The sequence below is a fragment of the Runella salmonicolor genome, assembly GCF_024158025.1.
GTDB lineage: Bacteria > Bacteroidota > Bacteroidia > Cytophagales > Spirosomataceae > Runella > Runella salmonicolor.
In genome coordinates, this window is sequence record NZ_JAMZEL010000001.1 from 310,171 (window position 1) to 367,841 (window position 57,671).

A 57,671-nucleotide genomic window follows, 5' to 3' on the forward strand; every position below is an offset into this window, starting at 1 on the left:
CAGCTACTCCGGCACGGGGACGTTTTCCGTTCCAGCAGGAGGGCCTTACAACTATACCGTCACTGATGCCAACGGCTGCACCGCTTCGGCTTCCGTCGCTTCCGTTTCGCAACCTGCACAACTAAACGCATCGGCCAGTGTAACCACGCCAATTGACTGCTTCGGCGGCAATGCCGTCATCACCGTTTCAGCCACGGGCGGTACGGGCAGCTACGGCGGAACGGGGACCTTCTCCGTTCCAGCAGGAGGGCCTTACAACTATACCGTCACTGACGCAAACGGCTGCACCGCTTCGGCTTCCGTCGCTTCCGTTTCGCAACCTGCACAACTGAACGCATCGGCCAGTGTAACCACGCCGATTGCTTGCTTCGGCGGCAATGCCGTTATCACCGTTTCGGCCACGGGCGGTACGGGCAGCTACTCCGGCACGGGGACCTTCTCCGTTCCAGCAGGAGGGCCTTACAACTATACCGTCACTGACGCAAACGGCTGCTCCGCTTCGGCTTCCGTCGCTTCCGTTTCGCAACCTGCGCAACTAAACGCATCGGCGAGTAATACCAAAGTAACCTGCGTAGGCGGTAATGATGGTACAATCACCGTTACTGCTTCGGGAGGTACGGGAGCCCTTACTTACAGCAAAAACGGGATTAACTTCCAATCTTCCAATACTTTTAGCGGCCTCACTGTTGGCCCTTATACCCTAACGGTTAAGGATGACAACGGCTGTACTGTCACTACTCAAACGACTGTTACACAACAGGATTTGATTCCTCCTACGGCAGTTGCTAAAAATATTACCGTACAACTGAATGCTTCGGGAAATGTTACTATTACGGCGGCCCAAGTCAATGACGGTAGTTCCGACAATTGCTCCTTTACGTTGGCTTTAAACCAAACCACGTTTAATTGCTCTAATGTAGGCCCTAATACAGTAACGCTTACGGCTACCGACCCGGATGGAAACAGCCATTCCGTAAACGCCACCGTCACCGTTCAGGACGTAACCAAACCGACCGTTATCACCAAAAATATTGCAGTGACTTTGGGAATGGGTGGAACCGTAGACATCACCGCTAACGACGTAGATAATGGAAGTAGCGATGCCTGTGGAATCCAAACCAAAAGCGTATCACCATCTTCGTTCAACGCGGCAGGAAACTACACCGTAACCCTAACCGTTACTGACGTCAATGGGAACAGTGATGAGCGCACCGCCACCGTAAGCGTAAACAGACGCGCTACGACCCTCACCTATTCGGGCGAAACAAGCGGTCAGTACTCCGACCCAGTTGTTATCCAAGCTACGTTGATTGATAATCTGACCAATACGCCCATCAGCGGCAAGAATATCTCCTTCACGCTGGGAGCGCAGTCTACTTCGGCCACAACCGATGGCAGCGGGTTAGCCAACAGTTCGATTACCCTAAATCAAGCCCCGGGTAATTATACCGTGGCTTCTGCTTTTGCTGGCGACGGTATTTATGGTGCCAGCTCCGACAGCGATCCATTTGCAATCAATAAGGAAAATGCCGTAGCTACTTATACGGGGGCAATGTTTGCCTCAACCGCCAACAGCACATCAAGTACCGCCACCGTCACACTGGCCGCTACCATTCAGGACATTACCGCCGTCATCGGAAATGCCAATTACGATGCAAATGCAGGTGATATTGCCAAAGCTACATTCGCGTTTAAAATTGTTGAGGGCAATATTACAATTCCTGCCACGATTGGATATGTAACTCCTGGAGATACTAAAACTGGAACTGCCACTGCTACATTCAACGCAAACATCGGTAACGCTTCTTCGGAATCATATACTGTCCAATTACTCATTGACGGTTACTACACTGGCCAAAGTTTTGAAGTGATCACCGTTTCTAAACCCCTCAACGATTTTATTACGGGTGGCGGTTACCTCATTTTGGCAAACTCTGCGGGTGTTAAAGCGGGTGACAATGGAACGCGCAACAACTTCGGATTTAACGTAAAATACAACAAGAGCGGCAAAAACCTGCAAGGCAACATCAACACCATCGTAAGACGGATGGAGGGCGGGGTAATGCACTACTATCAGGTAAAAGGCAATGCCATGACCTCACTTGCCGTACAGCCGACTGCCGCTGGTGGAACCGCAACTTTTAATGGTAAAGCAAATATTCAGGATATTACCGACCCGCTTAATGTCATCGCCGTTGACGGAAACGCAACGCTCCAAGTTGAGATGACCGATAATGGTGAGCCTGGTTCAACCGATATGATTGGCATCACGGTTTGGAATAAAAGCGGCGGCTTATGGTTTGCCAGCAACTGGAATGGTGTAAGAACAACGCAACAAATTCTAGGAGGTGGTAACCTGAAAGCAAGCGGCGGAACACCAAATCCATTAAATGCACGTCAGGCAGCGGAAGAAGTGATACCAGCGGAAGAGTTGGCGTTGGATGTGGTTATTGCCCCCAACCCCGCCGCTAATCAGGTAAAAGTGATGCTACAAGGCTGGGGCCAAACACGCAACGTCCGTCTTCGTCTGACCGATTTCACGGCTACTAGCTTGGGTGAATGGAATGTAGAAATCAACAATGGCAGCGGTAGTACTACCCTAGACCTGAGTTCACAACCACTGGGTTCGTACTTGATCATCGCTGAGGGCGACCAAAAACGACTTACCAAGAAAATCCTCAAAGCGGGTAATTAAACGATTTTTATACTACTTTCCTAAACCTTCACTTTTACCCTACGACGCTGCTGGAAGAATCCAGCAGCGTTTTTTTTGTTTGCGGCATAGGGGTATCAAATCCCTGCGGTGTCTTATTCCCAAACAGCCACGAAAACAAATGACTTTTACGTTCACATTTTCAGATGCACAGTTAGTCTAAATCATTCATTCCAAGCGGCCCATTTACGCTACGCAGACATTCCTGCGAAAGGGATTTTATTGCCCAAATTTCCGTAAAACCAACAGCACAGTCATGCAAAACAATCGTCCATTTACACAACTCTATCGGAAACAAAGCCTGTTTTTGATGGCTTCGTTCATTCTCTTTCCGTTCATTTATTCTTTACACGCCCAAACCCTCACCCAAACCATCAGAGGCGTTATTTTGGATAAAAACATCCAAACGCCTATCGTCGGCGCTACCGTGGTGTTGGTCGGCTCCAATCCCCTCAAGGGCACCATTACCGACGCCGAAGGCAATTTTCTATTAAATCAGGTGCCCATCGGGCGTCAAACCCTCAAAATCACGTCGATGGGCTACAAAGAAATGCTCATGAGCAACGTGACGGTCAACGCAGGCAAAGAGTTGATTTTGAACGTTGGATTAGAAGAAGACATTACGCAACTTTCCGAAATCACCGTTAAACCAACCGTCGAAAAAGACAAACCACTCAACGAAATGGCTACCGTCAGCGCGCGGACTTTCTCGGTGGAAGAAACCCAACGCTACGCCGCTGCCATCAATGACCCGGCCCGCATGGCCACGGCCTACGCGGGCGTGGTATCGGCCGACGATGGCGGCAACAACATTGTCATCCGAGGCAATGCACCCAACGGACTTTTGTGGCGCATGGAAGGCATCGACATTCCCAATCCCAACCACTTTTCAAGCTTGGGCGCGGCGGGCGGCGGAGTCTCCATTTTGAGCGCACAGGTACTGACCAATTCTGATTTTATGACGGGCGCTTTTCCCGCCGAATACGGCAATGCCCTCTCGGGCGTATTTGACTTAAAACTGCGTAAGGGAAACAACCAAAAACGCGAATACACGGTTCAGGCGGGCCTTTTGGGCTTGGACGTGGCCGCCGAAGGACCTTTTTCTAAAAACTACAAAGGCGCTTACCTTATCAATTATCGGTATTCAACCCTCGAATTATTATCCAAATTGGGGCTTCCAGTGGGGGATTTTGCCCAACGCTTTCAAGACCTTTCCTACAACATCTCGTTACCTACCAATAAGTTTGGCAAGTTTACGCTGTTTGGTTTTGGCGGCCTGAGTAGCACCCTTGGCACCCCGAAGGCCGACTCTACCCTGTGGCAAACCGAAGGCGATAAACGTTACGATGAAAATTTCAAATCCAATACGGGGGCTTGGGGCGCAACGCACTCTATCAACCTCAACAAGCAGGCATTTCTCAAAACAGTGGTCTTGTATTCTGCCTATGAAAATGGATTTCAGCAACGGCGCTACACCTCTGAATACATCTTGGAGCCTCGGTATGACACAAAATATACGCTACGCAAATTGGCCCTCACGAGCACGCTGAATTATAAAATCACGGCGCGACTCGCCTTGCGGACAGGGGCCATTTGGAGTCATCAAGCCTATGATTTATTCCGTGAATCGTGGAATGGCGAGCAGAAAAAAATGGAACGTTTTTTGTCTTCCGACGGCCAAACCGCTACGCTTCAGGCGTATGCCCAGTTCAATTATAAATTATCCGAAAAACTCACCGCCAACCTCGGCGTACACACGTTGGCGTTAATGCTCAACAACAGCCGTTCCATTGAACCACGCGGTTCGCTCAAATGGGATTTGGCCCCCGGCCAATCGGTGGCGTTTGGGTACGGAAGTCACAGTCAGGTACATCCGTTGTCGCTTTACTTTTATTCCAACAAGCCCACCGACGCGGGCGTTGAGTACCCCAATCTCAATACCGATTTTACCAAAGCCCAGCACTTCGTACTTTCTTATGACCGACTCCTCACCGAACACACTCGCTTGAAAATAGAAACGTATTATCAGTCACTCAACAACGTTCCCGTCAGCGCCGACGAACGGAATGCGTTTTCGCTACTCAACATAACCGACGGCTTTGAGCTGCGCCGCTTGGCCAACAACGGTAAAGGCCGCAACTATGGTCTGGAGCTAACGCTGGAACGCTTTCTGCACAACAATTTTTACTACATGCTGAGCGGCTCAGTGTTTAAATCCGAGTACACAGGCTCGGATGAAATATGGCGTAGTACGCGTTTTGACGGCGGCGGCGCGGGCAACTTTCTGGTAGGCAAAGAATGGCTCATGGGCCGCAGCAAAAACAATGTATTGGGTATCAACCTCAAGACTACTTACGTGGGCGGTTTTCGAACCACGCCGATTGATTTGGCCGCGTCCCGCAGGAGAGGAGAAACCGTTTTGGTAGAAACAGAAACAAATTCCCAAACTTTAGACGCGTACTTTCGTTCGGATGTGCGGGTAAGTTGGAAACGCAACCGTAACGGCTTCACAAGTACATTATCCCTTGATATACAAAATGTTACCAACCGACAAAATATCTACGGGCAGTATTATGACTCCAACTTAGATAAAATCAAAACTGCCTACCAATTGCCGCTCATACCCGTGTTGAATTATCGTGTAGAGTTTTAGAGATGAACTAATTTACCCCAGAAAAAGAGGTTTTAATGGCAAATCAGCTTTTTCTGGGGTTCTTAAAACAGCATTTGAAGAAAATTCTCCGCCCTGAGAGTCTCAATTGGAGGAAAAGGAATAGATGTTAAAATATCGTAATGATGGTCGTTTGTGACAAGGTAATCGGCTCCAAAAGCTACAGCACAATCGCAAAATTTGTTGTCATCAGGGTCAATTTCAATCAATTGCCAATTGTAAAAAGGTTCAATACAATATACATTGGAGAGATTAAGTAATTCTCGAAGCTGTAAATTAGTGCGTTCTATTCCTAACCTTTGACTGATTTGCTCTTCATACTCGGTCAAAATTTCGTTACTCACATACAAATCAAATCTTTTATTTAACAACGCCTGATAAATGGGATAATACTTTGAATGAAAGGCAAAGCAACAAGTAAAACATTGGTATCCAATACAATATTCATCAAACATTACTGGTTTGGGTCATTCAAAATAGCTTCCATATCTTGATCCGTCCAATTGTTTTGCGCCCAAGCTTCATCGGCAAATTGAGTGAGTCGTTTTGCAAAATACTGTCCAATCAGCTCTTTAATTTGCAATAAATCTTTTTCATCTACCTGATGCGCATACAAGCGTAACAGCTCAATTTGGAGATTAGTAAGTGGTTTTTTGGCAGCTAACATACTTTCAAAAAATTATTTCATAACAAATATAACACAATTGAAATACAATTCTTTCACTGAGTCTCTACGCATTATTATCAGTCTCAATTATTTTTATAACCGTCTATCTTCCGAAAACCTTATTTTTACGGGCGTATCTCATTTTACTTTGTCTTGGCACAAATGACTGAACCTACTCCCTCTCCTTATTCAAAAATAGCACAATTCACCACCGTTGTTTTTGTAGCAAAATGGCTATTTATGTCGTTGATAGTAGGCATTTTAGCGGGTTCAGCGTCGGCTTTCTTTCTGGTTTCGCTAAATTGGGTCACCGATTGGCGCGAATCACATCAATGGATCATCTGGTTGCTTCCGCTCGGCGGCTTCATTGTCGGTGCTACTTACCATTATTTTGGACAGGAGGTAGTCAAAGGAAACAATCAATTGATTGAAGAATTTCACAGTCCCAAACAAATCATTCCGCTCAAAATGGCCCCTTTGGTGCTTTTCGGAACCCTCGTTACCCACTTTTTTGGCGGTTCAGCGGGGCGAGAAGGCACAGCAGTACAAATGGGCGGAGCCATTGCCGATCAGTTTAGCAAACTTTTCAAACTCTCGCCAAATGACCGCCGAATTGTCTTAATCATCGGAATCAGTGCGGGGTTTGCGTCGGTTTTCGGCACTCCGCTGGCAGGGACGGTCTTTGCGTTGGAAGTATTGATTGTGGGCCGAATGCGCTACGAAGCCCTTTTGCCAAGTTTATTAACGGCACTCATCGCCGATTATACCTGCCACGCATGGAACGTAGCCCATACGCACTACGCTATTCCGTACGTGCCAACGCTACACGCCGACACGCTTTTGTGGAGTATTTTGGCGGGCATTTTATTCGGTTTGACCGCGTTGGCATTCTCCAAAACGGTGCATTTTTGGGGCACTTTTTTTAAGTCTAAAATCGCCTACCCTCCGCTGCGGCCCGTTCTGGGTGGCGTTGTAATTGCAGTAGCTGTATGGGCCTTAGGTACTACCAAATACATCGGCTTGGGCATTCCGACGATTGTGGCCTCTTTTCAGCAGGAATTGCCCGCCTACGATTTTCTGCTCAAGCTACTTTTCACCACCTTCACGTTGGGTGCAGGCTTTAAGGGCGGCGAAGTCACGCCGCTGTTTTTTATCGGAGCAGCCCTCGGCAACGCACTGTCGCTATTTATTCCTCTACCCATGGCGCTTTTGGCAGGGATGGGGTTTGTGGCGGTCTTTTCGGGCGCTACCAATACCCCCATTGCCTGCACTTTGATGGGCATTGAGCTTTTTGGCGCTGATTGCGGTGTTTTTGTCGGCCTTGCCTGCGTTGTGGCATTCCTCTTTTCGGGCCATTCAGGAATTTATAGCTCGCAGGTCGTAGAGGGTTCTAAGCATTAAAAATTTGTCAATACTTATTTACCGTAAACAACAGTGTATCAGCATTTATACCCGTAAAAATCCCCAATCCGTTGGTGATTGCGGTGGGTGGTGTGCTGATGTTTTGGGTCGTCGTTCCTGCCGACCGGTACAAGGCCGCGTAGTCGGGATTGAGTCGATACAGCACGGCATAATGTTTCCCAAAATACTGAAACGATTGGGGTTGAATGTTTGATACAGTAGCGGTGGTCGGCTCATTGTTAAACCGTCGATTGATAAACCGAAACGGATTCGTGCCAGTGGTATCTGTCGGTAAAATCACGATGGATTCAGGATTTGCTTCTGTGTTGATAAACGCAATAAAATGGTACTCCCCGTTGGGATTGTCCCAAGTAGCTTCAATGGGCGTGCGGTCTTCCTGAAAACCACCGGGCCCGCCAAAGCCCCCGCTACCTAAATTGATTTGGGTACGATTCACAAAGTTTTTACTTAAGGTAAAACCCGTCGGTCGCGTAGGAATCACCGTAGTGGCCGAAATCGGCAGGCCATTATAGGTAAAATCCAAAGTGTAAGTCAAACCAAATTTGACCAATTCAGTACTTTTGGAAACGTACCGCCCTTCCCCTACCGACTCCAACTTAAAGATACTTCCATCGCTCACTTTTATTTGGATGGCTTGACCGTCAATCGGACGGGCCAAGGAATCGGCAGCATCTGCCGACTCAGAATACCCAATCACGGTCATCAGGGTCAAACTAATGGGTTTACCCGGCGCTAGAAAGGCCTCAATTACGGGTTTTTCTACCGAGCTGACTACCGTATTCGTCTCCGTACAACTCCCTAACAAACAGACAATTCCTGTAATAAACACGAGCGTTTGTATATACTTTTTCATTATTTTCAACAATTAATAAACGACTGATGATAAACTGATTACTAACGCAACTTCCAACTGATGGTAAGGTTGGGCGTAAACCCTAAATAATTGACGTTGGTGGTTTGAAGCACACTCTCATCGCCTTCGGTGATTACTTCAAACCGTTTGTACCAGACGTTTTTGCGGTTGTACAGGTTAAACACCGACAACCCCACACTCCCCCAACGGGCATTGTAGGTAGCGGAAATATCCAAACGGTTGTAGGATGAAAAACGGCTCGCGTTTTTGTCGGAAGGCATCGTAAAAGACCGAACAGAACCGTCCAAAAGGTTGATTTGATACGCCCCCACAATCGAAGTATAAGGGCGCCCCGAAGAGATGATTTGCGTAAGAGCAAAATCTATGTTTTTCCAGCGATAAGAGCCGATAAACTTAAACTGGTGTCGCACATCTTGGTCAGAATAATAGGGCCGCTCCGAAAAAATGGTCACATCCCGAACCGCTTCGGAGAGCGTGTATCCTATCCATCCGTTGAATTTCCCAAATTTACGCTGCACCAGCACGTCCATTCCCCTAACGGTTTCATCTCCGTTAAAAAACGTTTCCTGCACGCTCAGTCCTTGCCGAATCTGTGGCACAAAACGCAGGGTATATTCCGTAATTCCTACATTGTTTTTTTGATAGAGTTCAACATCCACCAAATACTCTCTGAATTCATAGCTTCCGCCCAAAATCAGGTGGTTGGACTTCGTTACGGGCAACGCGTCGCCATCGGCCAACAGCCAATAACTGCGGTTGCCTTGCGTCAAATCTTCCCGATTGATTTGTTTGGCAAATTGATAATAGCGCCCCAAGGCCATTTTGAGTTTTACGCGCTCGTTCAACGCATACGTTGCGCTCAATCTCGGCTCCACGTACCATTTCTTCGTAACGTCAAAATAGTTGGCCCGAATACCGGGTTTGATTAACAATTTGGTGTCCAACAACCGAATCTGATCCTGTACATAAAACGAAGTAATGGTACCCTTGTCGTTTTTACTCAACACATTCACGGTGTCATTTTGGACGTAATTATAATGAATGGTATTGGCCGTGGCATGAACCCCAAACTCCAGTTGGTTGTGGGGAGTAAGTTTATATTCAAAATCTATTTTAGCCGTAAAATCCTTTAAATCATTGGTTTCCACCTGACCGATATTAATATTTCGGGTGGTCGCGACGGTGCTATCGGTAGCGGGTATGGTATTGACTACGCTCCGGGTATTGTCGCGATTACTGTAAAAATTGGAGTAACTGACCAGCATATTGCTGTAAAGTTTATCGTTCCAGCGTCGCGACCACTTCACACTGCTACCCAAATTCCCCCACGCCGACACGTCATTGGTGGAGGTAGAAGCCCCAAAGATAGTTTGTCGCCCAAAATTGAAAGATGACGCCGACGAATTATCCATTTTGTCGGTGCCGTTGTAAAGGCTCCACGTCACGATGTCTTTCTTCGAAAGATTCCAAGTAAGTTTGGCGTTTAGGTCATAAAAATAAGATTTTGCGGTTTGATCTTGCGTGGCATTATTTCCAAAACGCCCTGGTCCGCCGGGCCGTCCGCCCAATCCCGGCTGGGTTACATTTGTCTGACGCTCTGATGTAAACGTACTGAATATTTTCTCATACAACGCGCCTTGATAGGACCGCCGCGCCGCAATCAACAGCGTAGTTTTTTTATTGAGGGGCGTTTCGATGAAGCCATTCATGCTCAACAAACTCAGGTCGGCTCCCATGTTAAACTGGTTCTTATTGCCGTCTTTACCCGTAATTTCGGCCACTGCCGAAATCCTCCCGCCAAATTTGGCATCAAAACCGCCCTTGTATAATTGTATGTCTTTGAGGGCGTTGTAATTAAAAGCGGAGAAAAACCCAAATAAGTGGTCAACGTGATAGACCGTAAAACCATCGTACAAAACCAGTGTCTGGTCGGGCGTGCCACCGCGCACGTACAAACCCGACGAGGATTCGTTAGAAGCACTCACACCGGGCATCAATTGGAAGGCCCTGAAGGGGTCGCGCTCGCCAATGTTGGGCAATTTCGCCAAGTTCTTGGGCGTCATTTTTATCATCCCCACGATTTCATTGGCCTTCAACACTTCGGTTTTTTCACCCATAACCATGACCTCTTCCAACTCCTGCTCACCGGGTTCGATTTCGATGACGAAATTTTGCAGGGGTGTCTGCGGCGAAAGATGCACAGTAGTATTTTTGTAACCTACATAACTGACCAAAATTGTTACGGTATCTGAGGGTACTTTTAGGAGTGTATAATATCCGTCCACGTTGGTCTGCACGCCAATTTTGCTGCCCAACACCGCTACGGTCGCGAACGGCATACTCTCGTTGGTTTTTCGTTCCACGACCTTACCCATCAACGTAAAATTGGTGCGGGTTGGCTGCCCTCTATACCGCGTATCAAATTCTTTACGGGCATTTTGGAGTACCTGCGTTGCCGTTTTAGGCACAATCTGAATGACGTTGGCATCATCAATGTAAAACGTCAGGTCTTTGGTTTCTTTCAGCGTTCCTTTGATTCCATCCAACAACTTGGTATTGTCAAACCAGTACGAAACACGGTACTTTTTCAACAACTCAACATTGTAACCAATCTTGAATTTGTATTTTTTCTGCAAATCTGCAATGACCTCATTCAGCGGTTTATTGTTATAAAACTCATCTTTGATAATCATCGCCGCTACTGAATCAGCGGGGGTTGTTAAGGTTTGGGCGTGGGAAGTCAGCCCCGCCATCACGAGGAGGATGGGTAGAAATTTTCTCATAAGTTGATAGGTATAGCCTTTTTATAAACTTTTGGTAGCTGCTATTTTCACCGTTACCTGAACGGTATTCCCCGATTCATCCGTATCAGGGTAAGTCTCTTCGAGGGATAGGTTTCCATTCCCAATTTGGCCCACGGATGTGCCCGCATTCAGCATTTCAAAATTTCCGTTTCCAAGCGCTTTAAGCTCAATGCTGTCGTAAGTATCGTTGTAGGTTTGCATGGTTCCGGTGCTATCGCGCTGAGAGATGCTTAGCACCACAGTAAGCGTACTTGCAGCTTTTTTGGCTACATCAAACGAAATCGCAACGTTTTCTTTGATAACGGCATTGGTCAGGTCAATGCTTTGAGCTACACCATTAATGGATTCGGAATAAGTGGTGGCAGAATAGGCCCCAATGACCTGGTCGGCGGGGTCTGGTTCAACCTCATTGTTGGTACAACCAGAGAAGATAAGCATAAGCGCCAATGCGCTGATTGACAGAAGACTTTTGTAAGTTTTCATAACTGATAATCGGGAAGATTGGGTGTGATAAAAAAATGAACTGAGAATGGTGGGGATAAAGAAAAAAAAGAGGTTGAATCTCCTCATTCGGGGGAATGACCGCCCGAATGAGGAGATAAATCAATGATTATTTACCATGCTTTGAGCGTTTTCCTTTTCCTTCAGGATGGGCAGGAGGGGTTGTTGCCTCAATAAATGCACCGTCGGCCGCAAATTTTAATACTTTAACGGCAGTATCCAATTTGACCGCCACGTAAAATTCGCCTGCTTCATTCTTGCCTGCTTTCTTGATTTCGTAGCCTGCATAGTTGGCGGTGATGTAGGTCGTGATGGCCGCTGGCAAAGCTGCGGTTTCTACCTTCGTCAATTTGGCGCCTTTACCGTATTTTTCAAGAGCTTTATTAAAGGTCCCGTCGGCGTTGAAGAGCAATCCTTTAGACGTACCATCGGCTAATTTAAGGCCTACCACAATCTTACCTTCTGAATCTTTTCCAGCAAACTGAATTTCAGACCCCGCATAGTTGGTAGTGATATACGTTGTGATAGCAGCGGGCAAATCAGCGGCGGCTACTTCGGTCAATTTACCTTTGCATTTTTGTTTGGTAACGGTATCCGTCACCGCCGCACTACGCGCCGCCGACAGTTCGACCATTTCGGTTAAATCCTCCTCTACGGCATTGACTTCGTCGCGGTTACAGCTCACTAAAAACAATCCAAACAGCGCAAACAGGATAACAAGTGATTTTTTCATGGTTCTCTTAAAATTAGTTAAAAATGATTGATTTCAGAGAGCATTACGCCAGGATATTCGGGAGCGTGGCATAAAAAATCAATTATTTTTAAAGAAAAAAAAATACGTACATTGCTGCAACGCGCCACCTCAGCGGCGCGTATTACGGGTATGTGGTAATTGTATAAAGACAGCTAATCACCATCCAAAAAACGCTACAACCTTGTTTTTTAGAAAGAAAACCAACTTTACGGAAGATGACCTAGAAGACGTCATTCGAGCGTGTCTGAACAACGACGGGCGCGCGCAGCGAATGCTTTTTCAACAGTTTTTCGGGTACGCAAAAGGCATAAGTCTGCGGTATTCGTCGTCGATGGAAGAAGCCGAAGAAATCCTGAATGAGAGCTTTTTAAAAGTTTTCCAACACCTCGACCGCTACGACCTAAACCAACCCTTCAAAGCTTGGCTGAGAACCATCGTGGTCAACACCGCCATCAGCTACTACCGTAAGAATCAGAAGTTTCACGGAGAAATTGGGTTAGACAATATCCACGAACCTTCGATTGACGAATCGGTCATTGATCAGATTTCGGCCGAGGAGATTTTAGCCTTGGTGCAACAGTTGAAGCCCATTTATCGTACAGTATTTACGATGCACGTTGTCGATGGCTACCAGCTCCGCGAAATTGCCGATGTACTCAATTTTAACGAAGCAACTGTACGCTCTCATTTTGCTAGGGCCCGTACGCGGCTTCAGGAACTGGTTAAGCAATCGTACCCTTTCTTTGCGGAAGGCAATGCCGACCAGAAATTTAAGTAGGCACCATAATTATTCGTTGCATTGGCAACCATACACAAAAAACTAAGCGCGGTTGCGCACCAAAACAAACAATGAAACCCGAGAAATTTGACGAAGCTATACGCCGAAAGTTAGAAGGGATTCAACCCAGTTTTCAGGATGAAGATTGGGCGAAATTTAAGGCGTTCAAAAACACCCATGCACCCGTTTCGTTTGTACAGCGATTCGGGCGCTCGATGCTCTACACGGCGGCCAGCGTGGCGGCGGCAGTGATGGTATTCGCGAATGTGTACCAATACCGACAAAATCGGCAGTTAGACCAACAGGTTGCCAAATTAAAAACGCAGCTCGGTCAAAAACAAGATGCCCCCGTGCGAACTTCGACGCGGGTCGATACGGTATATATTACCAAATACATTTCTGTCGAATCTAACCAACCTCAACCTGACGCCTATGCCCAAACTTTACCTCAATCGAATGAAAATGAACTGTCGAACGATGGCATAGCTCCTGAGGATGCCGCGCCCATCGCTGGAGGACTAAAAAATGTCGGCAAAATTATTCGGCAAAATCCTAATGAACGCATCAGCGAAGCCTTTGAGCGGCCGACAAATGCTGACCCAGCTGCAACGGAAACCAAAGAATCAACTTCAACGCTGGAAAATGAAACACCTGCCAAACCCGTGAGAAATGCGCTCAAAGTGAAAAATACAAACAGCACATTTTCGAAAGAAACCGTAGGCAGCTCTCCACGAACGTTGAAATCACAAACAACGGTGGCGCAGTCGGGCAGCGTGAACAACTCAAAAAACGCCCCAAAACTGCAACAATCAGGCATCATCAATGAGGCTACTGAACCAACAACGCCTGTTGAGACCGCCAACAACGCAGTGACCAGCCAAATTGAGCTGTCACCATTGGAGCCAAATCAAGCCGAAGAATTGGACGGAGTACAACCCGCCGAAATTCACGTAAAACGCTACGCTTATGCGGCATTACAGAGCAAATCGGCTAATAGTACAAACACAAATGAGGCAAAGACCACGCCCCCTCCACCGTCCATTTCGTTACGGAATGTCCGCTTCCGCGTGGGAGGAGGTTTAAATATCGGCGATAAATACACGGGATACGGCCTCATGACGAGTGTTTTATTGGGTAAATACTGGAGCCTTGACGTGGGTCTTGCCAAGGCAAAAATCACAGGTCCGCAGTATTTTACGGAAGATATTTTTAAGGCAAAAACAGGACGTCCGTTCCAAACGTGGCACAAAGCCGACGATGTACGTCCCCCTTTGATGCCTCCGCAAGTGTTTGACATCAAGACCGACGTCACCCTTGTACGCCTTCCCATCAGCCTTACGTACCGTTGGCCAATCAAGGATGGCTTTACGCTTCTTTTCTCTGGAGGCACCAACCTCAATCTATCGGCTCAGCAGCGCTATCGTTTTTCTTATAAAGAACGCAACGATGAATTTAAGGAAAAGGAAGGTAATTTCAGTATCAAACCAGCGGTTTCCAATGACATCATGATTGCCACGGGAGTTGAAAAACAGTGGCGGAGCTTGGCTTTTCAGGTGGAAGCCTACGCGGCTCCTTACCTCCAAAAACCTGCCTATCTTACCGATAACCGTAACCTTGGGGTACGATTTAAAATTTTGTATCAGTTTGGCAAAAAACAAATCTAAGTACGTATTTCCTGCCTAATCAACCCAAAGACCCGTCTGGCTACGTAGCCGACGGGTAATTTTTTTATCTTTGACGGTCACTCTGTTTTCCTGTAACTTACTATGCGAATTTCATTTGTCGGGGCTGGCAACGTAGCCTGGCATTTAGCACAGGCGCTTGAACATGCCGGCCACCATATTGTAGAGGTTTTCAGTCGCGATACCCGCAACGCCCGCCGTCTGGTCAATAAATTGTATGACACGACGGTAGCCCCTGATTTGGACTTTGCCGAAAGTGCCGCCGAGCTCATCATTTTGGCCGTGGCCGACGACGCACTCGACGAGGTCATGCAGCGTCTGGTGTTGCCAGAAGAGTGCATCCTTGTGCACACCTCAGGTACCAAAACCTTGGAAGAACTTGAACGTTTGGTTGGTATTTATAGCGATGTTCCTGCCCATACGGGAGTTTTTTATCCGCTTCAGACCTTCAGCAGAGAAGTACCTATTCAGTTTACGGAAGTACCGCTTTGCGTTGAAGCCACTGAGCCTGCTACTGAATCCATCCTCATTAAATTGGCGCAAGACCTCAGCAACGTGGTGTATATCATGAGCTCCGAAGAAAGGGCCATTATGCACGTGGCGGCGGTGTTTGCTTGCAACTTCACCAACCATCTTTTTGCCATTTCAAAACGAATGCTAGACGCCGAGCATCTGGAATTCGATTTGTTGAAACCCCTCATTCGTGAAACCGTCCGAAAAGCCCTGGAAGCCCCCGATCCCGCCATGGTCCAGACTGGCCCAGCGCGGCGTGGTGATCATCAAATCATCGAACGACATTTGGACTACCTTGAGCGCTACCCCGCTTATCAGGGTTTATATGAAGTATTGACCGAGAGTATCATGAAAAAGTAGACGCGCGTTAAGCATCCCCTCTTCCCCATTCGCGAATCAAATTTCCACCCACTGGAATCCAGTCTGAGATTACACTGATGATTTGGGGCGCAATAGGAACGGTATAATCATACAGAAAGCTTTCCATGCGGTACTTGGGTGGTATCTGAATGCCTACGGTGCTCAATAGCCAAAAGAAAACACTGATGCCAAACACCCAAGTAAAGATACCCACGGCCGCCCCCGCAAGGTTGTCGAGGGTACCCAGCAAAGTATAACGTAGCATAGAGCGCATCGAATACCCTAGGCGATTGACCATAAAAACGGTCGGGAAGAAAATAACGGAAAAACCAACAAAAGGCAGGAAGCGCCTTACCAACTCTGCGGTAAGATAAGGCGCCAGCAGGTCGGTTCCGAAGCGCAAAAACTTAAAGCCTACAATCATGGCTATCACAAAGGCAGCCACTCCCACAATTTCAATCAGGAGACCTTTGCGATAGCCATTAAACGCTCCCCAAGCAAGGGGAATAATAATCAATAAATCTAATGTGTTCATTCGAAAACTTAGGCCAACAAACTCTTCACTAACGTCTGCACTACCTTTCCGTCGGTTTGCCCAGCCAGCTCTTTCATAGCGAGGCCCATTACTTTGCCCATATCAGATGGCGCTTTTGCGCCTACGCGGTCAATAATTTCCTGAAGTTTGGCTTTTACCTCATCGTCGGTGAGTTGTTTTGGCAAATATTTTTCAATGACCGCAATTTCAGCGATTTCTTTTTCAAGCAAATCAGGACGGTTTTGCTGCTCATATATGGCGGCAGAGTCGCGGCGTTGTTTAGCGGCCTTCGTCAGCAGCTTCAATTCATCATCGGCGCTGATTCCATTGGCTCCTTCTTTGGTTTCTTCCAATAAAATTAACGACTTAATAGCCCTTAATGCCCGCAGCGTATCCTGATTTTTGTCGCGCATGGCTTGTTTGATGTCTTCGTCTATGCGTTGTTTGAGTGACATATCTATTTGTAAATTAGAATATTAGGAATTTAGCACGTTTTTTACGCACTATAATTCATTCGCAAATCTACAAAAAAACGCGGTAAGGCTTGGATTATTTAAAAGGAGTTTGCTATCTTTGCAGCCTGAAAACACGGAGGTTGTAGCTCAGTTGGTTAGAGCGTCGGATTGTGGTTCCGAAGGCCGCGGGTTCGAGCCCCGTCTTCCTCCCCAAATAAAATTTTCAGATTGTGGTTGCGAAAGCCACGGGTTCGAGTCGCAGCGGCGAACCGTCCCGTCTTCCTCCCTTCTAAAAAATCCTGGTGCGTTGCACCGGGATTTTTTGTTTTGTATATTTCTAAAAACATTTTCCCCTTCTATCGGTTCAAAATGGTATGTATTCTTATTTAAGCCAACTTCGCTCTCCAGCTGGCCAACGCGTTATTTTTATTGTGTTGCCACTCATGCACTTAGCCGGTTTTATCGGATTACAGTGTCCGCCAACGCAAGCGGTTTTTAAAGCACTGGTCCCTTTTCACCTGCTGAGTTCATTGGGGCTGTTGCTACTTTTTCATACCGACTGGAACAAAAATATGTTTATTTTTTGCGCAGTAGCTTACTTTGTTGGATTTACGATTGAAGCTTTGGGCGTGCATACGGGTCTTATTTTCGGTCAATACCATTATGGCGCAACCTTGGGTTGGAAATTTATCGAAATTCCCTTGGTAATCGGTGCCAATTGGCTTGTACTTATCTATTGCGCGGGAGTGGTGGCAAATACTTGGAGTCAAACCCCATTGGTCAAAACACTCCTTGCGGCAACGGTAGTGGTGGCGCTGGATATTTTAATTGAACCCGTTGCCATCCGATTGGATTTCTGGCAGTGGACAAACAATACTGTGCCTCTACAAAATTATGTAGCTTGGTATGTTGTTGCGTTTGGTCTATTGTGGTTATTTTACAAACTTCCATTTCACAAACAAAACCGATTGGCGGGATTATTGCTAATCTGCCAATTTGCTTTTTTTCTATCCCATAACGTTACTTATTTTATTGAATAACAACTATTTAAAAACATTTTTAAGCACAGGTAGTTCTATAAATGGCCTTAATATTTAGTACTTTAAAGACATTATTGACAACCACTATCGCCTTTTCAGTCATTATTAAAACTACTTTTTAGCTCAATTGTGGACGCAGCTATCAATCACTTTGGTAAATTTTAAAGCAGACGATGAGCAACTATTCTATCCGAGATTTAGAACAACTTTCAGGAATCAAAGCGCATACATTGCGAATTTGGGAGCAACGCTATAATATTATCCAGCCCAAACGTACGGATACCAACATCCGTATGTACGACGACCACGACCTTAAATTAGTCCTCAATATCTCGTTGCTTAAAGACCACGGGTTCAAAATATCTGAGATTTCGAAATTACCACTTGACGAAATGGCCAAGGAGGTCATTGCCATTTCGGACAAAAAATTAAATTATCCTGACCAAATTCACGCCCTTACCATTTCAATGATTGATTTGGACGAAGAGCGTTTTGAGAAAATCATCAGTACCAATTTTCTGCAATTTGGGTTTGAGAATACAATGCTCAATATTATTTATCCTTTTTTGAGCCGTGTCGGAACCCTCTGGATGACTGGCTCAATCGGGCCTGCCCAAGAACACTTCATGAGCAACCTCATTCGCCAAAAAGTAATTGTGGCCATTGATGGGCAGGTGATTAAACACCGGCCAGACGTTAAGAAGTTTTTGTTGTATTTACCAGAAGGAGAATTGCACGAAATCGGGCTGCTTTTTGCTACCTACGTGATTCGTTCGCGCAACCATAAAGTGATTTATCTGGGGCAGACGCTACCTTTCAATGAATTGGTTTTTGCCCACGAGGTACACAAGCCCGATTTTATTTTCTCTATACTTACTTCAGTGCCTGCCAACGAAGAGGTACAACCCTACGTTGACAGGCTATGTAGTCAGTTTCCTGAGACTCAAATTTTATTGACGGGTTATCAAGTAGTGGGTCAAGACATTCAAACGGGCCCCAACGCCGCTATTATCAATAAAACCGAAGATTTAGTAGATTATCTTCATTAATAGTATTTATCAACCATCAAATAATTCTGAACGTAGTCTTTCACGCCTTCTTCGAGGGTGTGGAAAGGCTTTGTATAGCCAATAGAACGGAGTTTGTTCATGTTGGCTTGGGTAAAATACTGGTATTTGTCGCGGATATCGGCGGGGGTATCCACAAAATTAATTTGGGGTTCTATGCCCATTGCCTCAAAGGTATTGGTCGCTAAGTCTACAAACGTTCGCGCTTTTCCGCTTCCCAGATTATAGATACCGGAGTTTCGACGATGGTGCATCAAAAACGAACAAACCTCTACCACGTCTTTTACGTACACAAAATCCCGCATCTGCTCCCCATCCTTAAAATCAGGATGATGAGATTTGAACAAACGCATCTGATTGGTGTCTTTGATTTGGTGATAGGCATGAAAAATAACCGAAGCCATGCGGCCTTTGTGGTATTCATTGGGCCCGTAAACGTTGAAAAACTTCAAGCCTGCCCAGAAAAAAGGCTTTTTTTCTTGCTGCAATGCCCAATTATCGAAGTCATTTTTTGACTCTCCATAAGGATTGAGCGGCTTCAATTTGGGAATCAACAGCTCATTATCGTCGTAGCCCAATTCGCCCAAACCATACGTAGCCGCCGAAGAAGCATACACAAGCGGGATTTGATAATCAATACACTTTTGCCAAATTTGCTGCGAATAGCGCACGTTCAGTTCGTCAAAGACCGCATAATCAAATTCGGTAGTATCTGTGCGGGCTCCAATGTGAAAAATAAACTCTACTTCGTAGTAATTTTGGTCTAGCCATTCAAAAAACGACTCGCGTTCGACCCGTTCCTGAATCTTTTTTCCGTCTAAATTGGGCGATTTTTCAATCTTTGAAAAATCATCAACTGCAATTATAAAATTGAAGTTTTCTTCGTTGAGCTTACTGATAAGACAGCTTCCGACAAAGCCCGCAGCCCCCGTGACAATAATCATACTGATAGCTTATGATAAGGCGTTTAACTAGTGGGTTTCAAATGGTTGGTACAGTAAAAATACCTAGTAAAATATTTACAAAGGTAGATAATAATTTGAACAAAAAAACAGTTAAAATTCGTGGAATAAATTGTATTTTTCAAATAAAAACAACTCCTTTATAAAGAACTTTCGGAAACGAGTTTTTGGTCGTAATTTTGTCGGAAATTAATACTGAAAAGTAAAGGCAGCGGGCTACTTAGCTTACTGCATATTCTTAAATTTATATGGTGTACGTAACACGTAAAGAACATTTCAACGCAGCTCACCGGGTCTACAACCCGAGTTGGTCGGATGAAAAAAACACGGAAGTATTCGGGATTTGTGCCAATCCAAACTTTCATGGGCATAATTTTGAGCTGTTAGTGACCGTCAAAGGAAAAATCAATCCCGACACTGGTTTTGTGGTAGACATGAAATTGCTGGGCAATCTGATGAAAACCGCCGTTATTGATAAAGTGGACCACCGAAATCTTAACCTAGACGTTGATTTTATGCAAGGTATCATTCCAAGTTGTGAAAACTTCATCGTGGAAATTTGGAACATTTTGGAAAAAGGGTTGGCTGAACTGGCCCCAAATACTAAACTGCATTATCTTAAATTGATTGAAACTCCCAAAAATTTTGTGGAGTATTACGGAGAATAACGTATTGTCAATCACGCTTTTTGCCAATTTAAGCCATCCATTTTGAACAAGTCCATCCTTCCTATTTCGTTCCTGACGGCCGCTTTGGTCATTGTAGGGGTTTACTTATATTATATAAATCTTTACGCAGTCAACATTCCTATCACGGACGACTATGACTTGGTCCGGGTCAAATATATGCTGTTGACCAATGAATTTTCTCTTTGGCAAAAAATACAGCTTTTGTTGGAGCCAGAAAACGACCACCGGATACTTGTGCCCCGTTCGATAGCGCTCTGCGTCTATGCCCTTAAAGGATACATTGACTACCGAACCCTCATCTGGATTGTCAATGGCAGCCTAATGGGAATCTTGGGCTTTTGGTTGATTAGTTTTATAAAAAGAGGGTTTGTGGCGTGGTACTTTATTCCAGTATTGCTCTGGTATCTTACTCCTTTTGTTTTTGATGTAACCTTATGGGGCATCAACGGAATGCAGCATACGACATTGAACCTATTGGTTTTTGCCACTTTTTATCTCTTGGCTTACCATCCTGGGGCGGTTCCGACCCTTTTTGCGTTTGTTTTGGCTTTTGCCGCCACGTTTACCAACGGCAATGGGTTCTTGGTTTTTCCAGCGGGCCTTACGATGCTGCTTTTGGCCAAAGAGCGCACCAAAAGTCTGTGGTGGAGCGTCGGCATGGTGGCGGCACTGTTGGCGTATTTTCTTAATTACAGCGTAGGACAAGCAACCAAAGTGACGATTTCGGGTGAGTTTATTCAAAATCTCATCGTTAGTTTTGCGGCTCTGTCGGGAGGATGGTTGGCGGCATTTAAAGGAGCGAATCAAGACTTTTTGCTCTGGGGAGCGTTTGGTATTGGACTGATAACCTTACTCTCACTGGTTATTTGGCTGACGCTCAACACCCTTTTTTCGCCCCCAAAACCCATCAAAAACAAGCCGTATTTTTGGGTGGGAATCTTTGTATTTTCGGTGTTAACCATTGGTATTATTGCGGTTTCGCGGGGCGGACGAGATGTGTATTCTGTATTTACCAGTCGTTATAGCCTTTATCCTTTGCACCTGCTGACGCTCGTTTATGTGATGTTGTTGGTCTGGAAACCCGTTTCGCGGGCGTGGATTTCGGGCGTGGCCACCGCCTTTGGGCTGACCTTTGCGGTGGCGAGTGTGTATCAATACCAAATCGACGTTGACGTTCGTCGACGTAGTCTCGTGGCCGACCATTATAACTGGCGACAACACCACAAACTCATTACGCATTTTCGGAGCGAATTGGCTGACTTTTTTACGCAACCCGCTTACAAAAAAGGCATCTATCGCTTTGCTGAATCGCCTTTGGCCTCAGCGGAGCCTTCCCTCGCCCAACCAGTGGATACCACTTCTCTCCAACCATTCCAACTGACATTGAACAGCACTTCAAAGCCCGTTGACTTTTTTGGACATCCACAAACAGTTTGGCAATTTACGCTTGAAAACAACGATTGTCCTCAACCGGGATTAGGTAAAGGAAATGGGGTTTTTGTTGTTCTAAAATCTCGTCAAAATACCACTTACCTGCTGCCCACGTGGCCGAGTCAGGCGGGGAAAAAGCAGTTTTTGTCCGGTGGACAACTCTATCGACCCGGTTTTAAAGTAACGCTATACAACGAGAACTTTCGACCAGACGATTATCAAATCGGCATTTTGTACTCTACCATAGAAGGAAATAAACTTCAGTATACCTCCAACGTGCTTCGGGTCGACTCCCTTCGCGCTCAACTCCTGACCCGCCCATGAAATACTACCTCATTGCGGGCGAACGCTCGGGCGACCTACACGGCAGTAACCTCATCAAAGCCATCAAACAACACGACCCCGAAGCAGAGTTTAGGGCGTGGGGCGGTGATATGATGCAGGCCGCTGGCGCAACGCTGGTGAAGCACTATGCCGAGATGGCGTTTATGGGTTTTTGGGAAGTCGCCAAGAATTTGGGTACCATCTCAGGGTTTTTGAAAGCGTGCAAAGCCGACCTCCTCTCCTATCAACCCGACGTACTGATATTGATTGATTACGCAGGTTTCAACATGCGGATGGCGCGTTTTGCTCACGAAAATGGCATCCAGACATTCTACTATATTTCCCCCAAAGTATGGGCGTGGAATCAAAACCGCGCCTTGAAACTCAAACGAAATGTTGACAAACTGTTTGTCATTTTTCCGTTTGAAAAAGCCTTCTTCAAACGTTTTGACTACGAGGTAGACTACGTCGGCAATCCACTTTTTGATGCCATTGCCGATTTTACCCCCAATCCAAATTTCTTGGCCGAAAATAAACTCGACCCTCAAAAACCCGTCATTGCGCTATTGCCCGGCAGTCGTCGGCAGGAAGTAGAGCAAATGCTGACGCTCATGACTTCTACCAAGCCTCAGTTTTCTGAGTATCAATACGTGATTGCGGGCGTCAGCAATTTACCGAATGAACTTTATGAACCTTTTGAAAAAGAAGGAATTAAACGCGTAACGGACGACGCATACAATCTGCTTTCGGTGGCCACGGCGGCGCTGGTCACTTCGGGTACGGCTACCCTCGAAACAGCTCTTTTTGAAGTTCCGCAGGTAGTTTGCTATAAAACGGGTGCGCTCAGTTATTTGATTGCCAAAAACTTGATTCGTGTTCCTTACATTTCATTGGTCAATCTTGTGGCCGAGAAAGAAGCCGTAAAAGAACTGATTCAGAACGATTTGACATCACAAAATCTGACGGAAGAACTGCGGGCGGTGCTACCCAACGGCGCGCGCCGCGAAGCCCAACTTCAGGATTATCGACACGTAAAAGCACTTTTAGGTGAAAAAGGGGCTTCCGAAAAAACGGGGGAATTGATGGTAAAATATTTAAAAGAAGCAAAAAAATAAGGTCCACGCGATTTACTTACCCTTTCAAGATTTCCTCCAATTCGGCCTGTTGTCGCAGGTGATGCTTAAAGTGCATCTCCATGTTATGATACCACTCACGGGCATTGAGCCATCCAAAAACAGGGTGGATACATTTATATTCTCCCGCATCCCGTCCAACGGTTTCGATTAGTTTTTGGGCATCGAGTAGCACTTTTTCCAACAAAGGCCCATAGGCAGTACGCGTTTTTGCCACTGGTTCGGGCCCTTTCAGCGCCTCAGGAATTTTGATTTTAACGGGTGGAAAGCTGTTGTATTTAAAGATATTATCTCCGTATTTGTTTTTTTCTCCGCCCAATTGACCTTTGCGCTGCTCAAGACAGCGCAGGGTATTGGCCAAAAAGAAAAAATTAGAGGTGAGCACTAAATGCTCGTACATCTGCCCCAACGACCACACATCTTCGGCCGATTTATGGGCAAATTGTTCGTCAGAATAGCGGTCAAGGGCTTCCTGATAGCCTTTAATGACGGTTACCAAACGTTCATAAATTTCAACGGGCGAAAGTGAGGAGGTCATGATTCAATACAAGATTTAGCAGTAATTATGCTTTAAGGTCTTTGGGCATTTTCAAGGATTTTAACAATCCATAAATAATCAGCAACACCGTGACGACAACCGAAAACCATTTAATCATTTTGAAAATTTCGCAAAAACTCGCCACGGTCATCGACTGCTCAGGGTAGCTTTTGAGCATCGTAACGATGGTAATATTCTCTAAATAATCAAATACTAAAGAGATAAACGGGAACAGGTTCACGTAAGCAAAAGGGGCGTAGGATTTCCGATAATACAGCAAAGACAAAATCACCGCAAACAAGCAAGAGTACACAATGGGGTAAACCACATCGGTGGTCATTTCAATCGTTGCGTAAAAAGCGCGCGCGGCATCCCCATATTCTTCAACCATTTGCAAGGTACGGGAAGGCGTAAATCCAATCGTCAAATCAATAGGCCCTAGGGTTTTTCCCGACAGGTGATTCATTCGAATTTCGGCATTTTTAAGAAAGTACGCTGGAAATACAATGTACAATACCAACAACAACACCAAGGTTTTCCAATTTGAAAATTGATAAAAAAACGTTGAGAGAGTTTTCATTTAGTCGTAGGTTTTGACGGTTTAACAAAAATTAAGCATCGAAAAGAGCCAAAACTCTTTATTGGCAAGAATAATCACAAAAACACTGTGCCAGACTCAACTACCAACTCGGGAGCCAATTTTGACAAATAAAACGAAAAATAGCGCATATTTTCATACGATTCTCAATAATTAGGCCCTTAAATCGAAAAATACTAGGAAAAATTACAACCAAATTTGGCCCAAAATACCGCTACTGACTGTTTTTTTAACAAGTCAAATCATACCGAAAATTATGCTGAATGGCTTTTTTTTACCAATTTAGCAACCGCCGCCCAATCTCCACCTCTGCTGACAGCCTCACTGCTAACAAAGGTGTTTTGTAACCAACCTAACTTACATGCAATCTGTTGACCCACAACCTAAAAACAACCAATTACTAAAAATCCTCGGTGTAGGTTTTGGCATCGCCGTCACCATCGGTGGTACCATCGGCACGGGTATTTTGCGCAAACCTGGCCCCATCGCCAATGCCCTCGGCGACCCATGGCTCATCATGGGTGTGTGGGTACTGGTGAGCATCTATGCACTACTAGGGGTACTGTGTACCATTGAGTTAGGAGTTACGTTTCCCAAAGCAGGCGCTTGGTACGTTTATGCAAAACGGGCCTTTGGCGGCTATGCTGGCTTTGTGGTAGGCTTCAACAGTTGGCTGGGCACGTCTTCCGCCACGGCCTTCGGGGCCTTTACCATGAGCGAATACATCGCGCTGCTTTTACCTCAAACGGCTGGGTATGAATCTTTTATGGCAGTGGGTATTTTGTTGGCCCTTGGGCTGCTCCATTGGATTGGCCTACGCACCGCCAGCCGCGCCCAAGAAATCATGAGCGTGGCCAAAGCCGTGGGCCTTTTTGCGTTTGTCGTGATTTGTTTTGTCTACGGCGACGCCGTTACGCCCACGCAAGTAGTAGAAACGACCGCCGACGCGGTGCAAAAAGGTTCTATGATTGGAGCCATTATCTTTGCGCTACAAGCCATTTTTTATACCTACGACGGCTGGCATACGGCCGCTTATTTTGCCGAAGAAGATGCCGACCCATCACGCAACCTACCCAAGTCCATGCTCGGCGGGCTGGCGCTCATTGTGGCCATTTATTTACTGGTCAACGCCGCCATTCTGTACATTTTGCCCATGCCCGTATTGCAACAATCCAAGCTCGCCGCCGCCGATGCCATTACGTTGATTTTTGGCGAGCAATCGGGCAAAATTGTAACGTTCTTTCTGATGATTTCCATTCTAGGGATTGTCAACGCACAGGTGATGTTTAACCCCCGCGTGCTCTATTCCATGGGCCGCGATGGACTGTTTATCTCGCAAGCCACCCGCGTCAATGCCGGCGGTACGCCCAGCATCGCCATGCCGTTGTCGGTTGCGATGGCCGTTTTGTTTATCGTCAGTGGCAAGGAAGCCAGCGGCAAACTTTCCGACATCGCCACGTTTTTCTTTGTCATTGGCTATACTTCGGGCTTTGCGTCGTTGTTGTACCTCCGCAAAACTGAACCCGACATTCCACGCCCTTGGAAAGTGCCCGGCTATCCCCTCATTCCGTGGATTGTGTTGATTGCTTCGTTAGCGTTTTTGATTGGGGCAGGTTTCCAAGACCCCGGCAGTAGCGTCTATGCCCTCGGCTTTCTGATACTGAGTTATCCTTTGTATTTGGGAGTGAAATGGTGGAATAAGGAGTAAAACTATATTTTGAATCAACTTTTTTGTAATTTTGATTTAACCAAAAAATTAAAGAAATGACTTTCCTGACGTTAGAAATAGAAAATGAACAGGATACCCGCTTGATTACAGAACTCGCAGAACGTCTGCATATTAAGATAAAACAACAAGTAAGCTTGACCGACTCAGATGTGGTTTCTGAAACAGAACAACAGAACCGAATGTCTATTCTTTCGGAGTTTCGGGGCAAGTTAAAGGATTATAAGGCTTATATTCCTTCTAAATCAGAGTTTTACGAACAATGAGGGTTTTTATTGACAGCACTATATTGATAGAATTTGAAAATGGGAGGCAGCCTGAACTTTTCGACACCCTGCTGGCTTCAAATCAATCATGAGTTGTTTATCAATGGAATTGTAGCAAGCGAATCTCTTTATCGGCTTCTGGGAATTTTGGGTGAAAAATCTCCTATGTCTGTCGCCAAAAGCGGCCAAATTCGCCAAACTCTTGATAAGCACCAAACGTCCAAATTACTTTCCGGTTTCAACTTTCTTAACATTTCAAAATCTGCTGTTATTCACGCAATTGACCTGATGAAAAACCACAATTTACTGCCAAATGATGCGTTGATCTTATCCACCTGTAAACTTACTACTATTGCTATTTTGGCTTCCTACGATTCTGATTTCAGAAAAGCTTGCCAAAAAGAAGGGATTAGGCTCATTAAGAGTGTAGAAGATTTATAATTCATTATCAAGTTTTATACCATTTTAGATTTAATTCTTTCCGCCCATCAACTAATGAAAGTTTATTTTGAGCCTGCGGGGGTTTAGGGGGGCGTTTTTCTGCTTTACATCACAATAAAACTACACTTTCGTCACCCGCAATATTCCTGATTTTGAGACGCAAAGGCTTTTCAGCACTTTGAATTTTGGCATCCCAAAGTACTTTCGTTTTCTTTCCGTTGAGTACCATGTAGCCCAATTTGTCAATCTTGATTTCTGCGTCACTTTTCCATGCACCGTCTGCATTTGTACAGTCTAAACTTACCCACTCAATCAATTCCAGCCCATTTTCGCTGATTTCAATTGGTTTAAATTTGCTTTTGGGCTTAGTAGTTTCCTCTTCGTCAATTGCCGTTACAACGTCCTTTTGGGATTTCCCCAATTTACGTTTTTCATTGTATTCGCTTATCTTTTGCGAGAGGCGGTCGCTGATAAATTGGGTTATTTCCACTTCAAAGCCCTCTCCCGTTTCTGTCAGTTCATAGCTTACAATATCGTCAATGACCACTTCCGAAAGCAATTCTTTTAAATCCCGAAGGTCTACCTCAATAGTGGTCGGGTTGTGATTTCTAATGAATTTTTCAATTTCCTGTGAATCGGTAATGTCCACATAATAAACCACAACGCGCTTAATGTCGGTATCTAAATCGGGCATGGCTTCGTTGAGAATACGATTCATCAACGGAATATCCAATACTTTGCTGTTGTGATCGAGTAAGTTAGGTACATAAACGGGCATTTTACCGTATTTGCTATCGCTGATGGCCCCCTCCCAAAAACTATCAAGTGCATCTTCATTGCGCAATCCTGTGATAAGGCTTTTGAGTTTATCCATCGTTTGTTGGGGATTACGGTAGAGCGACACACCATCTTTTACCTCCAACACCTCGAAGTTTGCGCCCAATGCCAGCAGTCTATCACGCGTGGTTTGAATGCTGTTGATGCCTACATCTACATGAATAAATTTGCGCCCTAATTTATGCGCTACCGCCGCCGTAACACCACTACCTCCGAAAAAATCAGCAACAACCATCCCTTCGTTACTACTTGCTTTGATGATACGTTCTAATAAAGCTTCGGGTTTTTGGGTTGAATAATCAGCATTTTCATTTGCATTACCTACGACCATGGGAATGTACCAATAATCTTCCGGTATTTTCCCTTCATCATGTGTAACTCTCTCTGTACTATTACCAGAATATTTACTACCACCTGACCCGTATTTATTTCTCTCTTTTGTTTTTTCAGAGTATTCAATTCTTACTGAATTCATATTGGCAGAATAACCTTCGTCTTTATTTTTTGCGTACCAAAATAAAGTATCATGAAGTTTAGTAAAATGTTTTTGATTACTAACAGAGGGTCTTGAATAGCACCAAACGATTTCATTAACAAAGTTATCCTCCCCAAAGACCTCATCCATCAAAATTTTCACATAGTGCCCAATATGCCAATCCAGATGCACGTAAATTGAAGCCGTTTCACTCATTACTGACTTAATCGCCAAGAGATTTTCGTACATCCAATTGAGGTAATCTTCTTTGTTCCAAATGTCACCGTACATTTTTTCTTCAAAGGCACGGAGTTCGTCCAAATCCAGTTCTTCTTCAGCTTTTTGAATCATATCGGCCACGTGCGGATTTCGACGAAGATAGACTTTTTTGGCATAATCGGCCCCCGACGCAAAAGGCGGGTCAATATAGACCAAATCTATCTTAGTGTTTTGCGATTTAAGGTACGCACAGGCACTTAGACACTCACCACGGAGGAGAACCCCACTAGTAGCTTTGTCAGACGTACCAACCGTTTCTAACTTTTCTACTTCGTACAGCGGCAAACCTCGTTTGATACGGTCGATCACGCGGTCGTTGTCGCGGTAGCGCAGCAGGCGAGCCGTACGGGTAAAATTATCCAGAATGGCTTGACCTTCAATCGTATTGGGAAAATAAGGAATATAGCTAATCGGCATGGGTTCAATGGAAAAATGTATTCAGTTTTAGATTCAATTTGTCTTCGTATTGGTGGTCATCGTCTTGCAGATACAGAAAGTCGAAGCGTTCATAGCCAAACTTTTGATTGTTTTCGCGCACAAAATGATTATTCATAAAGCGTTTTTTAGCTTCGAATGCCGTTTTGTAACCTTCACCTTTGGTTTCGACGATAAGTACTTTTTCAATGGATTGGTCGGATTTTCGACGCAGTATCAGAAAATCGGGCGTGTAGTAACCGAGGCGCTTCCAAGTGTCGGGTAGTTGTTCATAACATTCAATTTCAAAACGCGTAAGCCCCCGTTCACCGTTGTAGTAAATCTCAATGGGTTTATCCTGAAAACTGCTCATTTGCAGCGTTTTTTCTAAAAATAACTTCTCAAAACCGCTCTGTTCAAAATTGTAAGGTAAGTAATGAAACGTACGGTTTTTGACTTTTACGGGTAACGGAAGCGATTCATTTTGAGGAGAAAACAGATCAGGGCTACCCATTTGCGCCATCATTTCTTTGAATTTCACGTACATTTCAGCCACTTGCCGTTCATGCTCAACAGGGTCGGTATTCTTCTCGTCAAAGTCTTTGATTTGCTGTGTAATAGATTCGTTAGGGTAGAGTTTATCGTTTTTTTCTACGGCTCGCAGTTTGCCAATCAGAAGCAACTCTACCTCTTTTTCTATGGTTTCAATGTCTGTTTGTAATGTTCTTTTGGGAGCAAAAGCCAATCGAATTTGAGCATTGATTTTTCCGATAGGATAGAGTTCATTGAAAAACCGTTCACCGTATTTGAGGTAAGTTATTTTCTCAAAAATACTCCGCAAATCAAATTTGAAAGGCATTAAATCATTAACCTGCAATGTGTTACAACTTCCCTTTACAATCTCTAATAGCCACGTTTGAAAATGGGCATTGAACTGCCCCGTTTCGGTCAAAATATTTTTAGATTGGATTGCGACATGAGAAGTATTGCCATCATCGAGAATAATGGCGGTTTCGGTAAAAGTCGAGCTTCTCCAATTCTCTAAGTTTTGATAAATGTCCGTTAGTAAACTCTTCGCATCTCGGCTTTTTTCTTCAACGACGGTGTTGTATTTGACTTGAAGTTGATAAAAATCTACTTTGGGAACGTTGAGGTAGTTGAGTCGAGAACTGCGTTCGACCATTACCGCTTGGATGCTTTGCTTCCCTAAACTGTTGATTTCCTGAATACTGGTTTGTTGTTCTTCGCGCAATTGCTCATTAAGCGTAGCCGCATTTTCCTCATTAAGCCAAATTAAGGCCGTTTCCTTGGCATTTTTATCTACTTGACGCAAACAACGGCAAGCCGTTTGCAACACCATATTTTTTGGACAATCACCCGTTTGGGCCAAAATCACGCCCGTCAAACTGCGGCAATCCCAGCCTTCTTTTCCAATTTGGACGAGCAGTACAATTTTCTTTTTGGAAATGGGTAAATCAAGCGACAAATAGTCTAACTCGGCCCCCTGTTCAATCTTAAATTCTTTGTTTCCGCCGTGGTATTTAAGAATTTCGCTCTGGGGTATCCCCAAAGTCCCTACTAAGTAAGGATAAATGACGGTTTCAAGGCGCGGAATACTGCTGCAATAAATAGCCAATTTAGCGGTTGTACCGTTGGCATACACTTTCTGACCATACTGCTCATAGAACATCTTTATTCCCTCGTCCAGAATCTGCAACGGCTGTTGTCTGCCTCCGCCAATTTTAATATCAGGCTTTTTGAGGAATCGTTGAATAGCCGTCACCAACCGATAATAATAAACCGTATTAGTGATTTGCGAAAAACGAATCTGTAAGCCTCCGCCAACATTAATACGCTCAGGAGTAGGCAGGTAAGGAGTGCCTGAATACCCAAGAACCGACGTAACAGTTCCGTTTCGATTCCACTTCGCTACGACCTGTCTTAGTTTAATATCATCGCTGGCGGCGTGATGTACTTCATCAATGTGAATCGAAAGATTGGGTATTTTACCAATCAAGTTGCGTAACTCATTGGCCGACTTGTCTTTTTCATCTTCGGTTCTCTCAATTACTTCCAACTGGTTTTTGATTTCTAAGCGGTCAAGGATTACTTTTTCGGCATTGACCACCAAAATCAACCCCATCAAATCGGGCGTATTTACGTATTGGTTTACCTTTTGAGCATTTGGGTTTTGGACTTTATTGCTCTTTTTGGCGGTTTTAGGTTGGTCGAGTACTTCAAATCGAATGAGTCTTTTAAGATTGGAAGCGGCAGGTTCGGGAATCACCCAAGCGGGGTCAAAACGCTCAATTGTTTTGAGACTTGGAATGATAGAAGTTTTTAATCCCGAAGGAATCAAAATCAGAAAGTTATGAGCAAAGTGTGGATTTTGAGGTTCATTTTGGGCAAAATACAAGTCCAGATAAATAAACGCTGCCATCAAAAATGTTTTACCTGCGCCCATCGGAAGGCTAAACAAATAGTCGGTGTAATCAACTCCGTAGAAAAAATCTTTGATGACTTGGGCATAGTCTATGTCCTCCGGGTGCAATTCGATGGCCTTTTTGACTTCGGGCAGTTGCAGCGTACCGTTCCTGTCAATCTTTTGAATGGAAAAAGAATAGAGTGCCTTGGCAATATCATTGCTATTGAGATAATTGCGAACTTTAGTACTGAGAGGAAGTTGCTCCAAATCAACCGGTTCACTAAAAAAACCTTCCGTAAACAATTGCCAGAGCGGTTTGTTTTGGCCTTTAATTTTCAGAAAAAGGTAAGTTTCAATGGCTTCCGTTTGCGTGTCGCGCAATTCTCCTTTCGTTCGGATATACTGTACTAAATCCTTTACACCGCAGTCATTGGATTTAAGCCATTCTTTCTTTTTTTGGAATATAATTTGGTGAAGCATTTGGGCGGTCTTGAGGTCAAAAGAAAAAGCGTGGAACGCTGCCGTTACTTTGTCTCCGAGGCCCTGAGAAGCCCACACAACAAAAGCAAGACAACGCCCACGCAGACCGCGCGAGCGTTGAGCTTTACTTTCCCTGTTGTGTTTGAAATTTCTCAGGTTTCGGATTACAGGATTATTAAGCTAAACGCTATAAATCAATATGTTGAAATTAGAATTGGCTTGTTTCGATAGGAATTGAGGTTTTGTTTGGGTCAAAAATAGTAAAAAGTGAGTGTATGCGCTATTTTTGTTATTTTTGATTCACGATAATAATGATATGAGCCATGGTTATTTACAAAAACATCATCACGGTAGAAGCTGGTAAACGAGGAGGCAAGCCCTGCATACGCGGAATGCGTATTACGGTAGAGGATATTTTACGTTGGTTGGCTTCGGATATGTCATTTGATGATATTTTAATGGACTTTCCCGAATTAACCCGCGAAGACCTAACGGCTGCACTCGAATTTAGTGCTAATCGTCAGCACCGAACTTTAGCCTGACAATGGTAGAATTGTATAGAAAAACTAAGATATCTTATCTTTATACATTGCTTCAAACTCTTCATATTTGAGTAGACTAAATTTAGGAAAATCGCTGTGTTTCAACACATTAAAATATTTATCATTCCCCACAATATGGTCGGCATTGGCCACAATGTAACAATCCACGAACTTATCGTCGTCGTGATCAGCTTCTATTAAATACCAATGAAAAGAGGGAGTAAAAAGCAGTACATTCGGTAAAAGAAGCAAGTAATTCAACATTCCGTCAACTCGCTCTAAACCATATCTTTGAGATACTGTTTCTTCGTATTCAAGTAGAATATCTGTCGTCAAACATAACTCAAATTTACCAGCCAACAGATACTGATAAATCCAATGATATTTATACTGAGGAGCTAACGACACCAAAAATACGTTGGTATCCAGTACGATACGCAGTTTAGTCATTGAGCCATTTTTCTAAATCTTCTTCTGAAATGCCTTTTTCTTCTACGGCATTACCAATTTTAGAAATCAATTTATCAGAAAAATAATTAGCAAGCATCTGTTTTACAGCCAGTAAGTCTTCTTGTGAAGGTTGAAATGAGTACACCTTCAAAAGTTCTAATTGTAAAGGTGATAGTTTTTGCGCTGTCATTTTTTTTCTTGTTTCGTTATACGAAGTTACACAAAATAATAACGATTTTAACATTTACGGATTCACCTCCACCGTTCTTCCACCCCGACCAGCACCATTGAACACCCTAAATTTCATACCTTTACTCACCGAAATAGACTGCGAATATACCGCGCTATTGACCGTCGGTTCTGTACCATCGGTCGTATAACGGATGGTTAAGCCGGGCAATTGGACGTTAGCCTGCACTTGATTTCCTTCCACTACGGCCCCTGCCGTTGGCAAGCGATAAGCAAAACCGCCCGCAAACGAATCGAGACGCGGCAACTCCCGTTTGCCCAGTTGATTGGCAAAAACCGACCACGCTTTTTGGTAGGCTTTTTCATCATTCGTTTCCGCCCAAGCGGGCGACTGCGCCCACGCCCGTTCGGCCATTCCCATGAGTTTTGGCAACATCATGTAGTCCATTCGTTCGGGAGAATTGACCGTTTCGCTCCAAAGAAGCCCCTGAATTCCTACGATATTTTGCTTTCCGTAATCGGTGAGTCGCTCTTTTCCGTTGAAAATCGAGCGGTCGAGGGGATTGCCCAGACGGTCTTCTTTGGAATTTTTGAAATAATCGTAAGGAATGAACGAAAACGGTTTGTCAACGTCGGTATACGCGCCCCAATAGTAGCCTGGCTCGTCAAAAGATTTGTAGTAAGACATGTCGAAATACAGGTGCGTCACGCACGATAGCACCACTTTGTAGCCCGCATTGGCCAGTCGGTACGCCAAATCTTCGGCACCCCAGCCCAGTACGTTGTTCCACACATCCACCTGCATATCTTGCCCCACAAAATCAGGATTGGGAATGATGTGGCTCTTGCCGTCGAGGAGCGTTTTTCGCATCGCAATTTCTTCCCAACCATACAAAAACAAGCCTCGTTTTTGGACCAAATCGTTGATTTTTCCGTAGAAATAATACCAAAGGTCGTCGGTTGTTTTCAGTTCTGGATTTTGTTGACGGAGCTTTTCGACCGCGGGAGAGCTGGTCCAAACGCCCGTTGGAACTTCGTCACCGCCGTAGTGAATGGTTTCGAGTGGCGCGCCTGCTTCGCGGTACATCGCTAAAATATCATCGGTGACGGTTTCCAAAAAACGATAGGCCGAAGGCAATGCCACGTTGATGACATTGTCGTTGTACATCTGCACCGAGCGGTACACCGAGCGGTCGGCGGGGTCGTGCAAAAGGTATTTTTCGGCTTCCACTTTGCGGCCTTCGGCGAGTTTGGCCACGTACCGCGCTTCCATCGCCTTGATGGCCGCCCGCGCGTGGCCGGGTGCTTCTATTTCGGGAATCACTTTGATATGACGCGCGGTGGCGTAGCGTAAAATATCCACAAATTCTAATCGACTGTAGTATCCAGTGCCCGCGTTGGCGGTTAGGTCGGGGCCAGAGCCATAGGCTGGAGGGAGATTTTTAAGTGGGGTATTGGAGTGCCCACGCGTGGCTCCTACCTGCGTCAATTCGGGCAGCGAAGGCATTTCCAAACGCCAGCCTTCATCGTCTGAAAAATGCAAATGCAGCACGTTGAGTTTATAAAAACCCATCAAATCAAGCAATTTTAAAAGCTGCTTTTTGGAATGAAAATTACGGGCAATATCCAACATAATGGCCCGATGACCAAAACGAGGTTGGTCGTTTACTTCAACACCCGCTACGGTTAAGCTCGCCTGCGTTTTTCCCCATGAGGTAGGAGGCACCAAGGCCATCAATGACTGCATTCCGTAAAAAGCCCCCGCCCGGTCGGCGGCGGCAATTTCAACCCCTTTTTCATTGACAATCAACCGATATGCTTCTTTTGCGAGGCTGCTATCTACCCGAAAAACAACGGCAGCTTCGCCCTTTTGCGTGCTTGAAGCCAAAGGTTTTCCGAGCATTGAACTCAACTGGGCCGCCAAAAAAGAGGCTTCTTCTTTGAAATCGGCGGGAGCAAACAGTTTAGTTTCGGGCGTGATTACCAAGGAAGCTCCCGTTTCGCGGTAGTGTTGGGGAGTTGGGAGGATTTTAGGGATTTCTTTTTCGGGAATATCCTGAATGGATTTATTTTGGGCAAAGGTCATGGCGGGTGTAATAAGCCCCAATTTATCTCCCGCAAAGCGCTGATATTGACGCGGTTGGGTGGAAGGTTTTATCGTATAATCAGTCAGCGAGTAGCCTTTTTCAGGTTGTTGGTCCCACACCCAATACAGGCCTGCGGGGCCATCAGTAAAATTGACCACCCATGCTTCAGAGATAAAATCGACCTGCACTGAAGCCCCCGGTTTAAGTCCCTGAAAACTAGCGGTGGGCACCAATTGAAACAAATCTCCGTTGATGTGCCGCACTTTCAAGTCGGTCGATAACGTCGTATCTACTTTGCGAACAAAATTGAAATACATCGTCCAACCGTTTTTGGGAAGCGGTTTTTTACCCGTATTGGTAATGGTAAAAGCGGTAAGCGAAGCCGATTTCCCTTGGTGGTTGTTTTCAATGATTTCCCAACTGATTTTTAACGGAGGAGCGGTCAGTTGCGCCCACAAAGCGGAAGAAATCAGTAAAAGCGTCGGTAGAATGTAACGAATCATTTGGAATGGAGCAGTTAGAAAAGGAATACGATACGTTGATGAAACGCAAAAGTAAATGAACATTGCTGTTTTTTAACAAATCGTTTTGTAAAAAACCAAACGTACCCCATTTTGCAGTTAAATTCACTTCAGCCGACAATACCCATGAACAGCCCTAAAAACCAACTGCTTCTTGAGCCCGTTTTTCCGTCCGATTATCCCGAAGTTACTGAGGTTTGGGAGGCATCGGTGCGGGCAACTCATCACTTTTTGCCCGAGGCCGATATTCTTTATTTCAAACCGTTGATTCTGAATGAGTACCTAAAAGCCGTCGATTTGGTCTGCACCAAAGACACAACGGGACGGATACTGGGCTTTATGGGCGTCCACGGCGATAGCCTTGAAATGCTTTTTATCCATCCCAACGCGCGCGGCAAGGGCATCGGAGCGCAATTTGTGCACCACGCCATTCATCAATTAAACGTACGAAAAGTAGAAGTCAATGAGCAAAACCCCCAAGCATTAGGATTTTATGAACGCATGGGTTTTGTGGTTGTAAGTCGTTCGGAACTTGATGGTTTAGGCAAACCTTATCCGATTTTACACATGGAATTGACATAGAAAATTTGTGTAAAAAAAGAGGCCAAAAACGAATCGTTTCTGGCCTTTGATGCATTAGCGGGCGTTTATTTATATTTTGCTTCGTCCGGCAATTAAACTCAACAAAAACAACACAATCGCAATGTAGAACACAATTTTGGCCAGACCCGCAGCGCTTGCTGCAATACCGCCAAATCCTAAAACAGCCGCAATAAGGGCTACAACTAACAAAATTACAGTCCAGCGTATCATAGTAGTAAGGTCGTTTTGAAGTTAGAATAGTTATTAAACTACCCTATTCCATAAAATGCTATGACCAGCCCTATTTTGGGGAATATTCCCTATTTATTGCCGAAAACTCGCTTTTTTCACAAAAAAGTGTAGAGAAAATTCTACACTTCTACCTCGAACTCGCACGCACTACCGCCACCGTTACCAGTAGTTGCCCCACATGCCGTTGGGTATGCTCAGCAGCATGAAAAAGCAACCCCAACACGGTCGAGGGAATTTGGGCGCGCCCAACACCCCGAATTTCGGTCAGGGTTTCGGGATTTGTACGTTGAATTTGTGTCAATGCCTGCTCTATTTGTTGACTGAACAATTGAAACAACGCCTCAAACGATTCCAGATTTTCCTGCGGTTTGCCTTCGTTGGCGAGCCATTTCAATTGCGCGGCGTTTAGAGATTCGGCCCGGGCGTAGGTAAAAAGTCGGTCGAGTACCCCGGTCAAGTGTTGCAAGTGAAACCCCACCGAAGCGACTCCTGCGGGGCGTTCCCAGAGTTTAGTTTCGGGAAAATCTTTGGCCAACGCCTGCACTTCTTCGCGCGCCTGCAATAGCGCATGGGCTACTGGTTGTAGCAAAGCCGGAATTTCAGGCAGCGGCCCCCTCAGCCACACTTCACGGGTTTCAATGGTCGTCATAGAAATTGTATTTTGAATACTATAACAAACAACAGATAACTCATCTACTGTTCAGTTTTTTAAGCTGACAAATATCACCTTACGCTTCGTAGAAGGTCATTCTGCAATAATTTTCTAACGGCAATCTTTAAATTACTGTTTACAAAAACCCTTTATTGCCATGACAAAAGCACTCAGATTTACGGCTATATTTCTACTGCTGTTCAATGGCATCGGTGCCCTCTATGGCGGTGGCTTGCTTATAATTGACCCTACGGGCGGCAAACTTCAACTTCCGTTAAGCTACCTCCAGCACGCTCCGTTCAAAGATTATCTCATTCCAGGTATTGTACTTTTCCTAGGCAACGGTGTTTTGAGCTGCGTTGTCAGTCTCTTAACATTTACCCATCATAAACGCTATGCTCACTTCATCGTTTTGCAAGGAGGAATTCTCACCGGTTGGATTCTTATTCAGGTATTGATGGTCCAAACGGTTTATCAGTTACACTATGTCATGGGGGCCGTTGGTCTAGCCCTCATCGGAATAGGCAGCCTCATATTTATAAAAGATACCTCAAAATAGCCACTTCGATAATTAAGCCTCCACAATGCTTTCCAGGTCGGCGGGAGAATAAAAAATGGACTTCAGGGTTTTGTTGTCGGCGGTTCGGTACACGAGGTATTTTCCGCTGTCTTCTTTATAATAACATTCCGTTCCTTTGGCCTCAAAATGCTTAACGGTGGCTTCGGCTTCTTCGATAGTATTGCAGGCTTTGCTCATGTTTGAGCGTTGCACTTCGTCAAACAGCGCTTTGAACTTACTACCTAATCCAAACTCCAACACCGCCCCCGACAAAACGTACTGAATATCGGCTAAGGCATCGGCCACGCCCACGATGTCTTTCTCCAAAATCGCCACTTCGAGCTCTTTCAGTTCTTCCGCAATCAGCGCCACACGTAGGTTACAGCGATCTTGGGACGGAATTTGGGGGGTATCTAAAATGGGGTGTTTGAAAGTGCGGTGAAACTCAGCAACTTGATTGAGGCAGTCTAATTGTTCCATTGAATGTAAGGTTATCCTTTTGATAAATGAGGCTCAAAACTACAAAAAAACGCGGAGAAGCCCCTCCGCGTCCGTCAATAACGCCCTAGTTCATTTCCCAAAATCAATTTCCCTGTTTTGGCAAAAAAGAAGTGTCTACCTCGTACACGCCATAATCTTTGGGAGAAACACGCACCGTCACTTTTTGCCCGGGCGACATAAAAGGCGCAGGATTGAACCAAATATTATCGCTTTCGTAGCTATACACCTTTTGGGACTGTGGTTCAAAATATTGAGCAATAATCATCCAGGGATGTTTTCCGCCTACCGAAAGGGATGTATTGTACCTGACATCCACTACGTCGGCCATGATAATTTGACCATGTAGGCGCAACCAATCATTTAGGCGTTTGCGGCGCCAGCGCCAGATAAATCCGCCGTAACCTATTGCCCCAAATATAAGCCCGATTCCGCCAAAAATACCCGGCAAAAGCCACGAATCAAGCCCCGAAAGCACGACTTCGTCGGGGTCATTGGGCAAATACCACAGGGTTACATTTTCCCCCTCGTCGTAAGACGGCGGGCTTGAGTACGTTGATGAATAGTACGTCCGACTCTCGCCCGATTGCGTCATGAACGAGATAACAGGCGCCCTTCCTCCTTTTGACGAACTGCTGAACGACACAACCGTCCCCGTGGTTTTGATACCATTCCGTTTGATTGTCTGATCGGCGCTCCAAGTAAAAAAGCCAATGGCACCGAAGAGCGTCCCGACGGCCGCAAATATGGCAAAGAAAATACCGAAAAAATTATTCTTCATCTGCGTATGAGTTAACAAACAATGCGCTGTTTATCAGCGCTATTCTCAACAAAACTAAAAACTAATTTTTATACTCAAAATGCAATTTATTCAACGGCAAAACTCCCACGATTCAACGCCTTTATCGTACGGCTCAGTTGTTATTCCACCCCGTTTCAACCCCCAAAACCAACGCTTTGACGAGTTTTATTTTTTGCTTCAACCCCTTTTTTTTACTTTCATCCAATTCCATTTTTATTGGTTCAGCTTGTCAAATCCGTTTAACAAAGTAAAAGGAGGCTATTTTTTTTGCACTTTTACGTCTTACTTAACTTTTTTCAGCCACAACAAATGCGGACAGGCTCATCCCTTTTTTTTAGTCTACTTTTGAGCTGTTGGGCCCAGATTCTGGTGTTTGGACAATCTTCCGAAATCTCTTTTCAGCACCTTAGTCCTGAGCAGGGGCTTCCTATTCATTATTGTACCGGAATCGCCCAAGATACGTCGGGTTTTATATGGATTGGTACGTTGGCAGGACTAGCACGTTATGACGGTATCCGATGCAAAGTCTTTGACCACGACCGCCAAAATCCCCATTCGCTTTCGGATATTATTGTTCGTTCCGTTTTGTTATCCAAAAATGGAACCCTTTGGGTAGGAACGCAGCACGGGTTTAACCGAATGGACTTCAAAACGCAACAATTTGAGCGCTTTCATTTTACCAAATACGGTGAGCGTTCCGATTATATTCGCTGCATCGGCGAAGACTTCCGTGGCAAACTCTGGCTAGGTAGCGCCAACGGGCTGATTCTTTTTGACCCAAAAACCAAACAATCAGAATTGGTTAAACTTCCTACCGACCCCTCCTCGAAGCCGCTCGTCTACTCTGTACGCTCGTTGCTGATTGATGGCCCCACGGTTTGGATTGGCACCGACTTGGGGCTGTATCGCTACAATATTGAGGAGAATTCTTTTCAGGTATTTTGTAAAAGCGACGAATTGGGCACCATTCCCGACAACTCCGTGACGGCTTTGGCAAAGCATCCAAAAACGGGAAATATCATTGTGGGCACCCGCAATGGTACGTTGTCAATGTTGAGCCTTGCCACCGAGCATTTCATAAAAATGGACATTCCATTGGCCGAGCCCCGAGAAATTAGCTCGGTGTTTTTTTCCAAAGATGGAAAACTCTGGATATGTACTCAAGGGCAAGGAATTTTTTGTTATCACGAAAACCAACGAAAGTTTATTAATTATCAGAGCCAAATTAATGTACCCAATAGCCTGAGTTCCAACTATGTACGAACCGCATTTCAGGACCGTTCGGGCGTACTTTGGTTTAGTACCGCTTATAAAGGCATCAGTCGGTTTAACCCTGCTAGTCAGTCATTTACTTCTCCTTTAAAAGAAGCAAATTATCAACCTACCACGGCCAACGGCGGGGCCATTAACCGGATTGCAATCGACAGCAAGGACAATCTTTGGTTGGGAACCGACAACGGCGTGGTGTGGGTCAACCAAACCACCAATACGTACAAGGCCTATCGCCACGACCCAAAAAACAAAAACAGCCTTTCCGACAACGGCGTCAATTCTATCTACGTTGACCCCGAAGATAAGGTGTACGTAGCTACCCAACATTTTCAGCATTTGGACCCTACCACGGGCAAATTTACGATATATGACCATCTGCCCAATGAAGCAATGCCCTCTCCGCCGCCTATCGTTCCTGGGCGTCATTTTGTTGCGGGCAGGCTGGTTTATGACTTACACCCTACGGCAGACGGGCGGGTGTTTATCGGTACCGATGAGGGACTAAATATATTTGACCCCAAGACCAAGACCTTTGCCAATCGCTTTAACGATGAGCGCATTCGACGTTTGCCCCTGAATCGCTACAACAGCCTTTACACCGACAGCAAACAAAATCTGTGGGTAGGATGCGGGGTTGACGAGGTGCTGTGCATCAGTCCTGACTTATCAAAAGTAACCACGTATCGGTACCAAGAAGATAACCCCAAAAGCCTGCCTGACAACGGCGTGATGTCTTTTTCGGAAGACTCAAAGGGCAATATATGGATGGGAACCGACAACGGACTGGCCTGCCTTGACCCTAAAACTCAATCGTTTACCAATTATTTTACCCGGCATGGCATTGCAAATAATTACGTTTCGGCACTGATACGGGTTCGAAACACGCTGTGGATGGGAACCGCCAATGGCTTAACGCGGTACGACGAACAACAAAAACGGTTTGTATCCTTTGGCCGAGCCGACAATCTTGAAGTGCTTTCTATTGAGACCAAATCGGTGGCCAAAGACAAATTGGGTAATTTGTATTTTGGGGGACTGTACGGACTGGTTCGGTTTCATCCCGACCGCGTCAAAACCAACACGTTTGTGCCGCCTGTGGTCATAACATCGTTAAGGGTGCACGGTCAGGAAGTGCTTCCTACGCACATTCCCCAAAACAACCTTCCGATTACGCTGGCGCATGATGAAAACGACCTTACCATCGAAGCCGCCGCACTAAGCTATGACCATTCAGAAAACAACCAGTTTTCATTCTGGCTCGAAGGCGTCAAAAATGACAACGGTTGGCGAGCCCCCACTACCCAAGCAAATATCAGCTACCTCAACGTACCGCCAGGGGAATATACGTTGCACGTAAAAGCCGCCAACAACGACGGGGTCTGGAACCCAGCTCCGTATACCCTCCGCATCATAATCAATCCTCCGTTTTGGCAAACGTGGTGGTTTCAAACATTAATGGTAATGCTGGTCGTAGCCATCGGCGTTTACATTTATCGGTCTCGCGTAAAAATCATCCAACGCGAACACGCCACGCAGGTAAAATTGTTGGAAGAACAACAACTGCTTCAGAATCAACTTAATCAGGAGTTGACCGAAAAACTAGATTTCCGCCAAAAGTTTGAAATTGTCCAAAAGCAACAAGTTGAAACCGAGCGCAAAGCCATCATGCTTGAGCGCGAGAAAGTACTAGCTCGTTATCAAGGACTTATCAACCAACTCAATCCCCACTTTTTGTTTAATAGCTTGGCAGTTTTGGACAGCCTCATCTACAAAGACCATAAACTGGCCTCCAAATACCTCCGTCAATTGACAAAAGTGTATCGGTATTTAATTGAAAATGACGACAACGAAGTGGTCATGCTAGAACAAGAACTGCGCTTTGCCCGCGACTTTGTAAGCCTACTCCACATGCGATACGGCACGGGGCTGTGCGTAGAAATTGACATCCCCGACGATTTGGCGCACAAAAAAGTGGTTCCCGTTACCTTTCAAAATTTAATTGAAAATGCCATCAAACACAACACAACCAGTTTAGAATCACCTCTTTGGGTAAAAATTAGGGAAGAAGATAATTATCTTATTTTTGAAAATAACCTACAAAAACGCGGAACCGTAACCACTTCCAACAAAAAAGGACTGGGCGATTTTCGGGCGTTGTACAGTTACCTAACCGACCGACCCATGCAGGTTAAAGAGACCGTCGACCGTTTTACCGTCTATGTTCCATTACTGGATTAACGCCTCGGTTTTGGCTTTTGCAGGATTAGCAAGCGAAACCGACGTCTTAGACTGTTTTTTTTAGTTATGCTGTTTAAACCATCTAATTTTATACAACCAACCCACACATAACCCATGAATGATCAACAAAAAAAGCTGGTACAAACCAGTTTTGCCCGTATTGTTCCGAAATCGGAGTATGCAGCTCAAGTATTTTATACGCGTTTTTTTGAGTTAGTACCTGAGGTAAAGCATCTTTTCAAAAGTGAACTTAAAACCCAAGGTATCAAGCTGTTTCAGGTGATTAGTTTTACGGTATGCTCTTTGGATAACATGGATGAGCTGCTGCCGCTGCTGCAAGATTTGGGGCAGAAACACGTGAAGTACGGCGCCAAAGAACAACATTATCAATACATTGGCGAGGCGTTATTATGGACCTTGGAAAAGGTACTAAAAAGTGATTTTACTCCCGAAATACAACAAGCGTGGATTGATGTATACAGCGTGATGTCGGCCGCGATGATTGAAGCCGCTCACCAACAAACGGCCTGATGAATGAAACCAACGCCTAAAATAAAATCTACACCACCCGCAATACCCGCCCAAGAAGCGGGCGAAAAAACCGCGTACGATAGTGACCATTCGGAAGTTAAGTACCAAAATTTAGTCAGTCAGCTCAACCCACACTTTTTGTTTAACAGCCTAGCCACCCTAGAAAGCCTGATTTACAGCGACCAACGGCTCGCGGTCAAATTTTTAAGTCAATTGACGCGCGTCTATCGATACGTTCTAACCACCCGACACACCAAACTGGTGACGCTAGGTGAAGAGTTGTGTTTTATTAAAGATTACGCGGATTTGCTCCAAACCCGCTTTGGGAAAGGGCTGGAAGTATGCCTTAACGTACCCGAAGCCTATCATTCGTACCAGATTGTCCCGACCACGTTGCAGATTCTGATTGAAAACGCCACCCGGCACAATCTGACTGACCCCGACTCGCCGTTGCTTGTTACAATAACAACTGAAAATCAACGACTTATCATCGAAAACAACCTCCAAATCAAACGTACTCTGGAGGTTCAAAATCGGCAAGGCTTAAGCAGCTTGCGGAATTTATACGCTTATTTTTCAGAAACGGCGCTTGAGATTCAACAAACACCCGAATTTTTTCGCATCGTATTGCCATTACTTTAACCTGACCAAACACCATGAAAGTACTCATCGTAGAAGACGAAGCCCTCATTGCCGAACAGCTCCAACGAATGTTGAAAGATATTGCGCCTCAGGCCGAGGTGCTCGACGTGTTGCACAGCGTAAAAAACGCCAGACGGTGGTTTATGCAAAATGCCGAGCCTGATTTACTTTTCATGGATATTCAGCTCTCCGATGGCATCAGCTTCGATTTATTTAACTATTTCGACATCAAATGTCCGATTATTTTTGCCACTGCTTACGACGAATACGCCATCAAGGCGTTTAAGGTAAACGGCATTGATTATCTCTTAAAACCCATCGACGAAGAAGATCTCATTCGGGCCCTTGGTAAATTTAAGGCGCTGCAAAAAAACCAAAGTATTTCGACCGAAGTGCTGCAAACACTGGCCAATCACCCTTCCCAAATCGGACGGATGTACAAGGAAAAGCTGATTGTTCAGCACCGCAATGCATCCATCCCCATCAACTTAGCCGACGTGTCGCTGTTTTATCTTGACCAAGTAATCTTTGTGGTAACCAATGACGGTCAAAAATACATTGCCGAACAAAACACACTGGATGAAATCGAAGACATCCTCAACCCCAACGAGTTTTTCAGGGCGGGACGCCGGCAAATTATCAATCAAAATGCCGTTGAAAGTTACAAAGGTGACACTTCTGGAAAGTTATACGTCAAACTGCGAAGCAGCCACGTATCAGAAGTAGAAATCAGCCGGGAAAAAGCCCCCGTTTTTAAACGCTGGATTGACCGCTGAGACAACCGTCTTAATACCAAAAACAGCCGCGTTCTGAAGGTATATTTTCAGAAAGCGGCTGTTTTATTTCAAGAAAATTCGACAATTATCATTCCAGAATCTATCTACGATTCGCTCCTAACTGAGCTGGCACCCGAGGTATTGGAGCGCACCGAAGCCGTGCCACGATAACGTACACTGCTCGCGCCGCTGGCTTCTACTTCAAGTTTACCATTTACACTTACGCGCACGTTGCTGGCCCCTGAGGCGTCCAGAAAGGCTTCCTTCACGGGAAAATCATAGGCTCTCAACGAGGTAGCTCCCGACACTTCCCCTTCCAAGCGGTTGGCCGAACCCGTCAGCACAATCGTAGAGGCCCCCGAAGCATCCATCACGATTCTTTGGGCCTTTACCTGAATATCAGATTTAGAAGCTCCCGAAATATCCAAATCCAAGGTTCCCAAATCATTGAATCCTGACACTCTTGATGTTGTGGCTCCCGAAAAATCAAGGGCTTTGACGGTGGGCATCGAAATCGTGACCAATATGCGTTTACGGTTACGGTTCCAACCAAATGAATCCTTGTAACGAATACGTAGTTTTCCTGCCGACACATCAGCTTCCAAGTCGTTAAGGTCTTGCTTACGGCCTTCTACTTTGACCGAATAATTCCCTTTAGTGACCGTAATTTCAAACGCACTTCCCAACGAAAGACGGTCAAAACCTTTGAGGTTAAATGTACGGGTAGTACGGTCGTCGTCTTGGCGTTCACGGTTGTCGGCCGAAAAAGAGCAGGCTACTAAGAAAAAAGCGCTGGTAAAAAGAAGGGAAGTGAGGCGGTAAAAAATGGCTGTTCTCATATCAATTTCAGGGGTTTTTGGGTATAAGATGCAAAAGTTAAATTCAATGTTGCATCAACACTATTTTTTTTATTTGAACGTTGCATTAGGCAACATAAACGGACGTTTATTCTTTTCGAGTCAATCGAAGGTAACTAATTGCTTTCCGGTTACATTTGCGCCTTAAATTACTAATTAACCTATCTTCAATTTTAAGTTCAATGAAACGCAGAACCTTTCTCCAAACCACCGCGGGTCTTGGTGCACTTGCTTTATTGCAATTGCAGGCCGAAGCTAACCCCAAAGCCAAAGCAGTAGGCCTACAACTGTACACTCTCCGCGAGGATATTCAAAAACAGGGAATCGAAAAAATACTGGCCGAAGTGGCCAAGCTTGGCTATAAAAAAGTGGAAAATTTCGGCTACGGGCAGGGTAAGTTTTTCAAAAAAACACCTGCCGAATACAGCCAACTCCTGAAAGACAACGGGCTTTCGGCCGTCAGCGGACACTACATGACCGCGCGTACGCCTGGATTGACCGATGGATTGACCAAGAATTGGGAAAAAGTGGTGGAAGATGCCGCCGCTATCGGTCAGCAATACGTAGTGCTTGCTTACCTAATGGATAGTGAGCGCAAAGCCGAGGATTACAACCAACTGTTTGATTTGCTCAACAAAAGCAGCGACATCGCCCTTAAATCGGGGCTTACGATGGGCTATCACAACCATGATTTTGAGTTTACCCAAAAAATCGACGGCCAAAAACCTTATGATTTATTGCTCAAAAACACCAACGTCGTCATGGAAATGGACCTATATTGGGTCGTAAAAGCGGGCGAAAATGCCGCTGCGTACTTCACCAAATACCCGAATCGTTTTCCGTTGTGGCACGTCAAAGACATGGCCAAAACGCCCGAAAAAGAGTTTTCGGAAGTGGGCCTCGGTAGCATTGATTTTGCCAGCTTATTCAAACAAGCAAGCGTGGCTGGCCTCAAACATTACTTTGTAGAGCAGGATGTTTGCAAGCGCCCTCCGCTTGAAAGTATCCAGATTAGCATTGATCATATTCAGAAAGCAAAATGGGGATAAATTGAAAAACATGAGCAATCCCCAACTTTAGTTGAAAAAAGAACCTCCTTGTGGTTTTGAGAGTCACTACAAACTCAAAAACAAGGAGGTCTTTTTATGTTCATAGCAATACTGCAAAACAAGGATAGAACGCTTAATGGTCAAATATTTTCACCCACTTCAGCTTCGTCCTTTAGATTTGTTTTGTAAGATTATTACAACGACACCAGAGTAACTCACACAAGAAAATTGGGTTGCATCGGCGCTCCGATGGCACATCCTATCGCTCGGCAAGTTAGAAACATTAAAGCAGCGATTAAACTTTTAAGAGACTTACCCGAATTTGCTTTTCAACTTAACATTACCTGCCTAGGACATACGGCACAGGCCGCCACGCGGTATCTACCATGCGCTGATTGTTCAACAACTATCGGCATTATCTTTCACCATTTGGTTAGAATTATCTCTTCAAATCAAACAAACAGGAAGTCTGCAACGCGGCAAATCAGAGTTCATGATCACCCCTGTACATTAATGCTCAACGCATTGTCGAATATGTCCGCGGCGGTATACCGCTTCCGTTTTCGTAATCGTTTCAATCTTTATTAGGGCGGTTATTGAGTTCAGGAGTGACCGTCATTATTGAAACATTTGGGTTTACCGTAAACAAAAAAGGCCTTAGAAACGAATCTAAGGCCTTTTTTGTACTACCACGAATCACCGTGAATCAATTTAGTGCACCCGAAGGGACTCGAACCTTTTAATCTCCCCTAGTCTCCCTAAATAAAATATATCTGATTATCAGCTATTTATATTTTTTCCTTACTGATATTAACCATAAACAATAAGGATAAATTAAATAAATTCGTCACCTGATGCGTCACCTGAAAAAGTTTGCATTATCTTTGTTTCCGTTCGATTAACGCAGAAAATCATGGGAAAAGTTATTACAAATTCAGCGCGTTTTGTGCTCAAAGAGGCCGTTTCTAAGGACTCAACGCTCGTTCTCCTTATTTGTCGCAGTTGTACCCCCCGTTTGGTTTACTCAACTGGCCAATTTCTTTCACCTGAACACTGGGATTCAAAGACCCAACGCCCAACTACCTCCACCAAAAGTTTTAGCCGGGACATTAAAAACGACCTGAAAGAGATTGAAACACACCTCAACCGCATGGCCGGGGAAGTGGAGCGTATCAATTCACGGGTAAAGGCCGAAAACATTGAGCCGACACAGGCATTTTACCGCGCTGAACTCGACAAGGTGTTTAACCGTGACAAACCGCGTAAAGTGGTCAAACAGCCCGAAAAACTTTCATTCATCCCGTGGATAGAGAAATTTATTGAAGAATGCGCCAACGGAGAAAGAACCATTCCACGTTCAGGCAAACGCTACTCTGAAAGTTCGGCCAAAAACTACCGTAAGGCACTCAATCACCTAAAGGCATTCGAGAAAGAAACCAAATTCAAAGTTGAGTTTGATAAAATCGACCTCCACTTTCACAAAAAGTTTATTTCCTACCTCAATAAAAAAGGCAAGGCTACCAACACCACGGGCGATATTATCAAAAACATCAAAGTCTTTATGCGTCAGTCCATGAAAGACGGGATGCACACCAATACGGCCTTTCAGGATGAAGATTTTATAAAACCATTGGAGGACGTGGAAAACATTTACCTCACGCTCGACGAAATCCAACGCATTTACAATCTTGACCTTTCCGACCGTGCCGGCCTTGACCGCGTTCGGGACGTGTTCGTTATCGGCTGTTACACAGGTTTACGTTTTTCTGACCTTAACCTTTTACGGCCCGAAAACATCATCAATGACGGGCAATTTGTGCGTATCACCATGCAAAAGACAGATAAACCCGTGTTCGTACCATTAACCCCGCAAATACGGGCCATACTAGCCAAATACAAGGGAATACCGCCCCGTGTTCTGACCAATCAGCGGATGAATGATTATTTGAAGGAAATAGCGCAATTAGCCGACCTGAACGAAAAAGTAACAATGAGCCAAACCAAAGGAGGGCTGAAAGTAACCAAGACGCTGCATAAGTGGGAACTGGTTACAACCCACACGGCCCGGCGGTCATTTGCCACCAACGCCTACTTACAGGGAGTGCCCACCCTTGACATTATGCGACTCACTGGGCACCGTACCGAAACCTCATTTATGAAATACATCAAAATATCAAATGAAGAAGTCGCCTACCGGATGGCTGAACACCCATTCTTCACTCAGGAAAACAAAACGGTATTTAAAATCGCCAACTGAATTAATTGGGGATTTTAAAGGTGCAAGTTTTGTTTTCGCCTCGAATTTTCTGAGTAGTATTTGTATAATGTTAAATAGGAGAAATTTTAAATTTTACACACATTAAATTATGTTAAAGTTTAAGAAAATAAGAATAGATATTCTCAGTAACCCTTCTATCCCATTCCAACTTAGTGATTTTTTCAATAGTTTATTTGGTCTGTTTATTTGGGGAGACAATACTGTGTATGAAGAAAAAAACGAAAAAACTCCAAGCAAAAATAGTATTCTTCTAGGCTCAACATTACAGGGAATAAGAGTTCTCAAAATGGACTCCCATGACAAATTAAATGAAATTGAGAAAGTATTATTTTATATGTTATTGATGGATGCATTAATGAGAGATGGTCTTCCAATTAATACGCAAAAAATTGACTCAACAATAGAAAAAATCCTACAAACTCATATATTTTGTGCTAATCCAGATATAGAAATTATCAATATAAAAGACGTGATAGAAAGGTTTGTGAAGATAAAACCTAATTTTTATCAGCAAGTAATACTTGATTTTTTGACTCAATTACGAGACTTAATTGCTGACGAAATAGGTTTAAAGCCAATTCTTCTAAGAGAATCAGTTATTAGCAACGATAATAGCGCAGAACCGAAGAGTCTTATATCAGAAGGAGAAAATAAACTTATCAATTTTATCAAAAAATCTACGAAAACAGATAATCAACATTGGATAACTGAAGTAGTTTGCAAAGAGTTATCCGACAATAAAGAGACATACGAAATAATCAATGAGGACTTTGTGATAGATGTAATTGAAGAACTATTTGTTTTAAATAGATTTTATTTAGGTAGAATTTCAGTATCTCTCTCAGATGAAATTTTTCAGGATGAAATTAAGGGTCAATGGAAATTAAATGATAGTGAATTATTAGGGTTAAGTCTCTCAAGGAAACAACAACTAATAAAAATAACCCATTTATCTCTCGAAGATAAGAAAAAAATAAAATTCCTTGCAGATTCCCTTGATAAAAATGATTCCTCGAATGCACAGACTTTAGATTCGCATTTGGAATGGTGTAGAGATTTCTTTGAATTGGAATCGTTGAATAGCAAAATGAAAAATAGTATAGCTCAGGCTGAATTATTAGAAAAAAAAACAAGTGAAGAGTTTAGGCTTATTTGCCGTGCCAAATTTTTCAGGCAGTTCTTAGAATTTCTTAAAGCAAGAATTCAGCCTCAAACTAAGAAAGAAAATGCTCCCCCACAAATCAAAAAAGGAACACAGTTTTATCTAATGATTTATGTTTTAGGAAAAATGGGAATTGTAGAGGAATTTCCTATGGATGGCACTTCTACCGATGAAGTAAAAGAGAAAGTTTCAAAAGCCGCAATAGAAGGAATGAAAATGCCAAATGCTGGTACCGAATACAAAATACGAGTTATCGTAGATTATCTCCGTAATAAAAGAATAAAACCTTTTGCAAATAAAGATATTGTAAAGAAATTTTTAGTCTTCCATTATCCTGACAGAGAAGCTGAAATCTCAGCTATTTTACAGAATTTGCCATCTAGCAATAAAAGGTGAAAAAAGGTGAATTCACCTAAAATTCACCTTCAACATTACTTTATTCCTTTGCATCACATCGGGACAACATCCCCCGAAGTCATGCAAAATGATAACTTCACAAACTTTATTGATGCCTTTCGACGCTGAGGCGAGGGCAGAATTAAAATCAATCTTCAAGGAGGCAGTTAAAGAAGAACTGGCTAATTACATCCCTCCTGCTCCTCAAACACTGCCTGAATTTTTAACAAGGCAGGAAACGGCTGATTTATACCGTATTTCACTTGTCACCCTGCATGAATGGGACTGCAACAATCTTATCCCTAAAAAGGTGAAGATTAACGGGCGTGTGCGCTACCGCCGAGATGAAATTTTGGCTACGATGGATACCACCAAGCAGTTGAAACACAAGAAAAAAGTAAGCATGGAGGGCTGATAGTATGTCAAAACAGAAAACTGTCAATCAATTTGCGCGGTATGATTCATATACCTACCGCCTCAATCCTGAAAATGGGTATTACACAAAAACGTCAGGAGATCAACGATTACCTGACCAACTTCGAACTGAATCAGTCAGAAGTGAGGAAAAATACAAATACTTTAATGTAACTGAGTTTCTCACTTCTCGTCAGGTAAACGGGGTCACTCCCCTCAAAACAGGCCTTCAAAGATGTTCTAAAACCCGAAATTTCTTTTCAGGAGATATAGATGACGGCAACGGAGGAAAGTCGCTGGTGGCCATTGCATTCAGTTTAGACAGGAAAATGCTGCGCGTTTTTGTCTTTTTGAGATTCTGGAAACCTCACACGGGTCCCCGTCTGCGCTATGTGGAAGACTTTTTGACATCTTTTTTTAAAAACCAACCCCAAGTTACTCGTCCCGAAAACAGCCAACCTGCGAGATAAAATACGGTTCCGATAAGTTCGTATCAAGTTACTCCCCAACAGCAGGAATTCCCTGTTTTATCCACCCTTTTATTTTCTAAAACAATCCCATTGGCGAATGGCATCAGCGATTCGTAAGGAGAGGGTTTGCCCATAAAAACAGTTTCTGAGAGGATTCTATGGGTAACTGATAAAAACCAAAAGAAGGGAGCGCATAGGGAGGCACTCCCTTCTTTATTAAACTACACAAATCATGATTGATTATGTAAAAACAGTGGTCTACTCAAAACCTCTAGCCCACCGACTGAGCGAACACCCCCTGTGGCCGAAAGAGGAAACAAAAGGAACACGGGCCGGGCATTTGACTATAAAAAGAATTAGTCAGTCAGGGCGGATAGAAATACAGGGGAGTTTGCATTATTATAGGCATAACCACAATTGGAATGACTTTACCTACCCTGAACTGGTAGAAACCATTGACGAAATAACTTCCAAATTAGAAATTGAACCTCAACAGGCGATATTGGCGAACTTGGAATTTGGTGTAAATCTGCCCTTATATTTCGACCCCTCTGATTTTTTAAAAGACCTTATTTTATACAAAGACGAACCCTTTAGGCGAATTACGGCCAGTAGCGGCCAAAAAGGCATTTGTATGGCTGCTACCAAAAACAATTACTGGATTAAAATTTATGAAAAGGAAAAACACTTGAGAATCCTTCGTTTTGAAGTTCACTATCGCAAAATGAACGCGCTGAATCAGTTAGAAATTACTACGCTGGCCGATTTGATAAAAATCGACAAATTGGCGCTGTTAGGTAAGCTCTTACTTGATTGTTGGAGTGAAGTAATTCTTATTGAACTGTTGGATCTAACGCTCTTATCCGAACCTGAACGCAAGCAATACAAACGCGCAATTAACCCACGCGAATGGTTGACACTTAATAGAAAACAGCGGTGTGATCTCAGAAGAAAATACCATGTTCTTATTGACAAGTACACGGGGGGCGGACGCAAAAAAGAATTCGAGCAAATGCTACGAGACAAGTGGAAGCAGTTGATGCAGAAGGGCACAACTGGTAACGTTTTAACCGACAGCAATTACCCAAAAACTGGTAACATTTTAACCGACCCCAAAGAACCTGCAAAGGAACATTTTGACCATTTAGGTAAAGGGGTAAAATGCTCCCAGAGAACCCTGTGTCCTATCACTGGCTGGGATATTTCCCATCAACAGAAGGGCAGTAAATTTGTTAGTGCTAAAACCGTGGAGCAACATCCTGATTTAGCGGAAGAATTAGGCAACGGCCGACGACTGCACCGACGGAAGCATCAGGACATATCAGAGGCAGAACGGCTGGCCAAACGTGTGAGAAACAAAGACAGTAATCCCCGTAACAATCGACGTCGGACGGTCAGAAGAAAGTATGGCAATGTAGCTCAACTAACGTTGATACCTCTTGAAGAAATTTTCTCGGAAGAAACCAAAAATTATCTTGCCTATTTTAAAGGTAGGAAGTAAGATAGTAATTGTAAATATATAATAGGAATCTGTACAATAATTGAAGTTATAAATGGTGCTTCAATGCAGCTTTTATATGTATCAAAGTAGGTTTACACCTATGCCAGAGGAAGTATATTTGGTAAATATTGTCATTTCTATCCCCCGTTTTTCTTGAGTATCAGCACACAAAAACCAGTATTTTCACGCAAAATACTGGTAATTTAACCATTATAGGCCGTGTGCACTGCCTCTAAAAAAAAAATATGTTGTACACATGTCCATTTTTTTTACTTTTTCTACCCCCTCCCCCACACAGGCCAGGGTAGGTTTAAAAATGGCAAGTGTCCTGGCTCACACGGGCTAATAGTTATAGACACCCTGCCAATGCCGCCTATTCTGTGATAAAACCACTATATTTTGCTAATATTGAAAATCAATTGCAGAAGGCTCCAACGCTCATTTTTATTGATTTGATTACTAAATGGCTAAAACACAAAAAGAAACCACCGAAGAGAAATTAGAAGTAAAACTTTGGAAAACGGCCGATAAGCTCCGCAAAAACATGGACGCTGCCGAATACAAACACGTAGCCCTCGGCCTTATCTTCCTCAAATACATCTCCGACGCCTTTGACGAACTCTACCAAAAACTCAAAACTGGTGAGGGCGAATACGAAGGTGCCGACCCCGAAGACTGCAATGAGTACATGGCCGAAAAGATATTTTACGTTCCTCCTTCAGCTCGTTGGTCTTGGTTGCAGGGCCGCGCCAAATTGCCCACCATCGGCACCGACATTGACGACGCCATGGACGCTATCGAAAAAGATAACTCTTCCTTACGGGGCGTACTGCCGAAGGTCTTTGCTCAGGAAAAATTGGACAAAGGCTCATTGGGTGAAATGATTGACCTGATCGGTTCGGCGACGATTGGCACACAGGAAGCCCAAAGTCGCGACGTGCTGGGGCAGGTATATGAATACTTCTTAGGGCAGTTTGCACTGGCCGAAGGCCAAAAAGGAGGGCAGTTTTACACGCCCAAGGGCATTGTGCAGTTGTTGGTCGAAATGCTCGAACCTTATGAAGGGCGCGTTTTTGACCCATGCTGCGGCTCGGGCGGGATGTTTGTGCAGAGCGATAAATTCATCAAGAGCCATCAGGACTATTACCGCAAAACGGGCAAAAAGGCCGACCTCAGCATTTACGGACAGGAGAGCAATCAAACGACGTGGCGGTTGGCCCGGATGAACCTAGCCATTCGCCAGATAGACGCGACCAACGTAAAATGGAACAACGAAGGGTCTTTTCTGAACGATGCCCACCGCGACCTGAAGGCCGACTACATCATTGCCAATCCTCCCTTTAACGTGAGCGACTGGAGCGGGGAACTCCTCAAAGACGATGCCCGCTGGAATGTATTGGGAGAAAAACTTGTACCCCCAGTGGGCAATGCCAACTTTGCGTGGATGCAGCATTTTATTTATCACCTTGCCCCTACTGGCACCGCCGGGGTAGTTTTGGCGAAAGGCTCCCTCACCTCACGCACCAACAATGAAGGCGAAATACGCAAGGCACTGATCGAGGCGGGTATGATAGACTGCATCGTAAACCTTCCCTCCAAACTTTTCCTCAATACCCAAATACCCGCCTGTTTGTGGTTTATGGGACGCAACCGGGCCGCCGATAAATACCGCGACCGCCACAACGAAATCCTGTTCATCGACGCCCGGCACTTGGGACACTTGGTGAGCCGAAAAAACCTCGAACTCTCTGACGAAGACATTGCCCAAGTAGCCAATACCTACCATGAGTGGCGCAACCCCGACGGCAACTACCAAGACGTACAGGGATTCTGCAAGGCCGCTACTCTCGATGAAGTGCGCGACCTTGGCTATGTACTCACCCCCGGCCGCTACGTAGGTTTGGCCGAAGAAGAAGATGAGTTTAATTTTGAGGAACGTTTTAACAGCCTCAAAACCGAATTGGAAGCACAATTGGCGGAAGAAGAGCAACTGAACAAATTGATTCAGGCGAGTTTGTCTAAAATCATTATTCCTGATGGCAAATAATTACCAAATACCAAAACTTCCTTTAGGACAGGATATAGAGACGAAGGCCGTTTTGAAGCAGGCGGCCAAAGCTCACCGTCGGCTGGCGGAGTTGAAAGGAGTAGCATTGACGATTCCAAACGAACAAATTCTTATCAGTACCCTTACTTTGCAGGAAGCGAAAGACAGTTCTGCCATCGAAAATATCATCACAACCCACGATGAAATTTTCCGGGCTGAACTATACATAGAAAACCTGCGCAGCCCTGCGGCCAAAGAAGTTCAGAACTATGCCAATGCCCTGAAAAAAGGGTTTGCATTGGTCCGAAAAAACAAAATCCTGACGACCTCTTTTATATTACAGATTCAGGAAGAACTCGAACAAAACAAAGCAGGATTCAGAAAACTACCCGGTACAGCCCTGAAGAATCAACAGACAGGAGAGACCGTTTACACCCCTCCCCAAGACTACGATACCATTGTGGATTTGATGCAAAATTTGGAAATTTTCATCAATGACGATACCCTCTCAGACCTTGACCCACTTGTCAAATTGGCTATTATTCATCATCAATTTGAGAGTATACACCCTTTTTATGATGGAAACGGACGCACCGGAAGAATAATTAATATCCTATATCTGGTTACTCAAAACTTGTTAGAATTACCTATCCTGTACCTAAGCCGTTATGTTATTGAGCACAAAACCGACTATTATCAACTATTGCAACAGGTAAGAGATACGCTGGAATGGGAAAATTGGCTCCTGTTCATCCTGAAAGGCATTGAGGAAACTGCTATCAAGACCATTATTTTGATAGAAAATATCAAACGGTTGATGATGGACTACAAACAACGCATCCGTACTCAGTTTCCAAAAATTTATAGCCAAGAACTGCTCAATAATCTTTTCAGCCACCCTTACACCAAGATTGAGTTTGTGGAAGAAGCCCTTGGTGTAACCCGTCAAACAGCATCAACGTATCTAAAAGAACTGGTAGAGGCTGGGTTTCTAACAATGTTGAAAATTGGCCGAAGTAACTTTTACCTAAACCACCTCTTGTTTGAAATGTTCTTGGATGCTCCTAACCTCTACAAACCTCATACCCCTGCCATAGAGTCAGTACAGGTACAAGATTAGAGGTAAAAAATTGAGAAATTTACCCATATCTCCATAATGTGTTAAAAAAAACAAAAAATTTTAACATATCATCGGGATACGTTAAAAATGTCAACAAATGTTGACATATCTCAAAGACCCGTTAAAAAATTAGAGAATTGTTAACTAATACGATCAATGAATCAGTGGAAAGAATATAAGTTGGGGGAGATTGTCAAATTCGGTAATGGTAAAGAAAGGCCGAAATCAGGCGGTTCTATACCAATATTTGGCGGTAATGGTATTTTAGGCTACTCAGATAGGTCTAACTACGATGGTGAAGTCATAGTAATTGGCCGCGTAGGTGCATATTGTGGTTCAGTTTACTATGAGAATAGACCTGTTTGGGTTTCTGATAATGCCTTGGTAGCCAAACCCAAAAACGAATTTAATACCAAGTTTCTTTACTATTTTCTAAAAAATCTGAAACTTAATGAATATGCTGAAGGTTCAAGTCATCCACTTGTAACTCAGTCGTTATTAGGTTCTATTGAAGTATGTATTACAGATAATGAACCCGAACAGCGCGCCATTGCTTCGATATTAAGCAGCCTCGACGACAAAATAGACCTGCTCCACCGCCAAAACGCCACCCTCGAAGCCTTAGCCGAAACACTCTTTCGGCAGTGGTTTGTGGAAGAGGCAGAGGAGAGTTGGGAGAAAGGGAGATTGGGGGATTTTGTTGAGCTGAACCCTAAACGAACGTTAAAAGGAGGTTCTGTTGCTCCTTACCTCGAAATGAGTAATGTAAGCAATCAGGTCTATCATCCCGATAATTGGTATGACCGGGAATTTTCTTCGGGAACAAAATTTATAAATGGTGATACCCTACTGGCAAGAATTACCCCCTGTCTTGAAAATGGTAAATCTGCTTATGTCGACTTTTTAGAAAATGAACAGGTTGGTTGGGGCTCAACTGAGTATATTGTAATGCGCCCAAAACCGTTCCTTCATACATTTTTCAGCTATGTATTAACACGTAACGAAGACTTCAGAAGTTATGCCATTGCAAGCATGGTTGGCTCAAGTGGAAGGCAAAGAGTAGATATAAATAGTCTGGCTGATTATGAAATAAGTTTGCCAACCCACGAAACCATCGAAAAATTCAATTCCTTTTGTGAAGATTCTTTGCAAAAAATGAAGCATAATCACATTGAAATCCGCACTTTAACACAACTACGCGATACGCTCCTGCCTAAATTGATGAGTGGAGAGGTGCGGGTAGGTGAATCATCAAACTAAGCATAAAGACCCACTCAACGAATGAAAAATATGGGCTACCTATTGATTGTCTTAGGCATTGCCGCCATAGGCGTAGGCCTCCGAATAGTATTGAAAAAGGAAGAGCCGCCTCGTCCAATACAGGAAGCCACAAAACAGGAGAAGGCCGAACTGCCAGAAAACAAAGCCAAAGGGGACGCATTCGAGGCGTTTGTGGTCAAGTCTTTTTCTCCCAAGTACTTCACCCTGCAAGAATGGCGCAGCGATAAATACGTAGAGGGCCGATATGCTGTTTCCAATCACTTCCCAGATTTGGAAGTACAGTTTGAGTTGCATTCCAAAGGCATCAAAGATGTGTTTGCGGTAGAGTGCAAATGGCGTCAAAATTACTACAAAGGCGGCGTAGAATGGGCCCAAAACTATCAGGTAGAGAAGTACAAAGAATACGCCCAAAAGTCGGGGGTTACGGTTTTTGTCGTCATCGGCATTGGGGGCACTCCCGATCAGCCCAACGAACTCTACATCGTACCGCTAACCTCTCTGACCAGTAACACCATTTCAAAAGATACGCTAAGTCAGTACAAAAAAGAAAAAGGAATGTTTTATTGGGATGCGGAGGAGAAGGCGTTGAAGTAGCAAAGAAGAGTAGTCAGTATGCTGGATAAAGTGTAAATGGGTAAAATTGGGGACA

General features: G+C 44.4%; 52 protein-coding genes and 1 tRNA gene. 32 read left to right on the forward strand and 21 right to left on the reverse strand.

What is annotated here, in order from left to right; translation table 11 throughout:
* Window positions 1-2,695, forward strand: a 2,695-nt coding sequence (locus NCI00_RS01425) for a beta strand repeat-containing protein (RefSeq protein WP_253524225.1), incomplete at its 5' end; no start/stop codon positions are given.
* A 274-nt stretch (window positions 2,696-2,969) separates the two neighbouring features.
* On the forward strand, window positions 2,970-5,366 hold the full coding sequence (locus NCI00_RS01430) for a TonB-dependent receptor (protein WP_253524227.1): 2,397 nt from the start codon (window positions 2,970-2,972) through the stop codon (window positions 5,364-5,366).
* 62 nt (window positions 5,367-5,428) lie between these two features.
* Here NCI00_RS01430 and NCI00_RS01435 read toward each other — a convergent pair whose 3' ends face one another.
* Window positions 5,429-5,839, reverse strand: a complete 411-nt coding sequence (locus NCI00_RS01435) for a putative toxin-antitoxin system toxin component, PIN family (RefSeq protein WP_253524229.1) — start codon at window positions 5,837-5,839, stop codon at window positions 5,429-5,431.
* Window positions 5,839-6,051, reverse strand: coding sequence for a DUF8507 family protein (locus NCI00_RS01440; RefSeq protein ID WP_253524231.1), 213 nt, complete (start codon window positions 6,049-6,051; stop codon window positions 5,839-5,841). The genes NCI00_RS01435 and NCI00_RS01440 overlap by 1 nt, the downstream gene beginning before the upstream one ends.
* 162 nt (window positions 6,052-6,213) lie before the next feature.
* On the opposite strand from NCI00_RS01440, the gene NCI00_RS01445 reads away from it, so the two are divergent.
* Complete coding sequence (locus NCI00_RS01445) at window positions 6,214-7,452, forward strand: voltage-gated chloride channel family protein (RefSeq protein WP_253524233.1); 1,239 nt, start codon at window positions 6,214-6,216, stop codon at window positions 7,450-7,452.
* 7 nt (window positions 7,453-7,459) lie between these two features.
* On the opposite strand, the gene NCI00_RS01450 is transcribed toward NCI00_RS01445, so the two are convergent.
* The 4 genes from NCI00_RS01450 to NCI00_RS01465 form a co-directional block, all read right to left on the reverse strand.
* Window positions 7,460-8,326 (reverse strand): DUF4249 family protein, encoded by an 867-nt coding sequence (locus tag NCI00_RS01450; RefSeq protein ID WP_253524235.1) that lies wholly within the window; start codon window positions 8,324-8,326, stop codon window positions 7,460-7,462.
* Between the two features lie 41 nt (window positions 8,327-8,367).
* Window positions 8,368-11,130 (reverse strand): carboxypeptidase-like regulatory domain-containing protein, encoded by a 2,763-nt coding sequence (locus tag NCI00_RS01455; RefSeq protein ID WP_253524237.1) that lies wholly within the window; start codon window positions 11,128-11,130, stop codon window positions 8,368-8,370.
* Window positions 11,131-11,151: 21 nt separating this feature from the next.
* Window positions 11,152-11,634, reverse strand: coding sequence for a hypothetical protein (locus tag NCI00_RS01460; RefSeq protein WP_253524239.1), 483 nt, complete (start codon window positions 11,632-11,634; stop codon window positions 11,152-11,154).
* Window positions 11,635-11,761: 127 nt separating this feature from the next.
* Window positions 11,762-12,385: a PepSY-like domain-containing protein gene (locus tag NCI00_RS01465; RefSeq protein WP_253524241.1), complete on the reverse strand. Its 624-nt coding sequence runs from the start codon at window positions 12,383-12,385 to the stop codon at window positions 11,762-11,764.
* A 202-nt stretch (window positions 12,386-12,587) separates the two neighbouring features.
* On the opposite strand from NCI00_RS01465, the gene NCI00_RS01470 reads away from it, so the two are divergent.
* The 3 genes from NCI00_RS01470 to NCI00_RS01480 all read left to right on the forward strand — a co-directional run bounded on the left by NCI00_RS01470 (window position 12,588) and on the right by NCI00_RS01480 (window position 15,739).
* Entirely contained in the window at window positions 12,588-13,184 is a 597-nt protein-coding gene (locus NCI00_RS01470; RefSeq protein ID WP_114460520.1) for an RNA polymerase sigma factor, read from the forward strand.
* A 71-nt stretch (window positions 13,185-13,255) separates the two neighbouring features.
* Window positions 13,256-14,848, forward strand: a complete 1,593-nt coding sequence (locus tag NCI00_RS01475) for a hypothetical protein (protein WP_253524243.1) — start codon at window positions 13,256-13,258, stop codon at window positions 14,846-14,848.
* 102 nt (window positions 14,849-14,950) lie between these two features.
* Window positions 14,951-15,739 (forward strand): Rossmann-like and DUF2520 domain-containing protein, encoded by a 789-nt coding sequence (locus tag NCI00_RS01480; protein WP_253524245.1) that lies wholly within the window; start codon window positions 14,951-14,953, stop codon window positions 15,737-15,739.
* 7 nt (window positions 15,740-15,746) lie between these two features.
* On the opposite strand, the gene NCI00_RS01485 is transcribed toward NCI00_RS01480, so the two are convergent.
* A complete protein-coding gene (locus tag NCI00_RS01485) occupies window positions 15,747-16,274 on the reverse strand; it encodes a CvpA family protein (protein WP_253524247.1) in 528 nt (175 codons plus the stop codon).
* An 8-nt stretch (window positions 16,275-16,282) separates the two neighbouring features.
* Window positions 16,283-16,729 (reverse strand): GatB/YqeY domain-containing protein, encoded by a 447-nt coding sequence (locus NCI00_RS01490; protein ID WP_253524249.1) that lies wholly within the window; start codon window positions 16,727-16,729, stop codon window positions 16,283-16,285.
* Window positions 16,730-16,865: 136 nt separating this feature from the next.
* Here NCI00_RS01490 and NCI00_RS01495 point away from each other — a divergent pair.
* The 3 genes from NCI00_RS01495 (at window position 16,866) to NCI00_RS01505 (ending at window position 18,818) form a co-directional block, all read left to right on the forward strand.
* A tRNA-His gene (locus NCI00_RS01495) sits at window positions 16,866-16,942 on the forward strand.
* Window positions 16,943-17,103: 161 nt separating this feature from the next.
* On the forward strand, window positions 17,104-17,769 hold the full coding sequence (locus tag NCI00_RS01500) for a carotenoid biosynthesis protein (protein WP_253524251.1): 666 nt from the start codon (window positions 17,104-17,106) through the stop codon (window positions 17,767-17,769).
* A gap of 173 nt (window positions 17,770-17,942) precedes the next feature.
* A complete protein-coding gene (locus NCI00_RS01505; RefSeq protein ID WP_166561600.1) occupies window positions 17,943-18,818 on the forward strand; it encodes a MerR family transcriptional regulator in 876 nt (291 codons plus the stop codon).
* On the opposite strand, the gene rfaD is transcribed toward NCI00_RS01505, so the two are convergent.
* Complete coding sequence (gene rfaD / locus NCI00_RS01510; RefSeq protein WP_166561599.1) at window positions 18,815-19,780, reverse strand: ADP-glyceromanno-heptose 6-epimerase; 966 nt, start codon at window positions 19,778-19,780, stop codon at window positions 18,815-18,817. The genes NCI00_RS01505 and rfaD overlap by 4 nt on opposite strands.
* 266 nt (window positions 19,781-20,046) lie before the next feature.
* On the opposite strand from rfaD, the gene NCI00_RS01515 reads away from it, so the two are divergent.
* The 3 genes from NCI00_RS01515 to lpxB are packed head-to-tail and all read left to right on the forward strand — an operon-like array spanning window position 20,047 to window position 23,357.
* Window positions 20,047-20,466: a 6-pyruvoyl trahydropterin synthase family protein gene (locus NCI00_RS01515; protein WP_253524254.1), complete on the forward strand. Its 420-nt coding sequence runs from the start codon at window positions 20,047-20,049 to the stop codon at window positions 20,464-20,466.
* A 42-nt stretch (window positions 20,467-20,508) separates the two neighbouring features.
* A complete protein-coding gene (locus NCI00_RS01520; protein WP_253524256.1) occupies window positions 20,509-22,242 on the forward strand; it encodes a hypothetical protein in 1,734 nt (577 codons plus the stop codon).
* Window positions 22,239-23,357: a lipid-A-disaccharide synthase gene (gene lpxB / locus NCI00_RS01525; protein WP_253524258.1), complete on the forward strand. Its 1,119-nt coding sequence runs from the start codon at window positions 22,239-22,241 to the stop codon at window positions 23,355-23,357. The genes NCI00_RS01520 and lpxB overlap by 4 nt, the downstream gene beginning before the upstream one ends.
* 16 nt (window positions 23,358-23,373) lie before the next feature.
* Here lpxB and NCI00_RS01530 read toward each other — a convergent pair whose 3' ends face one another.
* On the reverse strand, window positions 23,374-23,913 hold the full coding sequence (locus tag NCI00_RS01530; RefSeq protein ID WP_253524260.1) for a DinB family protein: 540 nt from the start codon (window positions 23,911-23,913) through the stop codon (window positions 23,374-23,376).
* A gap of 25 nt (window positions 23,914-23,938) precedes the next feature.
* On the reverse strand, window positions 23,939-24,493 hold the full coding sequence (locus tag NCI00_RS01535) for a hypothetical protein (protein ID WP_253524262.1): 555 nt from the start codon (window positions 24,491-24,493) through the stop codon (window positions 23,939-23,941).
* 379 nt (window positions 24,494-24,872) lie between these two features.
* Here NCI00_RS01535 and NCI00_RS01540 point away from each other — a divergent pair, with 379 nt between their 5' ends.
* Genes NCI00_RS01540 through NCI00_RS01550 form a run of 3 tightly spaced genes read left to right on the forward strand, consistent with a single transcriptional unit; the run spans window position 24,873 to window position 26,944 of the window.
* A complete protein-coding gene (locus NCI00_RS01540; RefSeq protein WP_166561593.1) occupies window positions 24,873-26,219 on the forward strand; it encodes an APC family permease in 1,347 nt (448 codons plus the stop codon).
* A gap of 56 nt (window positions 26,220-26,275) precedes the next feature.
* Window positions 26,276-26,503, forward strand: a complete 228-nt coding sequence (locus tag NCI00_RS01545) for a hypothetical protein (RefSeq protein ID WP_166561592.1) — start codon at window positions 26,276-26,278, stop codon at window positions 26,501-26,503.
* Window positions 26,504-26,542: 39 nt separating this feature from the next.
* Complete coding sequence (locus NCI00_RS01550; RefSeq protein ID WP_253524265.1) at window positions 26,543-26,944, forward strand: PIN domain-containing protein; 402 nt, start codon at window positions 26,543-26,545, stop codon at window positions 26,942-26,944.
* A 109-nt stretch (window positions 26,945-27,053) separates the two neighbouring features.
* Here NCI00_RS01550 and NCI00_RS01555 read toward each other — a convergent pair whose 3' ends face one another.
* Window positions 27,054-28,952, reverse strand: a complete 1,899-nt coding sequence (locus NCI00_RS01555) for a DNA methyltransferase (RefSeq protein WP_253524267.1) — start codon at window positions 28,950-28,952, stop codon at window positions 27,054-27,056.
* 4 nt (window positions 28,953-28,956) lie between these two features.
* Complete coding sequence (locus NCI00_RS01560) at window positions 28,957-31,854, reverse strand: DEAD/DEAH box helicase (RefSeq protein WP_253524269.1); 2,898 nt, start codon at window positions 31,852-31,854, stop codon at window positions 28,957-28,959.
* 323 nt (window positions 31,855-32,177) lie between these two features.
* Here NCI00_RS01560 and NCI00_RS01565 point away from each other — a divergent pair, with 323 nt between their 5' ends.
* Window positions 32,178-32,396, forward strand: coding sequence for a DUF433 domain-containing protein (locus NCI00_RS01565; protein WP_253524273.1), 219 nt, complete (start codon window positions 32,178-32,180; stop codon window positions 32,394-32,396).
* A 24-nt stretch (window positions 32,397-32,420) separates the two neighbouring features.
* Here NCI00_RS01565 and NCI00_RS01570 read toward each other — a convergent pair whose 3' ends face one another.
* Genes NCI00_RS01570 through NCI00_RS01580 form a run of 3 tightly spaced genes read right to left on the reverse strand, consistent with a single transcriptional unit; the run spans window position 32,421 to window position 35,625 of the window.
* On the reverse strand, window positions 32,421-32,846 hold the full coding sequence (locus NCI00_RS01570) for a putative toxin-antitoxin system toxin component, PIN family (RefSeq protein WP_253524274.1): 426 nt from the start codon (window positions 32,844-32,846) through the stop codon (window positions 32,421-32,423).
* Complete coding sequence (locus tag NCI00_RS01575) at window positions 32,839-33,036, reverse strand: DUF8507 family protein (protein ID WP_253524276.1); 198 nt, start codon at window positions 33,034-33,036, stop codon at window positions 32,839-32,841. Before NCI00_RS01575 ends, NCI00_RS01570 begins: the two co-directional genes overlap by 8 nt.
* Window positions 33,037-33,090: 54 nt before the next feature.
* On the reverse strand, window positions 33,091-35,625 hold the full coding sequence (locus NCI00_RS01580) for a beta-N-acetylhexosaminidase (RefSeq protein ID WP_253524279.1): 2,535 nt from the start codon (window positions 35,623-35,625) through the stop codon (window positions 33,091-33,093).
* 144 nt (window positions 35,626-35,769) lie between these two features.
* Between NCI00_RS01580 and NCI00_RS01585 the strand changes: the two genes are divergently transcribed.
* Window positions 35,770-36,225, forward strand: coding sequence for a GNAT family N-acetyltransferase (locus NCI00_RS01585; RefSeq protein WP_253524281.1), 456 nt, complete (start codon window positions 35,770-35,772; stop codon window positions 36,223-36,225).
* A gap of 69 nt (window positions 36,226-36,294) precedes the next feature.
* Here NCI00_RS01585 and NCI00_RS01590 read toward each other — a convergent pair whose 3' ends face one another.
* Both NCI00_RS01590 and NCI00_RS01595 read right to left on the reverse strand, forming a co-directional pair.
* Entirely contained in the window at window positions 36,295-36,456 is a 162-nt protein-coding gene (locus NCI00_RS01590; protein WP_114460505.1) for a DUF1328 domain-containing protein, read from the reverse strand.
* Between the two features lie 148 nt (window positions 36,457-36,604).
* Complete coding sequence (locus NCI00_RS01595) at window positions 36,605-37,126, reverse strand: DinB family protein (RefSeq protein WP_253524283.1); 522 nt, start codon at window positions 37,124-37,126, stop codon at window positions 36,605-36,607.
* A gap of 160 nt (window positions 37,127-37,286) precedes the next feature.
* Here NCI00_RS01595 and NCI00_RS01600 point away from each other — a divergent pair, with 160 nt between their 5' ends.
* A complete protein-coding gene (locus NCI00_RS01600) occupies window positions 37,287-37,688 on the forward strand; it encodes a hypothetical protein (RefSeq protein WP_253524285.1) in 402 nt (133 codons plus the stop codon).
* A gap of 12 nt (window positions 37,689-37,700) precedes the next feature.
* Here the strand turns inward: NCI00_RS01600 and NCI00_RS01605 are convergent, their stop codons facing one another.
* Together NCI00_RS01605 and NCI00_RS01610 are read right to left on the reverse strand one after the other, a co-directional pair.
* A complete protein-coding gene (locus NCI00_RS01605) occupies window positions 37,701-38,168 on the reverse strand; it encodes a pyrophosphohydrolase domain-containing protein (RefSeq protein WP_114066569.1) in 468 nt (155 codons plus the stop codon).
* 103 nt (window positions 38,169-38,271) lie between these two features.
* Complete coding sequence (locus NCI00_RS01610) at window positions 38,272-38,967, reverse strand: DUF3592 domain-containing protein (protein ID WP_253524287.1); 696 nt, start codon at window positions 38,965-38,967, stop codon at window positions 38,272-38,274.
* A 330-nt stretch (window positions 38,968-39,297) separates the two neighbouring features.
* Here NCI00_RS01610 and NCI00_RS01615 point away from each other — a divergent pair, with 330 nt between their 5' ends.
* The 4 genes from NCI00_RS01615 (at window position 39,298) to NCI00_RS01630 (ending at window position 44,447) form a co-directional block, all read left to right on the forward strand.
* The gene (locus NCI00_RS01615) at window positions 39,298-42,498 is read left to right on the forward strand and encodes a ligand-binding sensor domain-containing protein (RefSeq protein ID WP_253524289.1); all 3,201 of its coding nucleotides are present in this window, start codon (window positions 39,298-39,300) and stop codon (window positions 42,496-42,498) included.
* 114 nt (window positions 42,499-42,612) lie between these two features.
* Window positions 42,613-43,029: a globin family protein gene (locus tag NCI00_RS01620; RefSeq protein WP_253524291.1), complete on the forward strand. Its 417-nt coding sequence runs from the start codon at window positions 42,613-42,615 to the stop codon at window positions 43,027-43,029.
* A gap of 3 nt (window positions 43,030-43,032) precedes the next feature.
* Window positions 43,033-43,671 (forward strand): sensor histidine kinase, encoded by a 639-nt coding sequence (locus tag NCI00_RS01625; protein WP_253524293.1) that lies wholly within the window; start codon window positions 43,033-43,035, stop codon window positions 43,669-43,671.
* Window positions 43,672-43,685: 14 nt separating this feature from the next.
* On the forward strand, window positions 43,686-44,447 hold the full coding sequence (locus NCI00_RS01630) for a LytR/AlgR family response regulator transcription factor (RefSeq protein WP_253524295.1): 762 nt from the start codon (window positions 43,686-43,688) through the stop codon (window positions 44,445-44,447).
* A gap of 104 nt (window positions 44,448-44,551) precedes the next feature.
* Here NCI00_RS01630 and NCI00_RS01635 read toward each other — a convergent pair whose 3' ends face one another.
* The gene (locus tag NCI00_RS01635) at window positions 44,552-45,286 is read right to left on the reverse strand and encodes a head GIN domain-containing protein (RefSeq protein ID WP_253524297.1); all 735 of its coding nucleotides are present in this window, start codon (window positions 45,284-45,286) and stop codon (window positions 44,552-44,554) included.
* Window positions 45,287-45,486: 200 nt separating this feature from the next.
* Between NCI00_RS01635 and NCI00_RS01640 the strand changes: the two genes are divergently transcribed.
* From NCI00_RS01640 to NCI00_RS01685, 10 genes are all read left to right on the forward strand, one after another.
* Entirely contained in the window at window positions 45,487-46,353 is an 867-nt protein-coding gene (locus NCI00_RS01640) for a sugar phosphate isomerase/epimerase family protein (RefSeq protein WP_253524300.1), read from the forward strand.
* 913 nt (window positions 46,354-47,266) lie between these two features.
* Entirely contained in the window at window positions 47,267-48,610 is a 1,344-nt protein-coding gene (locus NCI00_RS01645; RefSeq protein WP_253524303.1) for a site-specific integrase, read from the forward strand.
* 109 nt (window positions 48,611-48,719) lie between these two features.
* On the forward strand, window positions 48,720-50,189 hold the full coding sequence (locus tag NCI00_RS01650) for a hypothetical protein (protein WP_253524305.1): 1,470 nt from the start codon (window positions 48,720-48,722) through the stop codon (window positions 50,187-50,189).
* Window positions 50,190-50,277: 88 nt separating this feature from the next.
* Window positions 50,278-50,604 carry a helix-turn-helix transcriptional regulator gene (locus NCI00_RS01655; RefSeq protein ID WP_253524307.1) on the forward strand — a complete coding sequence of 109 codons (327 nt, stop codon included), beginning with the start codon at window positions 50,278-50,280 and terminating at the stop codon, window positions 50,602-50,604.
* Window positions 50,605-50,608: 4 nt separating this feature from the next.
* Window positions 50,609-51,073, forward strand: coding sequence for a hypothetical protein (locus NCI00_RS01660; protein WP_253524309.1), 465 nt, complete (start codon window positions 50,609-50,611; stop codon window positions 51,071-51,073).
* A 232-nt stretch (window positions 51,074-51,305) separates the two neighbouring features.
* On the forward strand, window positions 51,306-52,574 hold the full coding sequence (locus NCI00_RS01665; protein ID WP_253524311.1) for a hypothetical protein: 1,269 nt from the start codon (window positions 51,306-51,308) through the stop codon (window positions 52,572-52,574).
* A gap of 463 nt (window positions 52,575-53,037) precedes the next feature.
* The gene (locus NCI00_RS01670; RefSeq protein WP_253524313.1) at window positions 53,038-54,621 is read left to right on the forward strand and encodes a type I restriction-modification system subunit M; all 1,584 of its coding nucleotides are present in this window, start codon (window positions 53,038-53,040) and stop codon (window positions 54,619-54,621) included.
* Complete coding sequence (locus tag NCI00_RS01675) at window positions 54,611-55,741, forward strand: Fic family protein (RefSeq protein ID WP_253524315.1); 1,131 nt, start codon at window positions 54,611-54,613, stop codon at window positions 55,739-55,741. The genes NCI00_RS01670 and NCI00_RS01675 overlap by 11 nt, the downstream gene beginning before the upstream one ends.
* A gap of 156 nt (window positions 55,742-55,897) precedes the next feature.
* The gene (locus NCI00_RS01680; RefSeq protein WP_253524318.1) at window positions 55,898-57,001 is read left to right on the forward strand and encodes a restriction endonuclease subunit S; all 1,104 of its coding nucleotides are present in this window, start codon (window positions 55,898-55,900) and stop codon (window positions 56,999-57,001) included.
* A gap of 30 nt (window positions 57,002-57,031) precedes the next feature.
* Window positions 57,032-57,616, forward strand: coding sequence for a hypothetical protein (locus NCI00_RS01685; RefSeq protein WP_253524321.1), 585 nt, complete (start codon window positions 57,032-57,034; stop codon window positions 57,614-57,616).
* Window positions 57,617-57,671: the final 55 nt, after the last annotated feature.

What these genes read in the sequence shown, in the direction of transcription:
- NCI00_RS01430 (WP_253524227.1), top strand. Translation starts at nt 2,970, where the DNA reads ATGCAAAACAATCGTCCATTTACACAACTCTATCGGAAACAAAGCCTG.
- NCI00_RS01435 (WP_253524229.1), bottom strand. Translation starts at nt 5,839, where the DNA reads ATGTTTGATGAATATTGTATTGGATACCAATGTTTTACTTGTTGCTTT.
- NCI00_RS01440 (WP_253524231.1), bottom strand. Translation starts at nt 6,051, where the DNA reads ATGTTAGCTGCCAAAAAACCACTTACTAATCTCCAAATTGAGCTGTTA.
- NCI00_RS01445 (WP_253524233.1), top strand. Translation starts at nt 6,214, where the DNA reads ATGACTGAACCTACTCCCTCTCCTTATTCAAAAATAGCACAATTCACC.
- NCI00_RS01450 (WP_253524235.1), bottom strand. Translation starts at nt 8,326, where the DNA reads ATGAAAAAGTATATACAAACGCTCGTGTTTATTACAGGAATTGTCTGT.
- NCI00_RS01455 (WP_253524237.1), bottom strand. Translation starts at nt 11,130, where the DNA reads ATGAGAAAATTTCTACCCATCCTCCTCGTGATGGCGGGGCTGACTTCC.
- NCI00_RS01460 (WP_253524239.1), bottom strand. Translation starts at nt 11,634, where the DNA reads ATGAAAACTTACAAAAGTCTTCTGTCAATCAGCGCATTGGCGCTTATG.
- NCI00_RS01465 (WP_253524241.1), bottom strand. Translation starts at nt 12,385, where the DNA reads ATGAAAAAATCACTTGTTATCCTGTTTGCGCTGTTTGGATTGTTTTTA.
- NCI00_RS01475 (WP_253524243.1), top strand. Translation starts at nt 13,256, where the DNA reads ATGAAACCCGAGAAATTTGACGAAGCTATACGCCGAAAGTTAGAAGGG.
- NCI00_RS01480 (WP_253524245.1), top strand. Translation starts at nt 14,951, where the DNA reads ATGCGAATTTCATTTGTCGGGGCTGGCAACGTAGCCTGGCATTTAGCA.
- NCI00_RS01485 (WP_253524247.1), bottom strand. Translation starts at nt 16,274, where the DNA reads ATGAACACATTAGATTTATTGATTATTATTCCCCTTGCTTGGGGAGCG.
- NCI00_RS01490 (WP_253524249.1), bottom strand. Translation starts at nt 16,729, where the DNA reads ATGTCACTCAAACAACGCATAGACGAAGACATCAAACAAGCCATGCGC.
- NCI00_RS01500 (WP_253524251.1), top strand. Translation starts at nt 17,104, where the DNA reads ATGTATTCTTATTTAAGCCAACTTCGCTCTCCAGCTGGCCAACGCGTT.
- NCI00_RS01505 (WP_166561600.1), top strand. Translation starts at nt 17,943, where the DNA reads ATGAGCAACTATTCTATCCGAGATTTAGAACAACTTTCAGGAATCAAA.
- rfaD (WP_166561599.1), bottom strand. Translation starts at nt 19,780, where the DNA reads ATGATTATTGTCACGGGGGCTGCGGGCTTTGTCGGAAGCTGTCTTATC.
- NCI00_RS01515 (WP_253524254.1), top strand. Translation starts at nt 20,047, where the DNA reads ATGGTGTACGTAACACGTAAAGAACATTTCAACGCAGCTCACCGGGTC.
- lpxB (WP_253524258.1), top strand. Translation starts at nt 22,239, where the DNA reads ATGAAATACTACCTCATTGCGGGCGAACGCTCGGGCGACCTACACGGC.
- NCI00_RS01530 (WP_253524260.1), bottom strand. Translation starts at nt 23,913, where the DNA reads ATGACCTCCTCACTTTCGCCCGTTGAAATTTATGAACGTTTGGTAACC.
- NCI00_RS01535 (WP_253524262.1), bottom strand. Translation starts at nt 24,493, where the DNA reads ATGAAAACTCTCTCAACGTTTTTTTATCAATTTTCAAATTGGAAAACC.
- NCI00_RS01540 (WP_166561593.1), top strand. Translation starts at nt 24,873, where the DNA reads ATGCAATCTGTTGACCCACAACCTAAAAACAACCAATTACTAAAAATC.
- NCI00_RS01545 (WP_166561592.1), top strand. Translation starts at nt 26,276, where the DNA reads ATGACTTTCCTGACGTTAGAAATAGAAAATGAACAGGATACCCGCTTG.
- NCI00_RS01550 (WP_253524265.1), top strand. Translation starts at nt 26,543, where the DNA reads ATGGGAGGCAGCCTGAACTTTTCGACACCCTGCTGGCTTCAAATCAAT.
- NCI00_RS01555 (WP_253524267.1), bottom strand. Translation starts at nt 28,952, where the DNA reads ATGCCGATTAGCTATATTCCTTATTTTCCCAATACGATTGAAGGTCAA.
- NCI00_RS01560 (WP_253524269.1), bottom strand. Translation starts at nt 31,854, where the DNA reads ATGCTTCACCAAATTATATTCCAAAAAAAGAAAGAATGGCTTAAATCC.
- NCI00_RS01565 (WP_253524273.1), top strand. Translation starts at nt 32,178, where the DNA reads ATGGTTATTTACAAAAACATCATCACGGTAGAAGCTGGTAAACGAGGA.
- NCI00_RS01570 (WP_253524274.1), bottom strand. Translation starts at nt 32,846, where the DNA reads ATGACTAAACTGCGTATCGTACTGGATACCAACGTATTTTTGGTGTCG.
- NCI00_RS01575 (WP_253524276.1), bottom strand. Translation starts at nt 33,036, where the DNA reads ATGACAGCGCAAAAACTATCACCTTTACAATTAGAACTTTTGAAGGTG.
- NCI00_RS01580 (WP_253524279.1), bottom strand. Translation starts at nt 35,625, where the DNA reads ATGATTCGTTACATTCTACCGACGCTTTTACTGATTTCTTCCGCTTTG.
- NCI00_RS01585 (WP_253524281.1), top strand. Translation starts at nt 35,770, where the DNA reads ATGAACAGCCCTAAAAACCAACTGCTTCTTGAGCCCGTTTTTCCGTCC.
- NCI00_RS01590 (WP_114460505.1), bottom strand. Translation starts at nt 36,456, where the DNA reads ATGATACGCTGGACTGTAATTTTGTTAGTTGTAGCCCTTATTGCGGCT.
- NCI00_RS01595 (WP_253524283.1), bottom strand. Translation starts at nt 37,126, where the DNA reads ATGACGACCATTGAAACCCGTGAAGTGTGGCTGAGGGGGCCGCTGCCT.
- NCI00_RS01600 (WP_253524285.1), top strand. Translation starts at nt 37,287, where the DNA reads ATGACAAAAGCACTCAGATTTACGGCTATATTTCTACTGCTGTTCAAT.
- NCI00_RS01605 (WP_114066569.1), bottom strand. Translation starts at nt 38,168, where the DNA reads ATGGAACAATTAGACTGCCTCAATCAAGTTGCTGAGTTTCACCGCACT.
- NCI00_RS01610 (WP_253524287.1), bottom strand. Translation starts at nt 38,967, where the DNA reads ATGAAGAATAATTTTTTCGGTATTTTCTTTGCCATATTTGCGGCCGTC.
- NCI00_RS01615 (WP_253524289.1), top strand. Translation starts at nt 39,298, where the DNA reads ATGCGGACAGGCTCATCCCTTTTTTTTAGTCTACTTTTGAGCTGTTGG.
- NCI00_RS01620 (WP_253524291.1), top strand. Translation starts at nt 42,613, where the DNA reads ATGAATGATCAACAAAAAAAGCTGGTACAAACCAGTTTTGCCCGTATT.
- NCI00_RS01625 (WP_253524293.1), top strand. Translation starts at nt 43,033, where the DNA reads ATGAAACCAACGCCTAAAATAAAATCTACACCACCCGCAATACCCGCC.
- NCI00_RS01630 (WP_253524295.1), top strand. Translation starts at nt 43,686, where the DNA reads ATGAAAGTACTCATCGTAGAAGACGAAGCCCTCATTGCCGAACAGCTC.
- NCI00_RS01635 (WP_253524297.1), bottom strand. Translation starts at nt 45,286, where the DNA reads ATGAGAACAGCCATTTTTTACCGCCTCACTTCCCTTCTTTTTACCAGC.
- NCI00_RS01640 (WP_253524300.1), top strand. Translation starts at nt 45,487, where the DNA reads ATGAAACGCAGAACCTTTCTCCAAACCACCGCGGGTCTTGGTGCACTT.
- NCI00_RS01645 (WP_253524303.1), top strand. Translation starts at nt 47,267, where the DNA reads ATGGGAAAAGTTATTACAAATTCAGCGCGTTTTGTGCTCAAAGAGGCC.
- NCI00_RS01650 (WP_253524305.1), top strand. Translation starts at nt 48,720, where the DNA reads ATGTTAAAGTTTAAGAAAATAAGAATAGATATTCTCAGTAACCCTTCT.
- NCI00_RS01655 (WP_253524307.1), top strand. Translation starts at nt 50,278, where the DNA reads ATGATAACTTCACAAACTTTATTGATGCCTTTCGACGCTGAGGCGAGG.
- NCI00_RS01660 (WP_253524309.1), top strand. Translation starts at nt 50,609, where the DNA reads ATGTCAAAACAGAAAACTGTCAATCAATTTGCGCGGTATGATTCATAT.
- NCI00_RS01665 (WP_253524311.1), top strand. Translation starts at nt 51,306, where the DNA reads ATGATTGATTATGTAAAAACAGTGGTCTACTCAAAACCTCTAGCCCAC.
- NCI00_RS01670 (WP_253524313.1), top strand. Translation starts at nt 53,038, where the DNA reads ATGGCTAAAACACAAAAAGAAACCACCGAAGAGAAATTAGAAGTAAAA.
- NCI00_RS01675 (WP_253524315.1), top strand. Translation starts at nt 54,611, where the DNA reads ATGGCAAATAATTACCAAATACCAAAACTTCCTTTAGGACAGGATATA.
- NCI00_RS01680 (WP_253524318.1), top strand. Translation starts at nt 55,898, where the DNA reads ATGAATCAGTGGAAAGAATATAAGTTGGGGGAGATTGTCAAATTCGGT.
- NCI00_RS01685 (WP_253524321.1), top strand. Translation starts at nt 57,032, where the DNA reads ATGGGCTACCTATTGATTGTCTTAGGCATTGCCGCCATAGGCGTAGGC.